Here is a 57,511-nt window from a genome sequence, read left to right on the forward strand (position 1 = left end):
AATGACACCGACAATCGAAGAGACCTCGCCCGAACTCTCATTAATCGCCTGCATGGACTGCGCCAAGCGAGATACTTGCTCACCTCCCTGCTTCACTTTAACCGTCGACTCGTTGACCCGCTGATTCGCCTCATTAGCGTTATCGGCGTTGCGCTTCACTGTCGCGGCCATCTCTTCCATCGTCGAAGAAGTTTCTTGTAGCGACGCGGCTTGCTGTTCGGTCCGACTAGAAAGCTCAGTGTTACCCGCCGCAATGTCTGTCGCTTCACTGGCAATCGCATCGGATACTTGGCTTACGTCACTGAATAGGTGACGCAACTTTTCAGCGTAACGATTTACCGCACTGCGCAACTCACCAATCTCATCGTTACGGTAAATGGTCAGTTCACGACTTGAGCCGCCTTGACCGAGTTGGTCAATCTGCTCGGTGGTACTGTGGATTTGACGCAGTAATACACGCCCACCCCACCAACCCAGCGCCAGCAGCAGTGCCAAAAGTGGAAGAATTACCACCATCAGATCGCGAGTCAATGTCCGCGCCAGTGCCGTCACTTCTTCTTGAGGGGTCATTAGCCCCAATGTCCAACCTGTATCTTGCATATCAAACAAACGCACCGAGGCGGGTTGATCCAGCACGCCTGCTGTTTCCACCTGGACGTTTTGACTGCCTGATTCGACAGCCTCAACCACAGGGGAAAGCCAGGGCATATCGCTGGTTAGATCAGCCAAACCTTGCATATCATCAGTTGCCAAATCAGCGCCCGGGAAGTGGATGACGTTGCCAGCTCTATCAAGCACGAAGGCATAACCACCTGTCGCATCGCCGTTTTCGGTTAAAAATTCAGCCACGCCGTCCAACTGCATATCGATGGTCGCTACCCCAGCAAATTCATCATCAAGATAATAAGGCACGCTGCAGGTCACCATGGCTACCCCGGTGGTCGCATCACGATACGCTGTTGACCAGACACATTGCCCCGGCTCGGCATCCCGCGCATCTTGATACCAGGCTTCCTCTTGGTAAGGGGCAATATCATCGGCGTTATAATCATCTAAGAACTCAATCTCGCCTTCGGCATTTCTCGCCCAAAAGAAGCTAAATCGCTCAACCCCCTCTTCAAATGCGTTAGGCTCCGGCCAAATACCGCCCCCTGCAATGGCCGTATTGCCGCTGTCATCCACGACCCGCGGGAAGGCTTGACGGAACAACGATTCCTCTCGGGGTAATGACTCTGCAAGTGATGCAAGACTTGCTGTATTACCTTCCACGCGTGCTAGCTGTGCATTCAGAGCGTTGACAATAGAGCCGCCCGTTCGGTCCACAAGAGACTGGCTTGCTTCGATGACTTGCGGTTGGCCGCGCCATGCCATAACGGCGTAAATGCTTGCTGCCATGAGTATCATGAGAGCAAACGCTGCCAGCGTTAACTGCCTCGAAATGGTATTGAACAAGGACATTCCCCTCTAGTGATTAAGTGGTGCTAACTGGCGCACTTTTTTGCGTACGCTCTCTACTCACTATCGGCAACATAATGCCCAACCTTAACCACTTGATACCTATGCCCGATTGACACAGCGCTTATACTTCGACGTCTGCGAGGTTGCCGTAATCTTCCAGCCACTTTTTGCGGTCGCCGGCGCGCTTTTTGGCCAGCAGCATATCCATCATTTCCAGCGTGCCGTCGCCTTCCTCCAGGGTAAGCTGCACCAGGCGGCGTGTTTCCACCGCCATAGTGGTTTCGCGCAGCTGAAGCGGGCTCATTTCGCCCAGACCTTTAAAGCGCTGCACGTTCGGCGTACCACGCTTTTGCGCCAGCTGCTTGAGGATGGCGGCTTTTTCGCTCTCATCCAGGGCGTAGTGGACCTCTTTGCCGAGATCGATACGGTAAAGCGGTGGCATGGCCACATAGACGTGCCCGGCATCCACGAGGCTTGGGAAATGTTTGACGAACAGCGCGCACAACAGCGTGGCGATGTGTAGACCGTCGGAGTCAGCGTCGGCGAGAATACAGATTTTGTGGTAGCGCAGTTTTTCCAAATCAGCGCTGCCAGGGTCGGCCCCTATCGCCACGGCGATGTCGTGGACCTCTTGGGAACCGTAGATATCATGGGAATCCACTTCCCAAGTGTTCAATATCTTTCCGCGCAGCGGCAAAATCGCTTGGCTCTCACGGTTGCGCGCCTGCTTTGCGCTGCCGCCGGCTGAGTCCCCTTCCACCAGGAACAACTCGCTCTGGGCCGGGTCCTGGCCTGAGCAGTCGGCCAGCTTGCCGGGTAGTGCCGGACCTGAGGTCACCTTCTTACGCACAACTTTCTTGGCTTTTTTCTGGCGGTGCTGAGCGGCACTAATCACGAGTTCGGCAAGGGCTTCGCCTTGTTCAACGTGGTGATTGAGCCACAGAGAAAAGGCGTCTTTAAGTACCCCTAATACAAAGCCCGCGATTGTTCGCGAAGAAAGGCGCTCTTTGGTTTGCCCGGCAAACTGCGGGTCGAGCATTTTTACCGAGAGCACAAAGGACGCCCGCTCCCACAAATCATCGGCGGTGAGTTTGATGCCACGCGGCAGTAGACTGCGGTATTCACAAAACTCACGCAGCGCGTCAAGTAAGCCAGAGCGAAACCCGTTAACGTGGGTGCCGCCTTGTGGGGTGGGGATCAAGTTAACATAGCTTTCCAATAGGGCATCGCCGCCTTCTGGCAACCATTGGATAGCCCAGTCGACACCGTTTTCATCATCGCTAAAGTGGCCTACGAAGGGTTCTGTCGGAACTACTTCATAGCCGTCGGTGGCCTCCGCCAGGTAGTCACGCAGACCATCCGCGTAGGCCCATTCGGTTTTGGTACCGTCAGGTTCCACCAGCGTGACGGCAAGCCCCGGGCACAGTACCGCTTTGGCGCGCAGCAGGTGTTTCAGTTTACCCACCGCCAGTTTAGGGCTGTCGAAGTAGCTTTCATCCGGCCAGAAACGCACCAGCGTGCCGCTGGCACGCTTGGCCGCTTTGCCAATTTCGTGCAGTTCTTCAACCTTTTCGCCGAACTCAAACGCCATGGCATGGCGCGCGCCGTTGCGAGTCACTTCAACATCCAGCCGACGTGACAGGGCATTGACCACCGACACGCCTACGCCGTGCAGTCCGCCGGAAAAACGGTAGCTGTCCGACGAGAACTTGCCGCCTGAGTGCAGTTTGGTAAAAATCAGCTCAGCGCCCGACACGCCATACTCGGGGTGCAGATCGATCGGCATGCCGCGCCCGTTATCCTGCACTTCAATCCCGCCGTCACTGTGCAGCACCACGCTGAGGGCGGTGGCATGCCCCGCCAGCGCCTCATCAACGCTATTATCGATGACTTCCTGAACAAGGTGATTGGGTCGCGAGGTGTCGGTATACATACCGGGACGCTTACGTACCGGCTCGAGCCCGGAGAGGACTTCGATGGAGCTCGCGCCGTACTGGGAGGCATCAAACTGGGTCATGTAACGTCGGTTCCTGAAGGGTCATGCAAGTATGAATGCGGGCAAAAGGATACAGGATAGCCGAAAAGCAAAATGCTGTATATCCAGCCATATTTATCGATAGCGAAGCACGAAAGGGCTTCCCCGCGGATAGGTCTACGAGGGGGCGCTGTAAACCCGTCCCTGGGCGCTACATTTGCCATCCATGGCAAATAACCCCCTCTACGACCTATCCCCGGCGCCCTTTCTACGTGCGACATATGCTCACGACACAATTGCCTGATTACTCCTGCTCAGCCGCCCAAAAGGCTTCAATCAATCCACGACTGGAAGCATCCATCCGCGACAGGTCGCCCTGATGGTCGATGATTTTCTGGGTATCGGTGGCAATCTGTTTGCCCAGCTCAACGCCCCACTGGTCAAACGGGTTGATATCCCACACCACTGCCTGAACAAACACCTTATGCTCATACAGCGCAATCAGCGACCCTAGCGTTGCAGGCGTCAGCTTGTCCAATAACACCGTGGTGGAAGGCTGATTGCCGCGATAGCGCTTATGCTCCGGGCGCGGACCATCGTCATCAATAGCGTCGTCACCAAGCATTAGCACCCGCGACTGAGCAAAACAGTTAGCCAGTGCCAAGCGATGCTGGGCTTTCAAATGGCGACGGGTATCCGGACTCTCCACTTCGTCGTAACGCTTGAGCGGAGCAATAAAGTCGCAAACCACCGGCTGGGTGCCCTGATGAAGCAGTTGATAAAACGCATGCTGGGCGTTGGGGCCTAACTGCCCCCACAGTACCGGGCAGGTAGAATAGTTAACCGCTTGGCCTTGGCGGGTCACTGACTTTCCGTTGGACTCCATCTCCAACTGCTCAAGGTAGGCAGCGAAATACTCCAAACGGCCGTCGTAAGGCAAAATTGAGTGGGCACGAATATCCAAAAAGTTAACGTTCCAAATACCTGCCAGCCCGAGCAGCACCGGCAAGTTATCGGCCATGGGCGCCTCCTGGAAGTGACGATCCATGGCGTGGGCGCCGGCTAATAGCTCACGGAAATTTTCCATACCAACCACCAGCGCAATCGGCAAGCCAATCGTCCCCCACAGCGAGTAGCGCCCGCCGACCCATTCCCAGAACATCAGCTGGTGGTCGGGGGTGATGCCCCACTCACTCATCTTATCTGGGCTGGCGGAAACACCGATAAAATGCTGGCGAATAATCAACTCAGCACTAACCGGCGTGGCACTAGGCACCTCGCCATGCTTCGACAGCCGCCCTATTAACCAGTCACGAGCGGTATTGGCATTAGACAAGGTGTCAATCGTGGTAAACGACTTCGACGACAGCACGAACAGCGTGGTTTCCGGGTTAAAACGCGTCAGGTAATCGGCGAGCTGCGAACCATCCATGGTCGAGGCAAAATGAACCTCCACTGGATGAATATCGGCAGGACGGAAGTCAGCCAATGCATGGGTGACCATCAGCGGCCCCAAGTCCGATCCACCTACCCCCAGGTTCACCACATGGCGAATCGGTTTACCGGTGGCGCCGCGCCACTGACCCGCGTGCAAACGCTCTACCAAGCGTTCCATTTGGGTGAGGCTTTCATGCACCGACGCCGCCACATCTTCACCTTCTACGTCCAAGCTCGCCCCAGGCGGCAAGCGCAAGGCGGTGTGCAAGGCCGGTCGGTTTTCGCTGACGTTGACACGCTTGCCACTCAGCAGCGCGTCGATCGCCCCCGGCACCCCCGCTTCATCCGCCAGCGCCAGCAGGTGCTCTAGGGTATCGTCATCCCAGCGCTGCTTGGAAAGATCCAAGGTGAGGCCTGCAACCTGGCGGGTAAAGTGTTTCCAGCGAGCTGGATCATTGCCAAACAGATTTTTCAAATGGACATGCTCTAGCGCCTGCGCGTGCTGCTTCAGCATTTGCCATGCGGGTAGCGAATCGGGTGTTGTCCGTGATGATGCAGCCATTGGCCCTCTCCTGTGGCGTCGTTCCGTGCAGGGTCTGTTTTGTCTTACCAAGGGCGCGTAAACTACGCAGCCTCATTAATAATCCTGGCTTGACCATGAGTGATGCATCTTACCGTGACGCTATCTTTTCGACACCCCTGGACAAGGTGGCAAGGTTCTCCTTCGACGAAAAGGTCGTCGCGTGCTTCCCCGACATGATTCGCCGCTCGGTGCCTGGCTACGGGCAGATCCTCGGCATGCTGAGCCTGATCGCCCAGCGCCACCTGCGCCACGGCGCCCATGTCTATGACCTGGGCTGCTCACTGGGCGCCTCGGGCCTGGCCCTTGCCGGTGCGCTGCCCGCCGATGCGTTTCGCTACACGGGTGTCGACCTTTCCCCCGCCATGGTGACCCAGGCACGGCAAACGTTTGCCGATGAGTGTGCCGAATATGCCATGCAGGTGGAGGAAGCTGATATTCGCACGCTTGAGTATGCACCGTCGGGGATGATCATCCTCAACTTTACGCTGCAGTTTTTGCCGCCCGCCGACCGCGACGTGCTCTTGAAGAGACTATACGCTGCGCTCGAGCCGGGTGGCGTGCTGATTCTCTCTGAGAAAACCGTCGACGCCGACGAGCGCGACAACGCCTGGCGGGTCGAGCGCTACCATGACTTCAAGCGCGCCAATGGCTACAGTGATCTGGAAATCAGCCAAAAGCGTACCGCCCTTGAGAATGTGCTGGTACCGGACACCCTTGAAGCCCTTCACGAACGCCTGAAACAAGCCGGCTTTCCGCGCTCGATGACGTGGTTCCAGTACCTCAACTTCGCCTCGCTGATCGCCTTCAAGCCATGAGTATCTGGGTCGTGCTGACCGCTGGAGCACTGGCGCTCTATCTGGCCACCGCCTGGTGGCATTCGCGTAAGCCATTGCCGCCCGGCCTTAGCGTCGAAGGCGAGTGGCGCTCGCCTGTTGCGCCCCGTCTGCTGCTCGACGAGACCTTTATCGATACCCAAGGCCACCGCCAATGTCGGCAGCATATTTTCGATGAGATGATACGCCTGATCGGACAGGCCGAAAAACGCGTGGTGCTGGACATGTTCCAGTTCAACGACCCTGCCGACGACCGCCACGACTGCCATCGCAAGGTTTCGGTGGCCCTGCGCGACGCCCTGCTGACCCGCAAGCGCCAGCGCCCCGATATCGAGATGGTGGTGATTACCGACCCGATCAACACGCTCTACGGCGGGCGCGAACTGAGCCACCACCAGCAGTTGGAAGCGGCCGGCATCCCTGTGGCGATCACCGATCTGACCATCGGGCGCGACCCCAACCCCAGTTGGACGGCGCTGTGGCGGCTGTGCTTGCGTTGGCTGCGCCAGACACCCCGCGGCGGCTGGCTACCTAACCCTATCGGTCCTGGCAAGGTCGGTCTTCGCAGCTACCTGACCATGCTTAACCTCAACGCCAACCATCGTAAGACCCTGGTAGTGGACGAAGGTGATCGCTGGACCGCCGTCGTCAGCTCAGCCAACGCTGACGACGGCAGCAGCGATTACCGCGACGTGGCACTGCGGGTCTCCGGCGATATCGCCCTCGACCTGCTCGCCTCCGAATGCGAGATCGCTGCCCGCAGCGGTGTCACTCTCGACCACGTTCAGCCGCCGGTCGCCAGCCCTTCCATCAGCCGCCATATGCCGAGGCTGCGGCTGCTTAGCGAAGGCGCCATCAAAAGAGCCCTGCTGGCGATCATTGATGACGCTCGCGCCAAAGAACGGATCGATATCGAGATACTCTACCTCTCCCACCGCGGCATCATGGCCGCCCTGACAAAGGCGGTGGCGCGGGGCGTAGAGGTACGCGTATTACTCGACCCCAACCACCACGCCTTTGGCGTCTCCGGCAGCGGCATCCCCAACCGGCAGGCGGCCAACGACCTGCTGGCAGCGGGCATCCAACTGCGCTGGAGCGACACCCACGGCGAACAGGCTCACAGCAAGCTGCTGCTGCGCCACGCCGGCGAACGCCCCGCCCACCTGCTGCTGGGCTCGGCCAACTACACCCGACGCAGCCTTGACGATCTCAACTTCGAAGCCAATCTCGAGTGGGTCGCCGACAGCGACGATGTGATTATCCACGAGGCCCGCGCAGCCTTCGAACGCCACTGGCATAATACCGACACCGAGCACTACAGCACCGGCCCCGAGGTTTACCTTGACGCCTCTCGTTGCCGCTACTGGCAGTATCGCCTGATGGAAGCCAGCGGCTGGTGCACTTTTTAAGACAGCGAGACACCCATGCCCCATCCCCACCGCGAGCTCTACCACGCCTTCATTGACCAAGGTCTGGACACCTGGCTTTCACGCCTGCCCGAGCAACTGGCGCGTGGCCTCGACCGCAACCGCCACGGCGACTTGCCCGCCTGGGAAAAAGCCGTGGCCAAACTGCCCGCGCTCCCCGCCGAGCGACGCGTCGACCTGAACAGCGACACCGTGACGGTCGACATTGCCCTCACCGATAGCCAGCAGCGTCAGTGTTTCAATCTGCTGAGAAAGCTTGCGCCCTGGCGGAAAGGCCCCTTTCAACTAGGGGGCATTCATATCGACACCGAATGGCGCTCCGACTGGAAGTGGCAGCGCGTGGCTCCTCACCTGGCGCCGCTCGAGTACCGCAAAGTACTTGATGTCGGCGGCGGCAGCGGCTACCACGCCTGGCGGATGGCCGGGGCAGGCGCTGCTTTCGTGCTGGTCATTGACCCTTCACCGCGTTTTTATTGGCAGTTTCAGGCAGTACGTCATTTCGTGGGTAATGAGGACGGGGGCAGAACGCAGTTTTTACCGGTGGGTATCGAAGACGTGCCGGACAACCTGGGCTTTTTTGATACGGTCTTTTCCATGGGCGTGCTCTACCACCGCCCTGCGCCGCTGGAACATCTTCAGCAGCTAAAAGCGGCCTTGGCGCCCGGCGGCGAGCTGGTACTGGAGACCCTGGTGGTGGAAGGCGATGAACAGACGGTGTTTATGCCCGGTGAACGCTACGCCGCCATGCCCAACGTTTACTTCCTGCCCTCCTCCAAGGCGCTATGCCACTGGCTTTCGCGCTGCGGCTTTACCAACGTGCGCGTCGTGGATGAAGCGGTCACGACACTTGACGAGCAGCGCTCCACCGAGTGGATGACCTACCAGTCGCTGGCGGATTTTCTGGATCCCGACGACCGCACCCGCACCATTGAAGGCTACCCTGCACCGCGACGGGCAGTGATTCTGGCGAATAAGCCGGGGTAACAAGACTTACCTTCGCAAAATCACCAGCCAACGCCCCAGGTTCATCACGCTGGCAAGCGACGCCGCTACGTAGGTAAACGCGCAGGCCGTAAGCACGTGCCGGGCGCCTTTCATATCGCCAGGCGGCACATACTCTTTTAGTAGCGGCAGGGCGCGATTGAAGCTAGCGTCAAACTCGACCGGCAGCGTCACCAGATGCACCATGGCGGCGGTGCCGAAGCTGATCACGGCCATGACGATCACCAGCGCCAGCCCACCCGGCAGCCGGGTCAGTAGAAACAGGAAGGGCGCCGCCATCATCAATATCGCGCCCAGCTTTTCGGCTTTTTGCGCAACCTTCACCAATCGGCTGCGCGCCAGTAGCGGCGCGTAGCCTTCAAAATGCTGAAGCGCGTGCCCTACTTCGTGGGCAGCCACCGTGACGGCCGTCAACGAGCGCCCGTCGTAGTTATCCGGAGAAAGACGCACACAGCGCGTTTCAGGGTCATAATGGTCACCGAACTCGGTGCGCTCAACGCTCGCTCCCTCTATGCCCAGTCGGCGCAGCAGGTGATCAGCAAGTTCGGCGCCGGTGCCGGGATAATCGTCGCGTCCACGGGTATGGCGTTTAAGGACCCATTTTGCCCAGAGGTTGGGTAATACAAAGATCGCCAGGGCAGCGATAATCAGCACAACGAACATGGCGGCTCCCGAGTCGTCGACGTATTGCCATCACCCATTAAACACTGATTTTGGCGGCACGTGTTGACCCGGCGAGATTAATTGGCAGATCGTTCGTTGACAGTTTCTAGATAGCTTGCAGCCACATCGCGTTTGACGGCATGAAGCCCGCGTGCCGAGATATATCCCTGTGCACGCGCATGCTCGGCAATCAGCACGCTGTCAGCGGCAAGCACTAGCTGGCAGTCGGTGTCGGCTAGTTGGTTGCGTAAATTCTGGATGGCTTGTTCCCGCTCGGGGTTGCGGCCGACACGGCGAATATAAATGGCCTTAATACGCCCCGGGTAGTCACGGACGATATCGCTATACACCTCGGGGTCATGCTGACCACTATCGCCGATTAAGATGCATGGCAATTCATCAAACAGCGCCAGCATGCGATCAATCAGTAGGCGTTTGTGCGCCTCGGCGCGCCTCGGCCAGGGATGACGAAGCGAAATCCCCCATTCACGCAGAAACAGAATCGGCCCGACCGGGATACGATTGAGCTGAAAAAATGCTTCCAGCATTTCATAAATAGCCCAAGGGCCACGGGAAACGTACAAGATAGGTCGTTCGGCTTTTTCACTGCCGCCACGGTGCAGCGCTTGATAAAGGGAGGCAACGCCCGGAAACGCCGTGCGCCGATGAGGCTTGCGCACGAACAGGCGATAGAGCATCTTGAGCTTTTCGGCTACCCCGGTGAACATCACGGTATCATCGATATCGCTGATCACCAGAAGATCCGCCTCAGGCGGCGGCACATAGATTTCCACCTGAGCATTAACGGTACTTTGCCCATCAGCCTGCACCTTGATGTCGGCGACATGCCAGGACACATCGATAGGGAGTGCATGGCTAATAGGCAAATGAACATCGAAGTAGCCATCTCGGTCGGTGGTCACACACAGCTGATTGCCGCCTAACGAAAGCTCTACTTCTGCCCCAGCAAACCCGCGACGAAAAATTCGCCGAGCAACGTCGGCAGTATCACGCAGCATGCCGCGCCTGGGGATGGCGCGCCCCAATGCCGCTTGGCGGAAAACCCGCCCCATAACAAACACTTCATGCTGCGACCCATAGCCACGGTAGGGATGTACCATCATCCCGCCGCGGCCAAGATCGCGTTTCATGGGTTTGGCGATAACGTGGACAAGCCGCTTAACGAAGCTTGCCCACTGGCGAAACCACGCCATTAAGCGTGCTGGCCTGAATGACGGCCCTCTTGTAACTCCTCCAGGAGTTTGGCGTTAAATGCATCCAGGTCTTTAGGGGTACGACTGGTGACTAGGCCACTATCGACCACCACCGGCTCATCTACCCAGTCAACGCCAGCATTGCGTAAATCCTGGGCGACACTGGCTACCGACGTCATGCGACGACCATCCACTACGCCCGCATTAATCAGAATCCAAGGCGCATGGCAAATAGCCGCTACCGGTTTCCCCGCCTGAAAGAAGGCTCGTACAAAATCGAGCGCATCATCATTGGTACGAAGCGTATCGGGATTGAACAGACCACCCGGCAGCACCAGCGCGTGGTAATCGGATTCATTGACGTCAGCAAGGGCTTTATCCGCCTCATACGTGTCACCCCAGTCGGTTTCAGCCCAGGCACGAATGCCTTTGCCTTCTGGGGTAACCACATGAACATCGACGCCATTTTTCTGCAGCGCCGCACGGGGTACGCTTAACTCGGATTCCTCGAAGCCGTCGGCCGCTAATATGGCGACGCGTTTGCCGTTTAGTGCTTGATTCATCATGCTCTCCATTTCGTGATGAGGTGACATTAACAACGCCTTACCAGTGTGGCACCTGCTGTATAATCGTCAAGCCGTCAACCTTGTATTTACTGAACTAGGCGTTGTACACCACGTCACCTATTTGACGGATATCGTAGCCACCCAATACCTTGGCACGCTCAGCAAACCGCGGCTGGCGGGTGAAGGCCAACAACGCCTGTACGCTCGGTTCAAAGTAGCTGCGGCGATGCATCATTACGTCGAACTGCTCATCGTAAAGCGGGATAAAGCCGAGCTGTTGGCGACGTGCGGCAGCTTCAACGCCCAACCCTACATCGGCCTCGCCTTGCAGCACGCTTAACGCCAAATCGTCCTCGTTTAAACTCGGGTGCGTGACCCAGCGAATCGCCGTTGTCGCAATCCCCGCTTGTGCCAATAGGTACGTTAAAAGCTGGGCAGCGCCAGCACCAGGCTGGCGATGCGCCACGCGCACTTCAGGACGTGCGAGGTCGGCCATGCCGGTAATCCCCAAAGGGTTGCCCTCAGCGATTAATAACCCTTGACGACGCACTGCCCAGCGCAGCACGACCAGGTCCCTCACGCCCCCCAATCCCAGTTGAATGGGCTGATTGTAGCGCCCGCTTGCGGGGTCAAGCAGATGTACTCCAGCGACCATGGCGCGACTTTCCAACAGGCGACGAACGCCGTCACCGCTGCCGTGAAACAAACTGGCCAAATCCGAGTGGCTTTCGCGGATCGCCCACTCCAGCAGTGGATCCTGGCTGCCTGCCACAACTGCGGGCAGCGGCTGACGTTGCGCCTGATCACCTTCCAGATGGTTGAGCACCCACAAATCCACCTGCTGGCGTGGGAATAGCAGTTTGCCCGTGACTCGGCTGCAGGGGATCTGCCCCTGGCGAACCAGATCATAGACCTTGCGCTCTTTGAGACGCAGGTAGGCAGCGACTTCGCTGGTGGTTAAATACATAGCAGTCGACGGCATCCGCCACTCCATTAGGTTTTATTGTGCATTTAACTGCATATATTTCAGCATCAGATGCATTTACGCACCATTAAGTACATGCTGCCAACATCTTACACAACAAACTTCTCTCACCAGGCTGACCACTGACGATGCCCAATAGTGACAATGCCTTTTTGACGGCGCTGCAGCTTATTTTGCAGATGGATAGTGACCTGTTCTCAATTGTGACGCTATCGCTGCAGGTCTCGCTCGCGGCCGTCGTACTGGCGGCGCTAACGGGTTTACCGCTGGGTGCCGCTCTGGCCCTGTGGCGCTTCCCTGGCCGCAATGGGGTGATCATTTCGCTCAATGCCCTGATGGGCTTGCCTCCCGTGGTGGCGGGGCTATGTGTTTATCTGTTGTTATCGCGCGCCGGGCCTTTGGGTGAAATGGGCTTACTGTTTACCCCCACCGCGATGGTGGTGGCCCAATGGGTGTTGGTGTTGCCCATCATTGCCTCATTGACTCGCCAGCAAGTAGAAGCCCTGCACGGCGAATACGCAGAGCAACTGCAATCACTGGGGTTATCCACGGCGAGAATGATGCCCACGCTGCTATGGGATGCGCGTGTGGGGCTGATCACAGTAATGCTCGCTGGCTTTGGGCGCGCCAGCGCTGAAGTGGGGGCCGTCATGATCGTCGGCGGCAACATCGACGGCGTAACGCGCGTGATGACCACCAGCATCGTGCTCGAAACCAGTAAAGGCAATCTACCCATGGCACTGGGGCTGGGGATTATTCTATTGGCATTGGTGACACTGATTAACGCGCTTGCCCACCTGATGGGCGAAACCGCCAAGAGGCGCTTAGGATGAACGCGCCCTTTCCTACACAAGCCCCGATTGCCGACCTGCAGCTGGATAACGTCAGCTTCCAGCACCGAGGGCAACCCCTATTGGCCCCGACCTCTCTGACCCTTTCAGGCTGCCAACGTACGGTCATCATGGGGCCTAACGGGGCCGGCAAAAGCCTGCTGATGCGCCTGGCCCACGGGTTACTTGCGCCCACCAGCGGAAGCGTCCGCTGGCAAGGTGCGACGCCGATACAGGCCATGGTGTTCCAACGCCCTGTGCTACTGCGCCGCTCGGCGCTCGACAACCTGACCTACGTGCTGGGCATCCATAAAGTGCCCCGCGCCCAGCGCAAAGCGCGTGCCTTTCAAGCGCTCGCTACCTTTGGATTAACCGCGCTGGCTCACCGCCCGGCCCGCGTGCTGTCAGGCGGTGAACAGCAACGTCTGGCCCTGGCCCGCGCCTGGCTGCTTAACCCGGATGTGTTGTTCTTGGACGAAGCCACCTCGGCGCTGGACCCAGCCGCCATTAAAGCCGTCGAAGATGCCGTGTTGAAATTCCATGCTAGCGGCACCCGCATTGTCATGACCACCCATGATTTACATCAGGCTAAACGCTTGGCCGATGACGTGGTGTTTTTGCACAACGGGCAAATACGGGAGCACAGCCCGGCCGACACTTTTTTCTCTACGCCCCACTCGTCAGAAGGGCGCGCGTTTATTCAGGGTGAGCTGGTTTGGTAGCCCTGGTATTCCTACCACAAGAAGGGATCGTGATATGAAAAAGACCACAGTAGTAACGAGCATAAGCCTGCTAAGCCTGGCTTGGAACGGCCTTGTGCTGGCCGATAGCGACTACATCACTCTGGCCTCCACCACTTCGACGGAAAACTCGGGGTTGTTTGATGCCATCATTCCCCAGTTTACCGACAAGACCGATATTGATGTGCGTGTCGTCGCAGTGGGCACCGGCCAGGCGTTTGAAACCGCCCGGCGCGGTGATGCCGATAGCCTGCTGGTACACGACACGGAGGGGGAAGAACAGTTTGTCGCCGATGGTTACGCCACCGAGCGACAAAACGTGATGTATAATGATTTCGTGATTGTCGGTCCCCAGGACGATCCCGCTGGCATTGAAGACAGCGACTCAATCGACGACGCCATGCAGCGTATCGCCGAAAGCGAATCACCGTTTGCCTCGCGCGGCGACGACAGTGGCACGCACCGCGCCGAGCAGCGTCTTTGGGAAAGCGCGTCTATTGAGCCAAGCGGCGAATGGTACCGCGAGCTGGGCAGCGGTATGGGGCCGACGCTTAACACCGCCGCCGGGATGGGCGCGTATTCCTTTACCGACCGCGCCACCTGGGTCGCCTTTGAAAATCCTCAGGACTTAACGCTGCTTTACGAAGGCGACGAAGCGCTATTCAATCAGTACGGCAGCCTGCTGATGTCGGAAGACAAGCACCCACACTTAAAGCATGATCTCGCCGCCCAGTGGCATGAATGGCTCGTCTCTGAAGAGGGCCAGCAAGCCATCGCCGACTACACAGTCGATGGCCAACAGCTGTTTTTCCCCAACGCCCAATAACCTGCCGAGGCATAAACAGTGAAAAGCCCCAATGGCATGCGCCATTGGGGCTTTTATCTCACCATGGCCTTATCTTGGCCAGTTGATACCGCCTAGACACCTATAGCAACTGGCGAATATCCTTGGCTTCCCAGTGCGGAAAATGCTTACGTACCAGGGCGTTAAGGTCACGCTCAAACGCCGCCCAGTCTGTTTTCCCAGAACCACCATCAGACGCATTGGCCACGCCACGGATCATCCCGGCACCCACGGTGACGTTGGTCAGCCGATCAACAATAATAAAACTGCCGGTGCCAGGACTGCTGCGATAATCATCCACCGGAATCGCCGCCGTCAGCTCGACTTCGCAGCGCGCAATCGCATTCAGGCTCAGCGAGTCAGCGGCGTGCTTTTCAAGCGTATTTACATCTATCTGATAGTCAATCGCGCTGACCTGCCCTGAGAGGTCCCGCGTAGCAAGCTTAAAGTCATATAGCTTGCCCGGCGCCAGCGCGTCCTCATGCATCCACACAATATCGGCTGTAAAGGCGTTGGACAAAGGCAGCTCTTCCTTGGCGCTGACCAGCCAGTCCCCACGCGAGATGTCGATCTCATCCTCAAGCGTGACGGTAATCGCCTGGCCGGGGTACGCCGCACTTAAATCGCCGTCGAAGGTAACAATCCGTGCAACCCGCGAGGTTTTACCCGACGGCAACACTTTTACGTCCTGCCCAGGGCGCAACACGCCGGCTGCCAAGGTGCCGCAATAGCCACGAAAGTCCAGATTCGGCCGGTTTACATACTGTATCGGCAAACGCAGATCATTGAGGTTCTGGTCATAGGTCACCTCGACACTTTCCAGCAGCTCAATCAGCGTTTTGCCTTCGTAGCCCGCGGTGAAATACCAAGGCGTCTGATCGCTGGGATTGACAACGTTATCGCCCTTTAACGCCGACATCGGTACAAAGCGAATATCTGGAGCGTTCAGATTGGTCGCAAAGGCACGGTACTCCTCGACAATTTCGTTAAAGCGCTGCTCGGAGAAGTCGACCAGGTCCATCTTATTGACCGCAATGACCAAGTGCTGGATGCCCAGCAAATCGGCAATAAAGCTGTGACGGCGGGTTTGCGTCTGCACGCCATAGCGCGCGTCAATCAAAATCACCGCCAAGCTTGCAGTAGACGCTCCGGTGGCCATATTGCGGGTGTACTGCTCGTGCCCTGGGGTATCGGCAATAATGAACTTGCGCTTATCGGTGGAGAAGAAACGATAAGCCACATCGATGGTAATGCCCTGCTCGCGCTCCGACTGCAGGCCATCCACCAGCAGCGCAAGATCGACGGTATCGCCGGTCGTGCCGCTGGTTTTGGAGGCCTGGGTGATCGCCGCCAGCTGATCCTCGAAGATCATTTTGGAGTCATGAAGCATCCGGCCAATCAGCGTGGACTTGCCGTCGTCGACGCTGCCGCAGGTAATAAAGCGCAGCAGGTCTTTGTTTTCGTGTTCGTGAAGGTATTGCTCGATGTTATCGGCAATTAGATTGGATTGGTGAGCCATTAGAAGTATCCCTCGCGCTTTTTCTTTTCCATCGAACCGGCTTGGTCGTGGTCGATGGCGCGGCCGCTGCGTTCGCTGGTTTTGGTCAGCAGCATTTCCTGGATGACCTCGGGCAAGGTGGCGGCTTTGGATTCCACCGCGCCGGTAAGCGGGTAGCAACCTAGGGTTCTAAAACGCACCCACTTTTCTTCGGGTACTTCACCCGGCTCCAGCGGCAGGCGGTCGTCGTCGACCATGATCTGCATGCCGTCGCGCTCGACCACCGGACGTGGGGCTGACAAGTACAGCGGCACAATGGGGATCGATTCCAGGTAGATGTACTGCCAGATATCCAGCTCGGTCCAGTTGGAGAGCGGGAACACGCGGATCGATTCGCCCTTGTTGACCTTGGCGTTGTAGATATTCCACAGCTCCGGGCGCTGTTTTTTCGGGTCCCAGCGGTGGTATTTATCGCGGAAGGAGTAGACACGCTCCTTGGCACGGGAAGCTTCTTCATCGCGCCGGGCACCGCCAAACGCCGCGTCAAAGCCGTGCTTGTCCAGCGCTTGCTTAAGCGCCTGGGTTTTCATGATGTCGGTGTACTTAGCGCTGCCATGCTCGAACGGGTTGATGTTCGCCGCACGGCCTTCTTCGTTGGTGTGAACGATAAGCTCCATGCCCGCATCGGCTGCCATGCGGTTGCGGAACTCGATCATCTCGCGGAATTTCCAGGTCGTATCGATGTGCATCAGCGGAAACGGCGGCGTGCCGGGATAAAACGCCTTGCGCGCCAGGTGCAGCATCACTGAGGAATCTTTACCGATGGAGTACATCATCACCGGGTTGGAGAACTCGGCGGCGACTTCACGGATGATGTGGATCGATTCCGCTTCAAGCTCTTTTAAGTGCGTCATGCGCGCAGCGCTTGGCGCGCCTGGCATCTCAGTCCGCGATGCGGCTGAGAGAGTGGAAAACTGGGACATGGCCAACTACCTCACAAAAACAAACCCTGTGGCACTGCGTAAAAACGCTGAGCGCTAGAATGTGGGTAGGGTAACGTCTCGGCAATAATAACCCAAAAGAATTAATAACTATCTTTTTATGCCTTTCCCGCCTAACAGGTCAAAAAGCCGCCATAGCGGCTATACCGTGACGCGCTCAATCCAGGTATCCCACTGTTGATCCTTGAGATCAACGATGCGATAACCTGGGCGCGAAGCCTCATCAATCATGAAATGTTTGGCACCGGGCATGAATTGATCAGAAATCGCCGGGCAGCCATAAACCGCAACATCATGTTCACCCACCCTGTGATGCTGCGCATAGGCTTGGTGAGCATGGCCAAAAAGGATGACCTTGACCTGGGGATGCGCGCTGAGGATGTCCCAGAACGCATCACGGTCTTGTAAACCGATGGCATCCATCCAGGCGGCGCCGACATCAACTGGGGGATGATGCATTACTATTAAGGTAGGTCTTTCATCCCCCTTCAGCTTTGCGGATAGCGAGGCTAGCGCCTCTTGGCCCAACTCACCGTGCGGCTCGCCCTCTACCTGGGTGTGGAGCAGCAGCATGCGCCAAGGCGGCAACGCCACTTCCTCATGCAGCGGATGCGTTTCTAGCATAAGCGCAGGCTGGTCGTGATTGCCTGCCAGCCATACCCAAGGGCATGGTAGTTGCGACATCGCTTCATAAGCCAGCGTATAAGATGTTGCCGTTTCGTCCTGGCTAATATCACCGCTGAACACCACCAAATCTGGCTGTTCCATGATGACCGCTTGCAGCACGCGCTGTAAGTGTCGCCATGGGACACCGGCGCGGGAACGCGCTTGTTTATCCGCGTAGAGGTGGGCGTCGGTAATTTGTATCAGCCGCATCAGGGTAGCTCCGGCACATCAACGGTATGCCCATGGGCTAAGGCGTGGGCCAGCCATTCGCCGAGAAAGCGATTCAATTGAAGCTTTTCATCAGGCTGGTGCATCCGGGCATTGGGGTAGCGGTAGCGTCCTTTGAAATGACGCTCGCGTTGAAAGTCGGTGACTTCCGCCATGCGTACATCATGATAAAGGTGGACACGCATTCGCGGGCCTTCCCACAAGGTGTCCATCGGACTGCTCTGCGTCACTTCCACCATGGTGGTGTAGGGAGCGTGCTGCAAAATCGTCAGGTGTAAATCGCCGAAGTACTGGTCATCGCCGCGCAAGGCAATATCGCGGCGCTGGCCGCTTTCAAGCTCACCTACCAGGCGAACCAAACGCAAGTAGTTGGCGCTGCATTCGGCTTGTAGCGTCTTCAAATCGGTGACATAAGCCATTTTCGCCATGATCACTCCTTGTCAGTTTCGCCCTGCGGGGGCATCGGCTGGAAGGCGGCACGTAGTGAAGCGCGCTGGCCTGCTAACCAATGCATTCCAATCAAGCACATGGCGTTGTCGAGTCTTCCCGTACCCAGGAGTTCCCAAGCGGTGGGAAAAGACACGATATGAACACGAATATCTTCGTGCTCTTCATCAAGGCCATGAATCCCGCCTAGCCCCTGCGTATTGACTAAGCCACAAAACAACGTCACGCGTTCATTGCAGGCCCCAGGGCTGGGGTAGTAAGTGTGTAATTTGGTGAGCTTTTCCACACGACAACCCGCCTCCTCGATAGCCTCACGGCGAGCAACGTCTTCATGTGACTCGTCCTGCTCCACAAGGCCCGCCACGAGTTCTAGCTTCCATGGGGTGTGAGGGTCATCGACGGCGCCCGCGCGAAACTGCTCTACTAGAACAAGGGTATCGTGCTCGGGGTCGTAAAGCAGCACGCCCACGGCATCAAAGCGATGATGGACTTCGCGACGCATGACCCTGCTCCACTCCCCTTCAAACAAGCGATGGCGAAGCTCAAGTGCTTCTAAACGAAAAAAACCTTGGTGCAAGGTTTCACGTTTGAGCAGTTCAACATCTTGGCGGCCTAGCGGCGTGTCGAGTAAAGGCGTGCTGACGCTGGATGCCATTGGGCGCTCCCAGTGATAACAATCGTCCTATTATCAATGCTTGTCACTGGGAATGCCAATTTGGCGAAATTACGCTACAACTCGCCGAGCATCGCCTCGGCCTCACGGCGCAACGCTTCATCGGATTGCTGGCGATCTTCTCGGGCGCTGCCGTCCACAGCGCGCTGGGCATGTTCTCGGGCCGCCTGAGTATTGCCTTCTTCCTGCAAAAAAGCCGCGTAGTAATAGTTTACGTCGATTCCATCAGGGCGAATCTCCAGCGCGCGCTGGAACATGTCGTCCGCCGTGTCACTATCGCCAAAACCGATCAAGCCACCGGGCACACGGTCGTATAGCGCGCCTAATGTCACATAGGCCGAGCCGTTATTGCCTTGCGGGTCGATCTCTACGGCACGTTCAAGCGTATCACGGGCGTCCTTGGCAACGCCCAATGCCCCGAGGCCACCGCGCTCACGGGCATAAGCCGCCAATATGACACCTTTCCAAACCAAAACTTCGGCTTCGTCACGGTGTTGCTCGGCAAGCTGGTTGACTTCATCTACTAAGCCGTTCAGCGCTTCCTCGCGCTCGCTTTCAGGCATCTCGGTCACCGTGTGCTCCCAGCGATTTTTAAGCGAGTAAAGATCGCTTTCATAGGCCACAGCGTTAAACGATGCGAGCGCCAATGAACCACTGAGTGCGGTCAATGCGAAATAGCGAATCAGGTTTGAGTGCGCCATTATCTACTCCTTGGATTGTTGTTATCCGATAAATGCATGTGGGAAAGTAAGCCACCCAGACAATGTAACGAACGTTTGAATGAATCGCCAGTCGCAAATCATTTACACGACTTTTGGCCCAGCTATGGCAAATCACGTTAAAGTAGGTGTCGCCTCACCAAAAGGGAGTTGGCAATGAAAGGCCGCAATATGACCCGCTGGCGCGATCCGGCAAAAGACCCGCGCCAGGAACCCAAAAGCAACCTGATTACCGCTGAGGGCGCAGCACGTCTGCGGGGTATTCTAGATCACCTCTCGCGGGTAAAACGCCCGCAAATTTCGGCGAAAGTGGGCGAAGCGGCGGCCCAGGGTGACCGCAGTGAAAACGCGGATTACACCTACAATAAAAAGGAACTCAATCGCGTTATTGCCCGTATCAGTTACCTCACCAAACGCTTGGATGAACTCCAAGTGGTTGACCGTTTACCTGCCAACACCGATAAAATATTTTTCGGTGCCTTTGTCAGCCTGGAAGATGAAGACGGCGAAGTACTGTATATCCGCATTGTTGGCCACGATGAAACCGATACGCAAAAACGCTGGATCAGCATCGATGCCCCCATGGCGAAAGCCCTGCTGGGCAAGGAAGTGGGCGATGATATAACGGTGCTCACGCCCAATGGCGAGACGTTCTACACCGTAACAACCATTGAGTACGCCCCTAAACGGTAATTAACGCCGCTGCGCGCGATACACTCTGAAGCGGCGATTATCCGCCAGGGTTTGAAATTGCTGAAACGCGTTCTGGAGCAGATCGGGGTACGGTAAAAAGGCGTTGGCGACCATCAACAGCTGACCTCCCGAGGTCAAGTGGGCCGGTGCTTGGCTGATTAATCGCTGACTTGGCCCATAGCTGATATCACGCTCTTGATGAAACGGCGGATTACTGACGATGATGTCAAAGGACTCGTCTTGTAAGGCGTTATAGACATCGCTTTGCAATACGCGGCCTTCCAGGCCGTTAATGCTCAGTGTGCGCTTGGTCGATTCAACCGCAAACGCGCTGACATCAACGGCGGTTACCTGATGCCCCTGTTGCGCAAGCCATGCGCTGATAATACCGTCGCCGCAGCCCATATCCAGCACGCGCTGCGGCGGTCGGGGAAGCTCGTTTTCTAAGCCCTCCAGCAGCAGTTGGGTACCCTCATCTACCTTGCCGTGCCCAAACACGCCGGGGTGGCTCACCAACGTGACGCCTAGCGCATCGAAGCGCTTCCACACATCTTCCGAGGCGGCAGCCTTTACCGTGCGGGTCGCAAACAACGAACAGCGTCGGGCATTATCCAGCTTGTCGCAGCACATCTCGCGTTCGGCGAGCACCTTGGGCACTCGCTTGATGCCGCCATTATGCTCACCGACAATGTCTACCGGCGTATCGGCGGGTAACACTTCGCATAACCACTGCAGCCACCAAATACCCAACTGATGGGCTTTAGGCCAGAACAGCACCACGTCGCCTGTCAAATGCGCGCCGCTCTCATCCGCAAAGGGGGTAAATGCCAGCTTATCGCGAGCGCGCCAAGCGTTGAGCACGGCTAAATCACCACTGATCACGCCATATGACTGCTCAATCAGCCAAGGATCTAGCGGCGGGCCCACCACCCAAAGCGGCGCATGACGCGCTGGCTGTCGTTCTAATAGTTGGCAGGCGGGTGATTGAGCACTCATGCGACAGACTCCGGTTTGCTGAGGGTATAAAGCAGGTAGCGACCCAGCCGCCAATGGGGGTCGTATTGGCAATACTGCTTTTCGAGCGCCAGCAGTTTGTCACGCTCGGCGTCACTGGTCGGCGGGTGTTGAAGATAATCCTGGAAGATACGAATCCCGGCTACGGACTCGATAGTCAGATGGTGACCCGCGCTCCACTGCACTACCTGGTCGTGGGTCACCGGCGAGATTGGCGTAAGGCGCTGGCGCTTGCCCTGCCCCTCCAACCGGTCGCTCAGCGCCTTGTCCACGTTGCCCTTCAGCGCGTTGGAAAAACGCAGCGCATCGCGATTGAAGACCATCAGGCTCAACTGCCCGCCCGGCGCCAAAAGCGCCGCCAATGACGCCAGCGCCGCGCGCGGATCACCCAGCCATTCCAGCACGGCATGGCAGGTGATCAGCGGCCAGGGGCCGGGGTGCTCATCGGCCAATTGCTGCAACGGCGTCTGCCCATAGGTGATCGCCTGCGAGGAAAGTTCGTCGCATGCCGCATGCCACTGCCGGGCATAGGCCAGCATGTCGGCGGATGGCTCGGTCATTGTGACGGCGTGCCCTCGCTTGGCAAACCACGCGGCCTGCTGGCCAAGCCCACCGCCAACGTCCAGTACCGGCTGCTGGTTCAACTCCAGCATTTTCGGCAGCAAATGATCGAGCATGGCAAGGCGCAGCTCACCCCGCGGCGCCTGGTAGAGCGAGCGGGAAAACTTGTCCACCAGGCCATCGAAGTACCGATCCCCCGCTTCGCTTAATTCTTCAATTCGCTGCATGCCTGAAGCCAGTTGTGGTTTCAAAGTCGGCTAGTTTACCTTGCTTGAACGGTGCTTTCTGCCAAAACTAACGTACCATCTGGTCGATTCGCATGCCCCCCTGCGCTTACGCCACTCGCTGGCCAGCGCTCAGTAGTGTCCCAGTAACTTCCACCACAAACCGCCGACAATCACCCAGATAATGAGATTGACCACACTCATAATAAAGCCTGCTTTCCACCACTCACCCAGTGTCAGATAGCCTGAGCCGTAAATGACGGGAGACGTTCCTGTTGCGTAATGGGTCAAGGTCATCATGATAGATGAGGTAGCGGCCATGATCAGCACAAACGGCATGGGCGGGGCACCGAGACTTAGACCAACAGTGAGAAAGGCGGCCATCATTGCGGTGATATGTGCAGTGGTGCTGGCAAAAAAGTAATGGGTATAGAGGAAGGTCAGCACAAGGAGGGCGGAGGCGCCTGCCCAACCAATCCCCATCATGGTAATCCAGTCCTGCATATTTGCAGAGAACCAATCAACAAGTCCGGTTTCCTTAAGCTGGCTTGCCATCATGATGAGGGCGCCAAACCACAGTAGCGTATCCCAGGCATTTTTCTCTTTCAGTACATCATCCCAGGTTAACACCCCCGTCAGCAGCAGCATGGAAAGACCGATAAAGGCAGATGTTGTCGTGTTAAGAGTTACCGCATCACCCAAAAATATTGCCGGAATATCTGCCCACAGCAGGAGTAGTACCAAAAAGACGAACAGCATAATGCCTTCGTTTCGGCTTATTTTGCCTAGCTCCGCCAGCTTGTCCCGCGCTATTTGGGTGGCATTAGGCGTTTCCTTAATTTCTGGTGGGTAGAGCAGGTAAAGAATATAAGGCATCGCCAGGATGGCGACTAAACCAGGCAGTAACATGGCGACCGCCCACGTTAACCAACTCAGTTGGATCTCTGCGCCCGTAGCGGTCGCAATGAGTTGAACTGTCAGCGGGTTTGGGGCAGTAGCGGTGACAAACATCGCCGAAGTAATTGGGTTGCTGTGGTAATTCACTAAGGCCAGGTATTTGCCAATTCTGCCAGAAGTATTTTCTTCTGGGTGTGAGTCAAAGCTGTGGGCAATCGAGCGCATAATGGGGTGGATAATGCCGCCGCCCCGGGCAGTATTGCTGGGTGTTACTGGGGCAATGGTAAGCTCTGAAAAAGCGAGGCCATAACCAATGCCCAGTGTACGCTTACCGAAGATGGATATGAAGTAGTAGCCGATACGCGCTCCTAAACCGGTTTTTATCAGCCCGCGTGAAATCATAATCGCAATAGCAATTAACCAGATCAGCGAGTTGGCGTAACTGCTTAAGGCCACATCGATAGCTTCGCCAGGCGTATCCCCCGTAACGCCGCTTGCCGCAACAATAGAAATAGCAATAACGGAAATAGCCCCAATGGGCATGGCTTTACCGATAATGGCAACAATAGTGCCAACGAAGATAGCCAGCATCAGCCACGCGTTGGGCGCTAGGCCTTCTGGTAGGGGAATGACCAGCCATATCAGCAGGGTCACGGCCACCGCAATAATGGTTGGCCAGAGTTTGAAGGGCAGTGTCTGCATAATAGACCTATATAACGTTAGCGGATGTTAACGGTATGCTCTTGGGCAACAAAGCAGCGCCTAAGCTCTCCATGTAAGTCTAGTTTTCGCGAATGCTTACCTCTTGACCCACATCAATGATGGTTCAGTCTGGGTGATGTTGCCTAGTTTTATAGCGTTGTCATATTCGTTTAAAACGATCACGCAGTGCTTAGTGACTGCTCCCCGCCCTAGCGGGCGAGGCTTCCCACTTCTCAAGCAGCAACCGGCGACATGCCGGATTTACGCGAGCCTCCATGGGCAGAGACGGACAGCCCTTCCACCTTTAACTGAATAATACCTTGATGCTTGATATTAAGCGCCGCGTTGATGTCCCGGTCGTGGTGCGTATGGCAGGAGGAGCCCCCCACGACCGGATGTTCAACGGCATGGTCCATTTTGTGGTTCACCTTAGTTTTTACGACGAAGTATCGCCGCAAAGTGTTCGATGGCGACATGATCGGGCAGCTCCGGGAGGCATTTGAATCTGCTTGCGAGACACCAGACTGCTGCATCCTGGAGTTCGATCGTGAAGAAGACCATGTTCACCTGCTTGTTGAATATCCGCCGAAGCTGTCGATCAGCGTGATGATCAACAACTTGAAATCCACGTCCTCCCGGCGGGTGCGCTTCTTGAACACGCATATCCCGAGGTTGAGTAAAAGCAGCGCTGCTCTGTGGTCCCGGTCGTATTTTGCTTGTAGTGTGGGTGGGGCAACCATCGAAATGCTCAAGACCTATGTGCAAGGGCAAACGCCCCATAGAGAGCACAGGATTTGAGCATGACAGCACTTTGAGCTCGCAGAGGAACGATGTCTCAAGCGGCAACTATAAATTTCATGAATTACACCTACGTGTTGCTCTGCATCAATGCTTTAAAGCCCGCAACGTGTTTACTATCTGGCATCCTCTCACCTCGCTCATGTCGGAGAAACAATGGCTGCTCCCAACCGCATCAAGCAAACTGCCTGGCATGCCCTGGAGGTAGGTGAAGCGCTCAAGCAACTCGACAGCACAGCCGATGGCCTCAGCGTTCAGGCTTCCGAGCGCCGGCTAGCCACTCATGGGCCCAACCAGCTCGAACAAACGAAGGGTCGTCCCTGGTGGCAGCGGCTACTCGCGCAGTTCAATAACATCCTGATGCTGGTACTGATCGTGGCGTCCGTTGCCAGCTTGGGGCTGGGCCACGCCATTGATGCCGTCGTGATTTTTTGTGTGGTGCTGATCATTGCGCTGATCGGCTTCATACAGGAGGGCAAGGCCGAGAAGGCCCTGGATAGCATCCGCCGAATGCTCTCGCCCCAGGCCGCAGTGCTGCGCGACGGAAAGCGTCTGACCATTCCTGCCGAGGAACTCGTGCCGGGTGATGTTGTGCTGGTTGAGAGCGGTGATCGAGTCCCGGCCGACCTGCGCCTGTTGACGGCGCAGCGTTTTCGCACCGAGGAAGCTTCATTGACTGGCGAGTCCACGCCGGTAGATAAGCAGACCCAGGCGGTAGACGATGATGCCGACCTGGGCGACCGCACCTGTATGGCCTATGCCAGCACCATCGTCGTCCAGGGCAATGCACACGGACTGGTCGTCGAGACTGCGGCGCACACCCAGATCGGCCGGATATCGGAGATGCTGCGCGACGTCGAGCAGCTCAAGACACCACTACTGCGCCAGATTGACCGCGCCGGCCAGATACTTGCCTTGTTTATTCTCGTTGCCGCCATTCTCACGGGCGCTTTCGGCTTGCTGGTGCATGGTCAACCATTAGGCAACATGTTCATGGCCGCCGTGGGGCTGGCGGTAGCGGCCATCCCCGAGGGCATGCCGGCTATCGTCACCATTGGGTTAGCCTTGGGCGTGCAGACCATGGCTCGCCGCAACGCAATTATCCGGCGCCTTCCGGCGGTAGAGACGCTGGGCTCCATTTCGACGATCTTCTCCGACAAGACCGGCACCCTGACCCGCAACGAGATGACCGCCGAGACAGTCTGGCTACCCGAGGGTGCGATACGCATTGAGGGCACCGGCTTTTCCCCGCAAGGTCGTTTCTATTGGATGCAAGAAGACAAGCCGGCGTCCCGATTCATTGACCTGGATAAAGCTCATGAACTGCGCCACTTCCTGAAGGTTGCCGTGCTTTGCAATGATGCCGAGCTCGCCGAGGATGAAGGTCGCTGGCGGATCCATGGCGACCCCACCGAAGGCGCCCTGGTCGTCGCCGCCGCCAAGGCAGGGCTTGAGGCCGGTACGCTGCGAAGCGACCACGCCAGGCATGATGCCATTCCTTTTGAATCCGAACGCCAGTACATGGCAACGCTCCACGAAGCGCACGGCGAACGCCTTTTGCTGGTTAAGGGTGCACCCGACCGCCTACTTGAGATGTGCCATCAGGTGCGCGATGGAAACCAGCATAGCGAACTGGACGTAGCGCTTTGGGAGGAGCGTATCCAAGCGCTATCCTCACGCGGCTTGCGCGTCTTGGCACTGGCGGAGAAGCAGATCCACGACGACCGTGACCTGGAGGATGAACATGCCGAAGAAGGACTGGTGCTGCTGGGCCTTGTGGGGCTGCTCGACCCACCTCGGGAAGAGGCCATCACATCGGTGAAAGAATGCCTTGCCGCTGGCATTCGTCCGGTGATGATCACCGGCGACCACGCCGCGACGGCACTGGCCATCGCCAGACAGCTGGGTTTTGCCCATACCGAGCGGGCTATAAGCGGACGTGAGATAGAGGCCATGTCGGATACCGAACTCGAGGCCATCATTCTCGACGTGGACGTCTTCGCGCGCGCCGCACCAGAGCACAAGCTGCGGCTGGTGAAGGCAATGCAGGCCCGCGGCGGCATCTGCGCCATGACGGGCGACGGGGTCAACGATGGGCCAGCCCTGAAGCGCGCCAACGTGGGCGTGGCAATGGGCATCCAGGGCACTGAGGCTGCCAAGGAGGCCGCCGAGATGGTGCTGGCCGACGACAACTTCGCGACCATCGTCGGGGCCATCCGTGAAGGTCGCAAGGTCTACGACAACATTCGCAAGACGATCACCTTTTTACTGCCAACCAACGGCGGCCAGGGGCTGGCGATCATGCTCGCCGTGCTGGCGGGCACTACCCTGCCGGTCACGCCACTACAGGCGCTTTGGGTCAACATGGTCGTCGCAGTGACGCTGGGCCTTGCGCTGGCCTTCGAAGGGGCCGAAAAAGATATTATGATTCGCCCGCCACGAGACCCCGACGCCTCACTGCTTGATCTGTTCCTTCTCTGGCGGGTGGTTTTTGTCTCTCTGTTACTGCTGCTCGGTGTATTTGGAATGTTCGGCTGGATACTCCTGCACGGCGGCAGTGAAATGCTGGCGCGCACCGGTGCGGTCAATATGCTGGTAATGGGGAGTGCTGCCTATCTGATCAACAGCCGCTACCTGCTGCGTAGCACCCTCAGCCTGGAGGGCCTCTTCGGCAGTCGTCCGGTATGGATTTCCATCGGTACGATTGTAGTGCTCCAGCTCGTCTGGACTTACCTGCCCTTTATGCAGGTCATCTTCGAAAGCGAGGGGCTCCATCTTAGTCATTGGGGCGTTATCCTGATCAGTAGCCTTGCCATTTACCTGATCGTGGAGCTGGAAAAATACGTGCTGCGCGCCCGCGGGTGTAAGTGAGAAAACTTGCAGGCATTGATAGCTGAAGCTTTTGAGCCAGAGCAAAACTTAAAAAGCTATCGACATGCCCGCAGTCCAGTTCTGGCGACATTCTTGAAGCACGTGAAATTCATTTGTCTTTTGATTTACAAAACCTAAAAAAGGTCGATCTAGCTCTGGAGTGGCATTCGTTTCCAGCAACCAACTGAAAAACATGAAGGTCTCTTTCGCGGCTTTTTCGGCCTGCTCGAGAAGCTGAGTCCCCATAAGCTCATCTACAACAAAAAAATGTTGTTTATTGATATTAAATAATGGAGAAGCCCCTGGATACGACGGCTCGGCAACACAGGCGGAAAGATCCATTCGAGTAGCCACTTCTTTCAACCATTCAAGACGGTGGACGCACTCTATACCTATCGCGCTCATCAACCTGTTCACAGGTGGATCAATAGAAAGGAACCTTAGCGCTAGGCAGCGGTAGCGATTTACTTCCATTTTTTCATGCGAATAAGCCAAAACAAGTTGTTCTTGTGGCAAAAAGTTAAGTGCTGTTAGCTTATCCATGACTTTTTAACCTCGCTATAAATTAAGGACAGAGCCTAGCAACGGCCTGGCGACATCCTAAAGCAGAGCTAATAGGCCATTCCATGACTCCCATCAATGTTTATTTTATAAATAATAAAATTTAAAGATGGCGACACTACTTAATATTTAAGGATTAGCTTTAAATAACTTATAGCACATAGATTTTAACTAAAAAATCTCACACTAAAGTATTACCCATGTAATCAATAAAACCCAAAAACTAATTACCCCACATCAAAACCACAAAAAATTCCTTAATGTTAAAAATTTGACCTACATCAAAACAAACAACCCTATAACCTGCCAAAGAAAAAAGGACAACTATAATATTTAAACTAGCACAGGAGTAGAAAACACAATGTCAACACTTACCAAAGCGCATGCCGACCCCAAAGCGATCAGTGACGATACCCTGATTGATTTCTGGTATCAGTCTTGGCTAGAAACCACTAACTCGGTCGTCAAGCTGCAACGCATTTGGCTGGAAACCTTCAACGAAGCATTTCGTCACGAGCTTGACCTTATTTCAACAGTGGCTCCCCTTCATAGCAGACTGACACAGTGCATGCTCGGTTTCGATGGCCCCCCAACACTAACCTCTATGGTGTCCTGCTATCACAAAATCTCTGGAGACATGACTGAAGCTACCTATAACCGAATACGCCAGGTGTCTGAGCTCAGCGACGATTTTAGAGAGCGCATTTGGTCTGAACTATGAGAGCAGCCGGGGGCTTATAGGCAACCATGCAAGACAGAAAAGCACGGCTGGAAGCCCTGAAGGCTGAACTTCTGGCCCGCGTACAGCGCTACGAAGATCATCGCCACCGTATCAACGGCGCTCTGGATAAGGGTCTTGATGAGCAGGCGATTGAAATCCACAACGATGAGGTGATCGCGCGACTGGAGGCTGAAGCCGAGGAGGAACTGGCCCAGATCAAACGCGCCCTGGCACGCATTGATGCTCGGGTAGGCGACTCTTGCGAAGAGTGTGGCAGGAAGATCGCTCCTAATCGTATTGAGGCTTTACCCCATACCACACGTTGTAGAAATTGCTCCGACGTGTAAAAGGAATTTTTTATGCCACAATTCCAAACAGGCGTCCTATAGCCGCTGTTAAGGCCATTGCGAGTGCCCCCCAGAACATCACACGCCATGCACCTTTTACTATCGGCGCCCCACCAACGCATGCAGCTATAGCACCCAAAAAAGCTAGAAAAAGTAACGAGAACAACGCCACCAATATAATCAATTGCTCGTGCGGCGCCCACCAAGCCACCAATAAAGGGAACAGAGCGCCGATGGTGAAGGTAGAGGCCGATGAAAGTGCGGCCTGAAGAGGTTTTGTTTTTCCGCTGCCAGCTAACCCAATGTCATCTCTAGCATGAGCGCCAAGCGCATCGTTTTTCATCAATTGCTGGGCAACCTGGCTTGCTAAATCCGGTGTAAGGCCACGGGCTTCGTAGATGGCGCCGAGCTCTGCTTGCTCGTCTTCGTAATCCTCATCCAATGATTTTCTCTCGATTTCAAGATCAGCATTTTCAGTGTCGGACTGTGAACTGACCGAAACATACTCCCCAGCCGCCATCGACATGGCACCGGCCACCAGCCCTGCAATGCCAGCTAACAATATATCGTTCTGCGTTGTATTGGCCGCCGCGACCCCAAGAATGAGGCTACTAGTTGAGACAATGCCATCATTCGCGCCCAATACGGCAGCTCGCAACCACCCCGTACGATGGGACCGATGGGGCTCTATATGTGTCATAGATTTAGTTTCCTCGCCGACGACCAAAGCACTTGCGGCCCAGTGAATGCTTTATCGTGTGAGCAGAACTAATCATCAACAAGACCTGCAGCCCGCAGCCGCTCCCTTAGGCGCTGGTTCTCCTCAATCAGATCCGTCGCCAGGGCGGCAAGTTCGGGAGCGGCTTCGAAGTCACGCTCTAACTGGCTCATCCGTCGAGCACGGGTCAGGTCTCGGCTTGTAAACCGCCAACTCGCCACATAGGGTGACCCATCGGCCAACAGACCGCTTTCAATGCGCTCGACGACCCAACCAGCTTCTACCGAGCAGGCTCGCGCTAAATCCTCGACGGTTAGAGTCGCCTCATCGATCAGTTCGCCGCTAACGATACGCTGCTGAGCCATCTTCTAGCCTCCCTTTCGTTGGCGTGGATCGAATGCCAGTTCTTGCGCCATGGTTTGGTACAGTTCTCGAGCCTTGTCGGTATCGGCTGGGGGTAGTACCACCTCGAGCTCCACATAAAGGTCGCCCGGCTCCAGCCCTGGAATACCACGCCCCCTCAGGCGCAATCGACGCCCCGTCTGTGACCCAGTTGGCACCTTGAGTTTAATCAACCCTGAAGGAGTCAGGGTTTCGATACTGGCGCCAAGCGCGGCCTCCCAAGGCGTAACCGACACCTTTTGGTATACATCTCTTCCCTCAACTCGATAACGCAAATCCGGTGTAAAGTGTATTTCCAAGTACAGGTCACCTGCCGAACCACCTCCAACTCCGGGACTGCCTTGCCCCGAGAGGCGAATATGCTGGCCCGCTTTAATACCCTTGGGTATCTGTACGTTAAGGGTGTGCTCTCGGGAGACAACGCGGCCTTGGGCATCCACCTGTGGCATTTGCAAGGTAATTGCCCGGTTGGCGCCGTAGAAAGCATCCTTCAGGTCGATGCTGATCTTGGCATGACGGTCCTCACCGCGCATCTGATAACTGCGTTTACCTCGGCCTGTACGGCCCCCTTGCCCAAACAGGTTGGCAAAAAAGTCGCTGAACTCACCTAAATCGGCCTCTTCGAAGCCGCGGCCTCTAAACTCAAAGCCCGAATCCCAGTCAGGAGGTGGCTGGAAGTCCTCCCCAGAATGGTATTGCTCGGCAAGTTGATCATAAGCGAAGCGTTTCTCTGGATCTGTCAACACCGCTTTTGCTTCATTAACCTCTTGCATGCGCTGTTCCGCTTCAGACTCTTTGCTGACATCAGGATGAAACTTACGCGCTAACTTGCGGTAGGCTTTCTTGATTTCCTCGGCCGTCGCGGCCTTTTCTACCCCAAGCACTTGGTAGTAATCCTTGAATTCCACTTATGAAAGCTCCTTCGGTGCTTGACAACCCACAATCGTCTTGACCGTTATGCCACCCCTAAAAGGAATCAGCTGTTTAATTCCAGCTTAGTCGATAATAGGAAGGAGGGGATGATAGGCAGAAGCTGTAGATGGATAAACTAAATGTCACCTACCTCTGCACTTTGCAGACATTAGCCAAATTAATGGACCGGTCGCCGACATGCTTACAACACCAACAGCTCCACTCATCGGGCATTGCCTTTCGTCTGGAAACCGACTAGCCTTGGGAACGTTCCCATTTTTATTATAGCGTACCGACATCTATGCCTTCGCCGCCTACCCGAGCCACCTTGATCGACGTTGCCAAGCTAGCGGGTACCTCCAAGTCCAGCGTTTCACGCTTCTTCGGCCCCGAACGCGACAAGCTTTCCCAATCGCTGCAGCAGCGCGTTGCCGAGGCGGCGGCGGCATTGGGCTACCATCCCAACCAGATGGCGCGAGGGCTCAAAGGCGGCGGCTCCCGCCTGCTGGGGATGATGGTGGCGGATATACGCAACCCTTTTTCGGTGGCCGTGATGCATGGCGTGGAGCTCGCATGCCGCGACTTCGGATACTCCTTGATGGTCTGCAATACCGATAACGACCCGGCACTTGAACAACACCACCTGGCGACGCTTGCGGCCTATCAGGTCGAAGGGCTGGTTATCAATGCCGCCGGGCAACCGGGACAGGCATTGCTGGAAAGCGGCGTCCCCGTGGTCCTGCTCGATCGTGACATCCACCATCTCGACGCCGAGGTGATCGGTCTCGACAATGCCCTCGCGATCGATATGGCCCTGGCGCACCTGGCGCAGCAGGGCTATCGCTCGATTCTGTATGTCAGCGAAACGCCCGAGCACACCAGCACTCGCCAGGCGCGGCTGGATCGCTTTCAGCAGCAGGCAGACGCCATGGGCTTCACCCGCCAGACGCTGATGCTCAGCCCCCGTGACATCGACACGCCCTGCACCGGCTTGGCCGCGTTCTTGGCACCGCATCCGCCCGGCCATTGTGCGGTGCTGTGCGCCAATGGCAATGCCACGCTCGCCATGGCGCGATGCTTCAAGCAGCTCGACGTCGCGATGGGCCCGGTGGGGTTAGTGGGCATTGACGAACTCGAATTGTGCGAGCTGATGACACCGGGTATTACCACGCTGGCCCAGCCCACCGACAGCATCGGCCGTGATGCCGTCGCCTGTCTGGTCAACCAGCTTGAGCGACGCGCAACGCCGCTGGCGTTTCACAGCCGTCATTCACCTCGGTTACTCGTCCGGGGCAGTACCGCTCCATGATCATTACCTATTTCACTAAATAGAGGCTACCTCCATGGAAAACAGGCGCTCTTCTTCCCCTCAGGTGCTTACTTTCGGCGAAGCAATGGCCATGTTCATTGCCGATGCCCCAGGTGACCTATCGGCGATCGAGCACTTCCATCGCCGACTGGCCGGTGCCGACAATAACGTGGCGATTGGACTGTCCCGCCTTGGGTTTCATGTAGGCTGGTTGAGTCGTGTCGGTACCGACAGCCTCGGCCGGTTTATCCAGCATGCCTTGAGCGCTGAAGGTATCGATGACCGTTACATCCATACCGATACGCAGCATCCAACAGGGCTGATGTTCAAGGAGCGCGCCGAGGAAGGCGCCGATCCTCGCGTGGAGTATTTCCGACGCGGCAGTGCCGCAAGTTACCTGTCCGTCGACGATGCCTCGACCATCGACTTCTCGTCGCTCACTCATCTACACGCCACCGGGATTACCCCCGCGCTCTCGGAAAGCGCCTGTAAGTTGACGCGCCATTTAATGCGCCAGGCCCGCGCCCAGGGTGCCAGCGTCTCCTTTGACCCCAACCTGCGCCCCTCACTTTGGCCGAGTGAAGACGCCATGCGCGACACCCTGAATGAGCTTGCAGGTCACGCCGACTGGGTGCTCCCCGGCCTTGCCGAAGGGCGCTTACTGACCCAGCAGGAGACCCCGGATGCCATCGCCGACGCTTACCTGGCGCGCGGCGCTAAGGCGGTGGTGATTAAATTGGGGCCAGAAGGCAGCTACTATCGGGGAATGCTCACCGGCAAACTGGAGAGTTTTACCGTGCCGGGTCAGCCGGTGGCCAGGGTGGTGGATACGGTCGGCGCCGGTGACGGCTTCGCCGTGGGGTTGATCAGCGCGCTACTCGACGGTCTGTCACCCCAGCAAGCACTCAACCGGGGCAACCTGGTGGGTGCCCAGGCCGTTCAAGTGGTCGGCGACATGGAAGGGCTGCCCAATCGCCAGCAACTCCAGGCGCTTGAAGCCGACCACCCCGATGCCTGACGCTTGGCGATACGTTAAAAGGCTTTTACCCAGGAGATAACCGTGAAGAAACGTTTGGTAGTTCAAGGACGACTCAGCGACGCCCAGCTCGACACACTCAACGACTTATTTAAGGTGGACGTACTGCCCAAACCCAACGCGCTGGATGCACCTGAAAATCGCGCGGTACTGGCAGGCACGCAGGGCATCATCGGTTCCGGCCTGGCGATTACCCCGGCGTTATTGGACGCAGCGCCCCAATTAGAAGTCATCGCGACTATCTCCGTAGGCTACGACAACATCCCCGTCGATGAACTTACCAAACGCGGCATTATGCTGTGCAATACGCCCGACGTGCTTACCGAAACCACCGCCGATACAGGCTTTACCCTGATCATGGCCACGGCCAGGCGCGCCGTTGAACTCGCCGAGTGGGTGAAAGCCGGGCAGTGGCAGTCAAGCATTGGCCCCGATCGGTTCGGTAGCGACGTACATGGCAAGACTCTGGGCATGGTGGGTTTCGGCCGGATCGGTCAGGCCGTCGCCCGGCGTGGGGCCCTGGGGTTTGGCATGCAGGTGCTCTATTCCAACGCCTCGCCCAAACCCGCGCTGGAAAAAGAACTGGGCGCCCAGCGCCGCGAACTCAACGAGCTGCTGGCCGAGGCCGATTTCGTGTGCGTTACGGTGCCCCTCACCGCCAACACCGAGCGTTTGATCGGCGCCCGGGAGTTCGCACAGATGAAGCCGTCGGGCATTTTCATCAATATCGCCCGGGGCAAAGTAGTCGATGAAAGCGCCCTGATACACGCGCTGGAAAACGGCGTCATCCACGCGGCAGGGCTCGACGTGTTCGAGCAGGAGCCATTGCCGGCATCGTCGCCGTTGCCGAAGATGCCCAATGTGGTCGCCCTGCCCCATATTGGCTCTGCCACCCATGAAACCCGCGACGCCATGGCCCAACGGGCAGTGGATAATATTCGCCTGGCACTGCAGGGCGAGCGCCCGATTAGCCTAGTTAACGAGGAAACCTATCAGTGAATTCTGCAATGAACACGGCCACCCCCCTCTGCCTGCTGTTCGATTGCGATGGCACCCTGGTGGATAGTGAAATACTGCTTGCCGAGGTAATGGGCGACATTCTGCCCGAATTCAACTTACCCTTCTCCGCCCAGCAATATATGGACGAGTTTCGAGGTGTACGTTTTCAGACTATCGTCCAAACCTTGGAAAACCGTTTTCAAGCACTTGCTGAAGGTAAATTTACCCAACTTGAGGCAGGCATGCGGGCGCGCATGGAGGCTCGCATGCGTGCCGAGCTGGTAGCCATCCCAGGAATGACTGCCGCACTTGAGCAGCTAACGGGCCATCCTAAGGCCGTAGTATCTAACGGCCCTGATCGCAAAATACGCTGCGCATTGGAAAGCACCGATCTTGGCCACTATTTTGAAGACAGACTGTTCAGCGCCTATACCCTTAACGTGTGGAAGCCAGACCCAGAACTTTATCGCAAGGCGGCTGCCGCCATGGGGTATTCCCCTCAACACTGTATCGTGATCGATGATGCCGCCGTGGGTGTGGAAGCGGGGTTGGAAGCAGACATGCACGTTATTCATCTCAATCACTTCCCGAATGAAGAGAGCACGCCCGAAGGCGCCATTGGCATTCAGCATGCAAGCGAGTTACCCGCTGCTATTGCGCGCCTATCAGCTAAAGTGAGTGCTTAGCTTGTGGGTTGAAAATTCTCGGTATGACGATGATAAAGGGGCTATTCAATGAGGTTATTTTCCTTGCAAGGACAAGTGGCTATGGTCACCGGTTGCAATAAAGGCTTGGGCCAAGGCATTGCCGTGGCACTAGCCGAGGCGGGCGCTGACATTGTTGGCGTCAGCCGCTCACCCACCGACCAAACGCGCCAGCAAGTCGAAGCGTACGGGCAACGTTTTTACACTATCGAAGCAGAATTAGGTTATCACGCGCCAAGCGATATTGTTAACCAAGCCATCAACCAAGCCGGCAAACTGGATATTCTGGTTAACAATGCGGGGATGATTCGCCGGGCTCCGGCGATTGAGTTCTCTGAACAAGACTGGGACTCGGTGATAGACGTCAACTTAAAGGCGGCGTTTTTTCTGGCTCAGCAGGTTGCCAAGCACTTAATTGAGCGCAAAGCACCCGGTAAGATCGTCAATATTGCCTCCCTGCTTTCGTTTCAAGGCGGCATTCGCGTCCCCTCCTACACCGCGAGTAAAAGTGGCATCCTCGGTCTAACGCGACTACTGGCTAACGAATGGGCACCTTACGATATCAACGTCAATGCCATCGCGCCTGGATACATGGCGACGGATAACACCCAGGCGCTACGCGACGACCCTCAGCGCCATGACGAGATCCTGGGACGCATTCCGGCAGGCCGCTGGGGAACGCCCGAGGATTTAGCGGGCGCGGTAATCTTTTTATGCTCTGACGCCGCCCGCTATGTTCATGGCCACGCCCTAGCGGTGGACGGAGGCTGGCTCGCGCGCTAGAAGCAGGTAACTAATTGCTCTTTGACGGTTAATTGATCATCCACCAATAGCAGTTGGCGCCATTTATCAAAGGTCAAACAAGGATGTGAGGCGCCAAAAGCGACAATATCGCCGACCTCGACATCCTCAACGCCTTCAGAAAGCCGCACGAACGCGTGCTGATCCATGATTTTTGTCACTTCCCAGCCAGTAACCGATAATGGCTGCGAAGGCTTACCGGCTTCCCGGTAGCGGCGTAGAGCGATGGGCAACTGGTCGTGACCAATATCGCGCTTACCCAGCGCCACAATGGCAAGCCCAGGCTCAGGGAGCGACTGAATCTGTGCAAAGACTTCCAGTGCAGGCTCAAGCCCCTGCTGCAAATCCGGCCGACGCGTTAACACTGCCGTTTGCGCTTCACGATAAAGCCCATGATCGTGGACGACGTAGCATCCAGGCCGCAGCACAGGGGTAAAACGCCCCTGAAGCGGAGCGCCCTGAAAGGCTTCCGCAATTACGTCATACCAGGCAGAGCCTGACGCGGTAACAATGGGGCTTGCCTCTGAAAAACGTCCAGCGGCCTCAAGCTCCACCGCCACTTCCACTAACTGCTTTGCGTAGTCACGTATACCGTTCTCTGGATCATCCCCGTGAACCACACCTTCATAGCCTTCTAGACCTACTAGAGAAAGCGCCGGCTGATTAGCAATGACCTCTGCCAACGAGAGAATCTGCAGCTTGTTACGGCAGCCACACCGCCCCCCGGTTACGCCTACCTCAATGAGTACCGATAAATTCAAACCACGTTCTGCAAAAAAACGCCCAAGCTGGCGCACGTTCTCGTGACTATCGACCACGCAGTAAAACGTAGCACCCTGCTCAATAAGACTGGCGATGATGGCCATATTGGCCTGGCCTACCAGTTGGTTGGCCATTAGCAAGCGGGTAACACCATTGCCGAAGGCCGCACGGCACTGCGGCGCGGTCGCCAATGTAATGCCCCATGCCCCCGCCTGAAGCTGACGATGGAAAAGTGCTGGCGTCATGGTGGTTTTGCCATGAGGCGCCAAACGGGCACCGTGGGCTTCGGCAAACCGCTGCATCCACGCCAGGTTGTGTTCAAGCTGGGCCTCATGTACCGCGGCGGCGGGCAAGCTGACACCGGACAACAAATGGGAGCCGAGTTCCATCCCGCCTTTATCTACCGCTAACGCCTTTGTCTGCATTCGCCTGCCCCGACTGGAAAATATTCTACTTTTACACTATCACGTAGCCGATTCTTCACCAGTCAACTGCCGCACCGCCAGCTCCACACCGCGCAGTTCCGCCAACCCCCGCAGGCGCCCGTAGAGTGGGTAACCCGGCGCCGTGTTGCGCTGTTGATCATCCAGCAGTTGGTGGCCGTGGTCCGGGCGCAGCGGCAAGCGCGCCCCGCCCTCTCGCTCGCGCCGCCGCTCTTCATCCACCAGGGCATGTATCACCTCCACCATATCCACATCACCAGCCAAGTGCGGTGCCTCGTGGAATGAGCGCGAATCCGCTTCACGCTGCGTGGCACGCAGATGGATAAAGTGAATATGCGGGGCAAAGTGGCGGGTCATTGCCACCAAATCATTGTCTTGCCGAACGCCGTAAGAGCCGGTGCAAAGCGTCAAACCATTGGCGGGGCTGGGCACGCGATCGACAATCCACTGAGCATCCTCGCGCGTCGAGACCACCCGGGGCAGCCCTAGCAGCGATCGTGGCGGGTCATCTGGATGGATAGCCATACGAATGCCCACTTCTTCCGCTAACGGAATAACCGCCTGGAGAAAATAACCTAGGTTCTCCCGCAGCCGAGCGGCGTCAATATCAGCGTAACCTTCAAGGACCGCGCGAAACTGCTCAAGGGTGTAGTGCTCTTCGGCGCCCGGCAGCCCCGCAATCAGCGTGTTGACTAATTTGTCACGGCCAGCGCTATCTAACCCCTCAAGATAGCGACTTGCTTGAGTTTGCTCCTCATCGCTGTACGCTTTCTCAGCGCCTGGTCGCTGAAGCAAGTAAAGATCAAAAGCCGCAAACGCGGTTTGATCAAAGCGCAGCGCCAAGGCACCATCGGGTAATTGATAGGCTAGATCGGTACGTGTCCAGTCCAGCACCGGCATAAAGTTGTAGCACACGGTATCGATACCACAGGCCGCCAGGTTGCGTAGCGTCTGGCAGTAGGTGGCAATTAGCGCATCGCGCTCGGATAAGCCTTTTTTGATCGACTCATGTACCGGCACGCTCTCCACCACCGACCATGTCAGGTCAGCGGCTTCGATCATTTGCTGACGCTCACGGATCGCCTCAACCGGCCAAACCTGATCATTGGGCACCTCATGCAGTGCCGTCACGATACCGGTAGCGCCTGTTTGGCGAATTTCTTCCAGCCGAATAGCATCTTTAGGGCCAAACCAGCGCCAGGTATGCTCCATGGGGATCTCCTTTTATTAGGCTTTGTATGAAAACTGCCTACGCTCGACAATACGGCGTTAAAAATCGCCTCGAAATGCTCATTTACCCCCCGTAAACTCCGCTTTCTCGTTGATTTTTGGCTTGTCTAGTCTTCGCTCGCCGACTTTTCGTATAAAGCCTAGTTGCGCTCAAGCGCTACCAGCGCTTCACTTAGTCCACCTTGGGTCAGCTTTTGATACGCGTTTAGTACGCACTGAGCAAACACTTTGTCTGCGGCTAGCTCGCTCGGCACCACATCGTCCATGGTTAAAAAGGCCGTCACCAGAGCACTGGCATCGACGCCATGGGCGTGGTGTAAATCGGCAAAGCGCTTGGCTAGCGGGTCGTCAACGGTGTAGCGATTCCCGAGCAGATCTTCGCCCGCGGTGTAGCGAATCCAGGCCGCCATTCCCAACGCTACGCAGGGCGATGTCTCGCCAGCGACACTACGTTTCAGTGCTCCAGAAAGCCAGCGCTGCGGCAGCTTTTGGCTGCCATCCATAGCGATTTGCTGTAGGCGATGGCGCAGGCTGTCATTGGCAAAGCGCGCCAGCAGCGAGTCAGCGTAAGCGTCTAAATCAATCCCTTCCGGCATCTCAAGGGTAGGCGCCGCCTCTTCAAGCATATAGCGGCGTAGCAGCACGCGAAGCGCGTCGTGATTGACCCCTTCATAGACCGTTTCAATACCCGCTAATGCGCCCAGGTAAGCCAGTAAGGAGTGGCTGCCATTGAGCATGCGTAACTTCATGGTTTCAAACGGCGCTACATCGGCGACCATCTCAACGCCTTCGGCTTCCCAGCTCGGCCGCCCGGCTGGGAAGTGATCTTCGACCACCCACTGAGTGAACGCCTCGCATACCACGGCGTTTGAATCTGTAACGCCCAGCGCCGCCAAGCGTTCAAAGTCCGTGTCAGTCATGGCGGGCACGATGCGATCCACCATGCTGCAGGGAAATGCCACCTCGGAGGCTATCCAGCTAGCCAGCGCGGCATCGCGCTTCTCCGCCAACTGCACCACCGCTTGGCGCGTTCGCTTACCGTTATCCGGCATATTGTCGCAAGAGAGCACAGTAAAAGGGGCAATGCCTGCCTCACGCCGCCGCGCTAGCGCTTCAACCAGCAGCCCTGGGGCGGTACGCGGCTGCTGGGGCGAGGCAATATCGCCGATGATCATCGGATCATCGTCTCTTAACTCACCGCTAGCCGGGTTTAAAAAGTAGCCCTTCTCGGTCACCGTTAAAGTAACGATACGGGTGTCCGCAGAGGCCATTCGCGCTAACAGCCTTTCCCGGTCACGCCCCCAATTACCGGCACCATCACGGCCAGAAAACAACGTCTCTTCGATCACGCCTATTTCGCGCAGTGTGACGCTGTCACTATCGGTGTACTCGGCGACATGATAGCGATGCCCAGCCGCGCTCAATCCGTCGACTAAAGCAACGCTGGCACGCAGGTTAGCGCTGCAAACACCCCACCCAGTGTCACCACTACGCTGACGATAACGCTCTAAATAGACCGCTTGGTGGGCACGGTGAAATGCGCCTAAGCCCAGATGAACAAAACCGACCTGGCCACTTTTTGGCCTCGCTTCAATACGCTGAGGAGCCATCATCAATTACTCTCCCATCAGCAAGTTAGGCAACCAAAGCGAAATCGCGGGGACATAGGTCACCAACAACAGCACCGCCAAGTTGCACAGCAAAAAGGGCACGATGGCTCGTGCCACCGTCAGCATCGGCAGTTTGCCAATACCCGCAACCACAAACAGGCACACTCCTACCGGCGGTGTTGTTAGCCCGATCATCAGGTTCAGCACCGCGATCATCGCAAAATGAACCGGATCGACACCCACGCCAGTGGCTACCCCCACCAAGGCAGGGAAAAGAATAATCAGCGCGGCGATGGTTTCCATAAAAGCGCCGACAAATAGCAGAATCAGGTTAAGAATAAGTAAAACAATTAGCGGGTTGTCGCTGATGGAGAGAATAAGCGCAGCGATCATCTGGGGAATCTGTTCACTGGTGAGTATCCAGCCAAACAGGTTTGCCAACCCCACCATCACCAGCAGTGCAGATGAGGTCAATACAGTGTCTGACAAAATCGCCGGGAGCTTTTTCCACGACAGGCCTTTATACACATACATACCCACCACTAGTGCATAAAGCGAGGCGACAATAGACGCTTCTGTGGGAGTAAAAAACCCGCCAATAATGCCGTATAGAATAATCACGGTCATCAGCAGCGCCCAGAAGGCCGTTTTCGCTTCGCGCAGCAGCTGCAGAAATGGTACCCGCTGCTCTTTGGGGTATCCGCGACGAACGGCCAGGATATACACCGTGGCCATCATGGCGAGTCCCATCAACAGGCCAGGAATCGCACCCGCCAGGAACATTCGACCAACCGAAATACCGCTTAGTGAACCTACGATAATCATCGGTACACTGGGCGGAATAATCGGCCCAACGGTTGACGAGGCGGCGGTAACCGCAGCGGCAAAGGGTTTGTCATAACCCGAGCGCGCCATACCGGGGATCATCACCGAACCGATGCTGGCTGAGTCGGCCACCGCCGTGCCGGAGATACCGCCGAAAATCATTGAGCCCGCCACATTGGCCAAGCCAAGCCCGCCGCGAATATGACCTAATAATGCATTGGAGAAACGCACGATATGTTCCGTGATATTGCCCACGTTCATCAAATTGCCAGCCAGCACAAAACCGGGAATACAGAGCAGCACAAAGGTGTCGATGCCCGCATACATCCTCTGCGGCACAATCGTCAATGAAATGCCTTCAAGCAGCAGATAAGAAAGCGAGGCTAACCCCAGCGCGAACGCAATAGGCATCCCCACCAAGAGCAGAATCAAGAAAACACTGAAAAGAATAATAACTTCCATGTTTACGACTCCTGAAGAGAGGCAGAGGAGCGACACATTGCGATAATTCCCTCAACACACCCTAGTACGCTGTACACCAGGAGTAGCGCAAAGGTGACTACCGTTGAGAAAAAGATATACAGCATGGGAACATGCAGCGTCGGCGAGGTCTGCATGGTGCCGTTTTGCGCATACTGCCAAGCGTAAGGCAGCACTAGATATGCAAACAGGCCAATCAGCGAACAAATTAGCACTTGAAAAGCCGCCTGCATGCGCGGCCCCAGCAGGTGGTGGAAAAGTTCAACGCTGATATGTCGGTTCTGGCGCAATACAACACCGACGGATAACGCCACCATATAAATAAACAGATAGCGCGAGAGTTCCTCAGTCCAAGCAATAGAAAACGGCAAAAATAGCCGCGAACAAATTTGCAGCAGTACCGTGACGGCAATCGCAACAAGTGCCACGACCGCCAAGGTTAGAAAACAATTATCCACCCAGCCAATCACGCGCCCAATGGGGCCTTTTAGCTTAGGCACTGCCGACATTGAATCCAGACTTTCCAACGCTTCCTGTTCAAGCGCTTTGTGATCCGAGTTCATAACCGTATCCTCATGGGCAAGCAGCCTTTGCCGTTCGAAAATGGGCCAGCAAGATGCCAGCCCATCGCCATTACCAGTTCACTACCAACGCATTACCAGCGAGCTTACAAATCCTGGATAGCGTCAAAGAGTTCACGCTGCTCGTCGGTTAAGGCCTCAAGGACAGCGGGGCGAGCTTTCTCTGCGAATGCATCGACGTCGACTTCCACGAACTCCATGCCACGCTCTTTAAGCGCTTCTTCAAGACGTTCTTGATCATCAATGAAAAGCTCAGCCTGATGATCCTGCATGGTTTGGGCAGCATCACGAACCACCTGCTGTAACTCATCAGGCATACTTTCTAACTGATTACGTCCGATCACCACATAGATCCAACTGCGCACATGGCCTGTCATGTTGACGTAGTCCTGCACCTCGTTGAAGCTGGCACTTTCGATCAGACTTAGCGGGTTTTCCTGGCTTTCTAAGGTATCTTGCTGCAGCGCAGTAAACACTTCGCTAAACGCCATAGGGGTTGGACGTGCACCCATCGCTTTCCAAGTATCAACAAATAGCGGCACGTTAGGCACACGAAGACGCAGCCCATCGAGCTCGTCTGGGTCGCGGATAGGCCGGTTGGAGGTCAGCTCACGGGGACCGCGCTCAAACCACGCCAATGGGACTAAGTTTGTCTGCTCAGTGATTTGCGCCTCAATTTCAGCGCCGATGTCACCGTTAACCGCTGCATGAAGGTGCTCGGAATCTCGAAAGGCGTAAGGTACAGCCATCATGGCGGCTTTCGGCGCCCAATTCTGTAAGCTTTCACCCGTGATGGTCATATCCGCCGTGCCCAATTGGATACTATTGATCACGTCCAACTCGTTACCGAGCTGCTCACTGGGGTAGAGGCGCACCTCAATCTGACCATCGGAGTTCGCTTCGACTTCTTCTTTAAATTTCTCGGCGGCCTGGTGCCAAATGTTCTGCTCATTGGCTAAATGGCCGAAACGCAAGGTATAGTCTGCCGCCATCGCGGAGTGACTGCCTAATATGGCGGCCCCAAGAACGGCGCTGGTGATAAATTGTTTAATCATTTTCTCTCTCCTGCACACTGGTGTTGTAGATTGTTAATTACGCGTGGGTTGGCGTGGTTACCCTTAGGCACTGATTTGAATCAGTACCTTGCGGGCCTCTTCTGGTCGGTGGTCAAGCATCTCGATGGCATTGGGCATGTCACCTAGCGGTAACCGATGGCTGACGAGCGCCAACGGATCCAACTGTCCACTTGCCATTAGCTCAAGCACCTCCGGAAACTTACGATTGTTCAGGCGCGAGCCAACCAAGGTCAGCTCTTTCTTGATCACCTCTAGCTGCACTAGCTCACTGGGCTGAACGCTAAAGCCCAGCAGACCAATGCGCCCTGCTGGCGACGCTAAACGCAGCATTTGCGGTAGCAGCGCGGGGACACAGGCCGCATCGGCAATTAGTGGCATGCCCTCACCCTGGGTTAAGGCAAGCACCTCTTTTTCCACATTTTGCTCGCGGCTATTAAATACCTGCGTTGCCCCAAGCTGTTTTGCCGCTGCTAATCGCTCATCAATAACGTCCGTTACAACCACTTCATCTATACCCTTGGCCAGGGCCATCTGCAGGATCGTCAGGCCAATAACCCCAGCGCCTAAAATCATTAGCCGGTCACCAGGGTGCGGCTGCATGCGATCAAGTACGTTGGCGGCAATGGTGTAAGGCTCCACTAAGGCAGCAGCATCCAGTCCGATATGATCAGGTAGGTGGTGCACATTAGCCGCGGGGACGGCAACAAACTCTTCAAAACCGCCATCGCGATGCACGCCGATCACTTCAAGCGAACTGCACACGTTGGGACGACCAATCCGGCAGGGGTAGCAATCACCGCAGCTGATAACCGGGTCAATGCAGACGCGGTCCCCAACGGTTACGTCAAGCACCCCTTCCCCCACCGCTTCCACTACCCCGGCAAACTCGTGGCCGGTGATACGCGGAAAGCGCACAAAGGCGTTATCGCCATGGATAATGTGCATATCCGAACCGCAGATACCGGCAAATGCCACGCGCACCAGTACTTCACCAGTGGCCGCCTTGGGCAGTTCAACATCTGCCACCTGATAGTCGTGAGGTGCCTTCACCTGGAATGCTTTCATTGACATAAATCTCCTTGCCTGTGCCACGAATTCACCTAGCTCACCAATGCCATAGCGTGCCGTCTTCCAACCGGTTAACCGGCAGGCTGGCGCGCTTATAGGGATATTGTTTGGCTAGCTGTTCGTCGATATCAACGCCGTGCCCCGGCGTTTCGCCAACAATGAAGTGGCCGTCTTCAAACCGGTAATCGTGAGGAAAGACCTCATCCGTAGCGCGGGTATGGGGCATATATTCCTGAATGCCAAAATTGGGCACCCAGGTATCAAAATGAATCGCCGCACCCAGGCAAACCGGCGAAAGGTCCGTCGGCCCGTGGAAACCGGTACGCACGTGATAAAGCCCCGCCAAATCGGCGATTCGGCGCACATGGGTGATTCCCCCGGCGTGGGTCAGGGTGGCGCGGATATAGTCGATCCATTGATTTTCGATCAGCGCCTTGGCGTCATATAGGCTGTTAAAGACTTCGCCCACCGCCAAAGGTGTGGTGGTGTGTTGGCGGATGAGGCCAAACGCCTCCTGGTTCTCGGCAGGCACGCAGTCTTCGAGCCAAAACAGATGGTAGGACTCAACCTCTTTGCCTAAACGAGCGGCTTCAATGGGCGTCAAGCGGTGATGAACATCATGTAGCACGTGCAGGTCTTCGCCGAAGCGCTCTCGCACAGCGGCAAACAGTTTGGGCACATGGTTTAAGTATTTGCTGGTACTCCACACGTGCTCTGCGGGCAACTCAGCATCGGCTGGCTCATAAGGCTCGCCCTCTTTTTTGGCAACCCCATAAATGCTGGCAATGCCTGGCACACCCGCCTGAACACGCACGGCTTTGTAGCCCTCATCCACATGGCGGGCGACTTCTTCCAGGCAGGCATCAATATCGCGCCCCGTTGCATGGCCATATACCATCACCCGGTCACGGCTCTTGCCACCTAACAGTTGGTAAAGCGGCATGCCCGCGAGTTTTGCTTTAATGTCCCAAAGCGCCATATCAACCGCGGCGATGGCAGTCATAGTGACAGGCCCACGACGCCAGTAAGCGCCGCGGTAGAGGTAGTGCCATATATCTTCTATGCGCTGGGGGTCGCGCCCGATTAACGTCGGGATTACGTGCTCTTCCAGATACGCCACCACGGCCATTTCACGCCCATTGAGCGTCGCATCACCAATGCCATATTCGCCCTGATCCGTCACAATTTTCAGCGTCACAAAATTGCGCCCCGGCGAGGTCACAATGGTATAGGCCCGCTCGATTTTCATTGAATCGCCTCCTGTAACAAGGTTTGGTTTTCTTGTACTTCGAACAAATCGGGGAAACGACGAACCAAATCGGGCATCGAGACCAGAATCTCGCGTAAATGAAGCGCCATCGCCTGCTCTGCGAGGGAGGCATCCCGCGCCTCAATAGCCGCAACGATATTGGCATGCTGCTCTACAAGCCGCTCCAGGGGGGTGCTATGGGGCACACTGAGGTAGCGCACCCGGTCAAGCTGAGCGCGGACTTCTTCAATGACTTTCCAGGCGGCGTGCTGCTTTACCCCTAGTGAAAGCGTTCGATGAAACGCTTCATCAAGGCGATAAAAACGGTCGTAATCATGGGGCTTTACACAGCGCCGCTGACGCTCCAATAAATCATGTAGCTCCGTCAGCATTGCTGGTTCAATCCCCTTTTCAGCCGCCAACTTGACTACCGCCACTTCGACCGCCTCACGTACAAAGCGAGCCTCAAGTACCGCCCGTTGAGAAATCCTCACCACATAGGTACCGCGCTGAGGCTTGACCTCCACCAGCCCTGCTTCGGAGAGTCTTATAAAAGCTTCTCGCACTGGCTGACGGCTAACCGAGAACGTGTCAGCAAGCTCTTTTTCAGATAATGCCTGGCCCGGTGCCAACACCATCTGAATGATCGATTGCCTTAGCACTTGGAATAACCGTTGGCGAACCGAGTCCGTGTCAAGGGTTTCCTGCCATAGCGTTTGTAATGTCGTGTGCATAACACCTGAATCCGAATACTGGGGTCTGTGACGACTGGCGGCCACTTCTGATATGACTAGTATGGTAGTATGGAGGAAATAGAGAAACCCCTTCGCGCTTATACTTTGGTCGCCCAGTGCCAGATGTTGTGGAGTTAGCTAAAGTGGGCTCAATAAATAATTTGAGCACCCCATGCTGGAATTTCATCAGGTATATAAAAGCTACTCGACACCTCAAGGGCCGCTACAGGTACTGGAAAATGTCTCACTGAACCTGACCGCCGGCCAAAGCTTGGCGCTAATGGGTGAGTCGGGGAGCGGAAAATCCACCTTGCTGCATCTTGCCGCAGGTTTGGACCTGCCTGACCAAGGCCACATCACACTCGCAGGTGAGAACATTGCGTCTCTATCAGAGATGGAGCGCGCCCGCTTGCGCCGCGAGACGCTGGGCTTGGTGTTTCAGCAATTTCACTTAGTCCCCAGCCTATCGGTCATCGACAACTTGCGCTTACAGGCCCGCTTGGCCAAGCGCGACGATGCCGACTGGTCTGCCCACTTGATAGAGCGGCTAGGCCTTAAAGGGCTGGAAAAACGTTACCCAGAACAGCTCTCGGGCGGTCAACAGCAGCGCTTGGCAATTGGCCGCGCCCTGGCGCCGCGCCCCCCTCTGTTACTCGCCGACGAACCCACAGGCAACTTGGACGAGACGACCGCTAATGAGGTGCTTGAACTACTACTAAGCCTGATTCGGGAAACCCAGTGTGCGCTACTGGTCGTAACCCACAGTCCACAAGTCGCCGCCCCGCTTGACCGATGCCTGCGCCTGCGCCACGGCCAATTGATTAGCGCAATATGATGATCAAAGGACTGCCCACGGTATTGGCAACCCTGCTTACCCACTATCGTCGTCATCCGGGCCAGTTGGCGATGTTACTGCTCGGCCTGTGGGTCGCCAGCGCTTTGTGGAGCGGTATCCAAGCCATCAACGCCACGGCACGCGACAGCTACGCCCGCGCCGATGCGCTGTTTGACACTCAACTCGACCGGCTTGAGCGTCGCGATGGTGCGCCACTTACCCGCGACGACTATCTTGCCCTTCGTCAGGCGGGCCTGCCGGTATCGCCCATGTTAGAAGGCGAATTGATCACCCAAAACGGCACAAGGCTGACGCTAATCGGCATTGACCCGCTGACCCTGCCAAGCGACAACCCGCTGGCCCAAGCAGGCTCTTCTGCATCGTTAACCGATTTCCTAACGCCTCCTTGGCAAACCCGTATCGCCCCGGACGCCCTAACGGCAGTGGGGGTAGCACGTAAATACGCGACAGGCGCCACCCCCTCGCTGGCGGATGGCAAACCGCTCCCCCCGCTGGTTTTAGCCCCCAGCTTACCGCCCAACACGCTGATCATGGATATTGCCGCAGCGGCGCGATTACTCGAAAGCGGCACAGACATAACGCGCCTCGTGGCCGCTCCAGACGCGCTTGCTAAAGCGCCCCAGGGGTTAACACTCACCCGCGCCAGTAGCCTTGCGTCACCCGGCCAGCTTACCGAGAGCTTTCATCTCAACCTCACCGCGCTGGGGCTACTCGCTTGGGTGGTTGGACTGTTTATTGTTCAAGCCGCACTGGGGCTTGCCTTGGAGCAGCGTCTCGGCATGCTGCGCACCCTGCGCGTGCTGGGGGTTTCAGGTCGCAGCTTGGTCCTGGCGCTCTGCTTAGAGCTGATCCTGCTTGGCCTGATCGGAGCACTTGCCGGCATTGCCAGCGGCGTATGGCTGGCACGTTTGTTACTCCCGGATGTCGCGGCAACTCTGGGAGCACTCTATAACGCAGGGGTCGGGCAATCGCTTAACTTACCCTGGCATTACTGGGTGGGCGGGCTTGCGGTTAGCCTTGCCGGGCTATTACTAGCGGGCAGCGGCGTGCTATGGCGCGCCGCACGCTTGAACGTATTGGAAATCGGCCAGATGCAGGCCTGGCGTAGCGGCTACCGGCGGCAATTAACGTTAATGAGCATCAGTGGCGCACTCGCCGTGGGTCTGGCACTCGCATTTTACGGCTGGCTACACTTTCAGCGCCCTGGCGATGGTTTAGTGGCAGGCTTTGGGCTGATTGCCGCACTGCTGCTGGCCAGCGCTCTGTTGTTGCCGCCCTTTTTAGCACTGGCACTTAAAGGACTGAGTCACCTTACTAAGCGCCGCCCACTGATTCACTGGGCGCTTGCGGATATGCAACTTCAACTGCCCAGGCTGTCGCTGGCCATGATGGCACTACTCATAGCATTGGCGACCAACCTGGGGGTCAGCAGTATGGTGGGAGGTTTTCGGCTCACCTTTTTAGACTGGCTTGACCAGCGCTTGGTCGCGCCTCTGTATGTAAACGCCCCCGCCGAGCAATACGCTGACATTGACGCCTGGCTTGCTGATCGTCCCGAAGTGACCGAGCGTTTGCTCACCCGGCGCAGTGACACCACCCTCATGTCGGCTAATACGCCCGAGGGAGAGCGTTCAATAGGCACCCCTATTGAGCTTTTCGGCATTACCCCTGGCGAATCACTCACGCCCCATTGGCCGCTGCTAGCGACGCAATCAGACCGCGCCTCTGCTTGGCAGGCCTTTACTGAAGGTGCGATATTTATCAATGAACAGCTTGCCATCGCCGAGAACCTAACGCCCGGAGATCGGCTAACCCTGAGCGCCCCAGGCGCCAATGAAACGCTAACGATTGCTGCGATCTACCCCGACTACGGCAACCCTAGCAGCCAAGTACTCATGGCCTCTCCCCAGCTTGCCGCAAGGTTTAATGCGCCGCCCAGTTCGATGGGGTTGGTATTGCGTGACGACGCCGATGAGGAGGCGCTGGGTAACGCCCTCCTTGAGCAGTTTAATCTGGGTAGCGATGCGCTCAGCAATCAACGCGAGGTCAAACGCATTGCCACCGAGATTTTTGAACGCACTTTTACCATTACCCGCGCCCTTAATATGTTGACCTTAGCGGTGGCGGCACTGGCGCTATTCGCCAGCCTGTTGGCCCAGGCACGCAACCGACGCCAACAGTTAGCACCTCTCTGGGCACTGGGGGTGCCCCGGTCCCAGTTGGCCCAATTGACCCTCGCGCAGCTGGGTGGAGCCGCGCTGGTCACTGGCCTGCTTGCCATTCCACTTGGCATCGCCATTACCTGGGGATTAGTCGCGATCATTAATGTTGCCGCGTTCGGCTGGCGGCTGCCGCTTTATCTGTTTCCCAGGGAAATGGCCGTTACCCTTGCCACTGCGATCGGCGTGGCGCTATTGGCAGCCACCCTACCCGCGCTAAGGTTCTGGCGAGCCTCGCCGCGAGCACTGCTGGCCGAAGAGGTACAGCAATGAACCGCCGACTGCTGCTAATGCTGATCACGTTGAGTCTAAGCGGCTGTGACAATGGTGATAACACTGCGAATAACGCAGGCTTCGCCGGTTTAGGACAAGACGCCGATGGTTTTCAACACGCCCAACCTAACCAAGCGCTTAACGTTTCAGGCGATTTCCCACAAGCACATGCCGCCCACCCGGATTACCGTATTGAATGGTGGTACCTCACTGCCAATTTGGAAGATGGCACAGGTAAACCGCTAGGCCTGCAGTGGACACTCTTCCGGCAGGCCCTCATGCCGCCCAGCGAACGCCCCGAACCCACGCCCTGGGCTGCTGACCAGCTCTGGATGGCCCACATGGCGATTTCCCAAGGCGAGCAGCACCAGGTGGCCGAACGCTTTGGGCGCAGTCACTCTCAAGCGGACCTTTCTCAAACACACGATGCCCAAGCGGGCGTAACAGCTAGCCCGTTTCAGGCTTGGCTGGATGACTGGCAGCTCAAAGCGAGCGAAGAAGCCGACAACACTGACTTCAACCACCTAACGCTTACCGCTTACAGCGGCGAAGGCGAGTCGCGATTTGGCTATACCCTGGAACTTACTGCCGAGGGACCACTCGTGTTGCACGGTAACAAGGGGTTCAGCCAAAAAGCCGCCAACGGCCAAGGATCGATGTATTACAGCCAGCCCTTCTGGCAGATAGAAGGCGACGTCACCCTCAATGGTGAAACCAAAACGGTGAGTGGCCGCGGCTGGCTGGATCGCGAATGGAGCAGCCAACTCCTCGATGCCCGTCAATCCGGCTGGGACTGGTTCTCGATCCACCTTGATGACGGCCACAAGCTGATGGCGTTTCAGCTACGTGGCGGCGGTGACTCCGAAAAAGAGCCAGGCACTGACTATCGCTCTGGCACCTGGATTTCTCCCCAGGGCGACGCCACACCTTTGGCAACAGACGACCTTACGCTAACACCACTGGCAACCTCGGCAGTCGCTGGTCGTGACGTACCTACCCGCTGGCGCTTAGAAGTGCCGTCGGCAGGTCTTGATATGCATATCGAAGCGCCCCACGCCGACCGCTGGATGACCACCAGCGTGCCCTACTGGGAAGGCGAAGTAGTGGTCAACGACCACGCCAGCGGCGAACCGCTTGGCGAGGGGTATCTTGAGATGACGGGGTATTAAAAGAAAAGCCAACATAGCAGCGTATTTTGTATAGCTAATGACGCTTTTCGACAATTTTTTACCGCACACCGCGACACACTAGTAAGTGAATAAACGACTTACTAGAGAGCGCGCTATGAATCGCAATGTCATTCTCACCTGTGCCGTTACTGGCGCGGGTGATACCACCGCCAAAAACCCCAACGTTCCCGTTTCGCCCAAGGCTATCGCCGCTTCCTGCATTGAAGCTGCACGCGCAGGCGCCAGCATCGCGCATATCCACGTTCGCGACCCGGAAACCGGCGGTATTAGCCATTCTACTGAGCAGTTTCGTGAGGTGATGGAGCGCGTTCGTGAGGCGGATGTGGATATCGTCATGAATATTACCGCGGGCGGCGGCGGCGACTGGATTCCGGATGCCCAAGACCCGACTCGTGGCGGCCCTGGGACCGATATTCAAACGCCCGCCGAACGCCATGCGCCCGTGGGTGAGCTACTTCCCGAGCTGTGCACTCTGGACTGCGGCAGCCTCAATTTTGGCGATATGGTTTACGTCAACCCGGCTGACTGGCTGCGCGAGCACGCCCGCTTGGTTCAAGCCGCAGGCGTTAAGCCGGAGCTCGAGTGCTTTGACCTGGGTCACGTCTGGTTTGCCCGCCAGCTTCAGCAAGAAGGCTTGATCGACGGCGACCCGCTCTATCAGCTCTGTCTGGGCATCCCCTGGGGGGCCGAAGCCGACACCGAAACCATGCTGGCCATGCGCAACAAATTACCCGCTAATGCTAACTGGGCGGCCTTTGGCATTGGTCGTCATCAAATGCCCATGGTCGCCCAAGCAGTGCTACTGGGGGGACACGCTCGGGTCGGGCTGGAAGATAATCTGTTTTTAGAGAAAGGCGTATTGGCCAATAACGGCCAACTGGTAGAGAAAGCCTCGACGATTATTGAGAACCTCGGCGCCCACGTCATGACACCTGCTGAAACCCGCGCCCATCTCACGCTTCGCGACCCGTCAGGAGGTGATGCATGAGCCGCTTAGCCGTTATTGGCACCGGCGTGATCGGCAACGGCTGGATTGCCCGTGCCCTCGCCCAAGGCTGGGACGTCGTCGCGTTTGACCCAGCGTCTGAAGCGCCGGCGCGCACCCGCGCGTTTATCGACAACGCCTGGCCCTCGTTAACTCAGCTCGGCCTAGCGCCGGAGGCAAGCCCTGAGCGGCTAACGTTTGTGGCAACGATTGAAGAGGCCGTAAGCGACGCCGATCTGATTCAGGAAAATGTGCCCGAGCGCCTGGCGCTCAAGCAGGAGATTCTGGCCGCCATTGACGCCGCTGCCGCACCGGAGATCATCATTGGCTCGTCGACTTCTGGCTTTAAACCTACCGACCTGCAGCAGCAGTGCCAACAAGCGCGCGGGCGCGTGATCGTCGCTCACCCCTTCAACCCAGTGTATTTACTGCCTCTGGTGGAGCTTGTGGGAGGCGAGGCCACCCAACCGGCGCAGATTGCCAGTGCGCAGTCGCTTTATCAGACGCTCGCCATGCGCCCGCTGGTGGTACGTCGTGAAATTGAGGGCCACATTGCCGACCGCTTGATGGAAGCGCTGTGGCGGGAAGCCCTGCATTTGGTCAACGATGGCGTGGCGACCACCGAAGAGATCGACGCCGCCGTGGTTTACGGCTGCGGGCTACGCTGGCCGCTAATGGGCACCTTCTTGACCTTCCACTTGGCCGGTGGCGAGCCTGGCATGCGCCATATGCTGGAGCAGTTTGGCCCCGCGTTAAAACTGCCCTGGACCAAGCTGGAAGCCCCAGAACTCACCGACGAGCTGATTGACAAGGTGGTGGAAGGCTGTGAGCACCAAGCGGCAGGCCGCTCAGTGGCTACGCTGGATCGCCGTCGGGATGACTTTTTAGTCGAGCTGTTGGAAGTAGTGCAAAAGTACTGGCCCGAAGCCGAAGGCCTAAAAGGACGCATCTGATGATCATCTATAAAACCCATGTCGCAGCCGAATGGGTCGACTACAACGGCCATATGAACGACGCGGAGTACGCCTGCGTCTTCTCCCTGGCCTGTGAAGCACTGATCGACCAAATCGGGCTGGATGAAGTGGGCCGCGAACACTACGGCTATACGATTTACACTTTGGAAACCCATCTTTGTTATCGCCGCGAAGCTCACCAAGGTCAGGCGCTTAATGTGGACCTAACGCTACTCGATAGCGATACAAAACGTCTGCACGTGTTTTTCGCCATGCTTGATGACGAAGGCAATCTGCTGGCGTCCAGCGAGCAGATGCTGATGGGCATGAAGCAAGCATCAGGGCGGCCAAGTCCGTTTCCAACGAAAATTGCGAACCGCATCGAAGAACTGCCCAAAGCCAATAGTGAGGCGTGGCCCGAGTTGGCAGGCCGCACTATCGGCATCCGACGCTAGGCTATAAAAGATATACAAATGCTATGCACATAGACGCTTTTATTCAACGCTTTAGCGCAGGGCTCGCCGTGATGGAGGAGCTTCCACTGCCCCAGTCGAGGCGCGCCTACGACAAGCTTTGCCGCACGTTCGCCCCACCCGACCCAGCCGGTATGCGGGTTGAAAATAGCGTTTTGGATGGCGTCGGCGTGCGCCGATTGATCCCCCAACAGCGAACACCAGGCTGCGTTCTGTTTATCCATGGCGGCGGCTTTACCCTTGGCTCTGTTGAAAGCCATCACGGCCCTGCCGCCAGCTTGGCCCAGCGGCTTGAACGTGAAGTGATCAGCGTGAACTACCGGCTTGCGCCAGAAGTAGATTACCCCGCCATGCTGGCAGACTGCCAAGCGGTGCTAGAAGCGATTCAACCGATTGCGCTGGTGGGTGACAGCGCCGGTGGGCGGCTTGCGATAGATTTGGCGCATAGCCTCAACACAGCACCGCCATTGGGGTTAATCTATCCACCCGTTGGCAAGCTTTCGCCACCCTGTCTGGGCGAGGACGCCGCACTTCTCTCACGTAATGATGTGTTAGGCATTTGCCAACAGTTGCCTGCAATCATCGCTACCCAGCGGGATCACAGCCCTCCTTCCACGAGTATTGAAGTCCTAACGGTGGAGCACGACCCATTAACACGGCCTATAGAAGCCGCAGTGGCCCACTGGCAGGAGGCAGGTGCGTCGGTTGGCTATCGCTGCGCTCTGCAAATGGTCCACGGCACACTACACGCTCATGCGCTGCTGCCTTCAATGCAAAACGCCTGGCAGGATTTCTGCCAGGCGCTTCGCAAACGTCTTGCCGACTAGACGTTAAGGGTTATGGATAGTCAGCCCGCACTTGCTCAATGGCGGACTCGCCTTCCCGAGTCTCGACGCCGTCTAGCCATTCGGCGACGGTGTCTAAGTTATTGCCAATCCACTCACGCGCAACCTCATCCGCCGGGCGTTCTTCGTAGCTATACTCGTGCACCCAGTCGTTTTGATCGCCGATCGCCACTTCGTATTGAGAGAGGAAACGATGTAGCTGAGGATCTTGCTCCGCTAAGCTGGTGGGCACAATCGTCCAAACGGTGCTTTCGATTTGCGCGACACCGGAATCGTCGGCATCCTCAAGATACGCTAAATCAAAGCTCACGTTCATCCAGTGAGGCTCCCAGCCGACAAACGTCACCCACTCTTCATCGGCCATTTTTTGCTCGGCCTGGGCGAGCATGGCGGATGTGGAGCTCTCGCGCAGATCCCAATCGCCTAGCCCTGCACTGTCGTTATCTATCGCCTTGAGTATTGCTTCATTAATGCCGGTACCCGCCTCGATACCCTGAATTTCACCATCGAAACGGTCACGATGGGCATCCAGGTCGGCTACCGACGTAACTCCGGCGTCATAGACATACTGAGGCACTACCAATCCTGAATTGGCGCCTTGAATATTGGAAACCAGCTTTTCGACTTTATCATCGGCCACCAACGGCTCCACCATATCGGTTTGAACCGGGTACCAGCCGCCTAAATAGACATCAATGTCGTCACGGGTTAAACCTTCAAGAATGACGCTTACCGCCAACTCACGCTGGCGTGTTTCATAGCCCATGGCCTCCATGAGTTGCGCCGCCACTTCCGACTTGACGGTAACGCCAGGCCACGGCGGCACCCCAAAACGCACCTCATCAAGCTCCGCCATGGCAGGAGCGGCAGCAAACGTAGAGAATAAGAAACCGGCTTTTAACGATAAAGACTTGGCAGTGGTAGACATAGGGCTAAAACCTCTTATTAATTAGGTATAGCCAGTATGCGCGCCTGGCTGCCAACTAGTAGCCATTAGCCGACACTTAATAGTCATTAAACGCCGCCCAAGCGTTAAGTGTCTTTTCCTTCTGTTGCGCAACGCACTTGCCGTGGTGAGAGGCCATAGTAGGCGCGAAACGCACGCGCAAAGCTGGACGATGAACTGAAACCGCAAGCCAACCCCACCGCCAGCACCGCCAAATCGGTTTCTGCCAGCAGCCGCCGTGCGCGCTTAATGCGCAGCTGCAAATACCATTGACGCGGGGTGGCATTCAATTCTTGCTCGAAGAGACGCTGCAACTGCCGCACCGACACATCCACACGACGAGCCATCTCTTCAAGCGTCAGCGGCTCCTCAAGGTTCTGCTCCATCAGTGCCACTGCCTCCACAACACGGCGGTTGTGAGTGCCCAGGCGTTTCACCAATGCCATGCGCTGCTGGTCGCTACGGGTTCGAATGCGGTCATGAATAAGCTGTTCAGACACATCGATCGCCAATTTCGCACCATGCCGCCGTGCAATCACTTCCAGCGCCATATCCATCGCCGCCGCACCACCGGCGCAGGAGAAGCGACGCTCGCCCAACTCGTACAATTCATCGGTGGTAACAATACCCGGAAAGCGCTCGCGAAAAGCGGGCAGGCTCTCCCAGTGCAGCGCCACCCGCTCGTGCTTAAGCAGCCCGGTAGCCGCCAGCAAAAAAGCGCCGGTATCAATACCGCCCAAACAGCAGCCCGCCTGATCTAACTGATGAAGCCACGCCATTAACGGCCGAGTAAGATGCGCCTCGGGAGTAAAGCCACTGCATACCGCCAGCGACGGCAAATGGTGGACCTCTCGAGTAGCCTGATCCGCCATCAGCGTCATGCCATTCGACGCGGTTACCGGCCCGCCGTCAGCACTAATCAATGTCCAATCAAACAGTGGGCGATTGGCAATACGATTCGCAATGCGCAGCGGTTCGACTGCGGCAAAGAAGGCCATCATGGAAAACTGCGGCAGCAGCAAAAAACCGACCATTTCAGGCAACGGGCCCTGATAACTTAGACGCATAAAAAATGCCCACGGTCATTATGTTGGTATCAAAAAGCGTCTATAGCCTAGCGCGTTACGCAGCCAACGTCAGCGAGACATAGTGAACGGAGATAGTGTCAGAGTGGCAAAATATGGGGTAATCACTGAAGGATAGGCAAATAGGATGGCGTGGCGTCCCTGGCAGGAGTCGAAAAAGACGAATAAATGCTTGATTCAAAATCATTAAATACAATATATAAAAATAAAATATACCACTATGTATACCAACACCTCAATCTGCGATACTCAAACTGTGCTGAATTAAGCAACATCTATTACTGGCGATTCTGCTAAGGGCATGCTGTGATACTTAAGACTGATGCTATACGAAACGCTAGAAAATTCTCTATCTAGATAAAAAGTTATCGAGGGTTGTACTCTCTCGCTAATTTTATGGTCTTTTAATTGCAAAACATCTTCAGATTCTGCGAGCGAATATCAACTATTGAACGGCTGAAGCTGTTCACACAGTCTCGATAAGAAGCGAAAAATCAGATTTTAAGTTATGACTTGATAAGGCTAGAAAAAAGACTTTTTAAGTCTTCATCAGTAAACTCCTTCTCGACATGATTACTTCGTGGTGAAAACGAAGCACTTTGCTTAAACGTATCTTCTTCACTTATTTCATTTTTGCGATCTTGAACAATCGCAATAGCGTTATCAGGATCATGGCCAGTAATGGTTGCTAGTGAATCCAAAAAATCAATATGTCCATCTAGCTCATCCTCTGTAATTAGATCCCTAATAGCATCACGCGTATCTGTGAACTCGTAACTAACTGCATTATCAACAGCTTGGTCGACAAGAGCAACTTTACCACGCGACAGAAATTCATTGGTTGACTCAATTATTGACAATAACTCATCGTTAGGAACGCCTCGATGAAATATTTCTACTATTTTACCCTCAATAGCATGCAGTAACTGTAATTTTAGAAAGTGATTTTCATCGATTAAATTGCTTAATTTCCAATGCAATTCTGGAAGTAAAGTACCATCATTAGGGGTGATCAACTCAAGAGCATCGGAACTAAGCAGACTAAACATTTTCTCAAGGAAAAAATTGTCGTATGTACACTCCCACCAGTCGAAGAGTAAGTCGGCCCTTTCTGAAAGAGGAAGATCGTCATTACGGATATATATAATGCCATTTTTTTCCACACGCTTGCATGTGGGAGTCTCATTTATATTACGGGCAAACTCCTTAAAACATGATGAAAAAAAACGCATTTCTTCATCGTGAGCTCCAAATTTATCTTGTAAATGACTCCATAAATTACTGACCCAATCGGAACGACTCACAGAATTTGGCAAAAGACTTAAAAAGTCCTTTTTATTGAGATACGACTTAAGAAAATCCCTTACAGATGGGTTGACAAATGTAACTACTCCACCTGCAATCGAAATAAAACCTGATTCTAAAGACCGCAATGCCTCTTCAAAGTCATAAGGCTCAATTGGCTGCGAATAAAACAAACACACTGCTCGATGCAGTTCTAAATAGTTAGCACTCAGAACATCAATTTTCTGACCATATTGCCCACCAAAAAAAAGGGTAATTAGTAGA

The 57,511-nt window shown here is 56.1% G+C and carries 56 protein-coding genes (2 of these 56 cut by a window edge); 23 read left to right on the top strand and 33 right to left on the bottom strand.

What is annotated here, in order from left to right; translation table 11 throughout:
- From CPH17_RS05340 to pgi, 3 genes are all read right to left on the bottom strand, one after another.
- A protein-coding gene (locus CPH17_RS05340; protein ID WP_074396810.1) for a methyl-accepting chemotaxis protein crosses the window boundary here: on the bottom strand, positions 1–1,458 show its 5' portion. 495 nt of this gene lie to the left of the window's left edge; 1,458 of the gene's 1,953 nt are visible here — the first part of the coding sequence; it begins with the start codon at positions 1,456–1,458; the stop codon falls past the left edge of the window.
- Between the two features lie 121 nt (positions 1,459–1,579).
- Positions 1,580–3,475, bottom strand: a complete 1,896-nt coding sequence (gene parE / locus CPH17_RS05345) for a DNA topoisomerase IV subunit B (RefSeq protein WP_096298465.1) — start codon at positions 3,473–3,475, stop codon at positions 1,580–1,582.
- 262 nt (positions 3,476–3,737) lie between these two features.
- Complete coding sequence (gene pgi, locus CPH17_RS05350) at positions 3,738–5,432, bottom strand: glucose-6-phosphate isomerase (protein ID WP_096298467.1); 1,695 nt, start codon at positions 5,430–5,432, stop codon at positions 3,738–3,740.
- A 95-nt stretch (positions 5,433–5,527) separates the two neighbouring features.
- Here pgi and cmoA point away from each other — a divergent pair, with 95 nt between their 5' ends.
- From cmoA to cmoB, 3 genes are read left to right on the top strand one after another with little or no spacing between them, the layout of a single operon-like run.
- Positions 5,528–6,268 carry a carboxy-S-adenosyl-L-methionine synthase CmoA gene (gene cmoA, locus CPH17_RS05355; RefSeq protein ID WP_096298470.1) on the top strand — a complete coding sequence of 247 codons (741 nt, stop codon included), beginning with the start codon at positions 5,528–5,530 and terminating at the stop codon, positions 6,266–6,268.
- Positions 6,265–7,695, top strand: coding sequence for a phospholipase D-like domain-containing protein (locus tag CPH17_RS05360; protein WP_096298472.1), 1,431 nt, complete (start codon positions 6,265–6,267; stop codon positions 7,693–7,695). The genes cmoA and CPH17_RS05360 overlap by 4 nt, the downstream gene beginning before the upstream one ends.
- 15 nt (positions 7,696–7,710) lie before the next feature.
- Entirely contained in the window at positions 7,711–8,697 is a 987-nt protein-coding gene (cmoB, locus tag CPH17_RS05365; RefSeq protein WP_096298474.1) for a tRNA 5-methoxyuridine(34)/uridine 5-oxyacetic acid(34) synthase CmoB, read from the top strand.
- 6 nt (positions 8,698–8,703) lie between these two features.
- On the opposite strand, the gene CPH17_RS05370 is transcribed toward cmoB, so the two are convergent.
- The 4 genes from CPH17_RS05370 to CPH17_RS05385 form a co-directional block, all read right to left on the bottom strand.
- A complete protein-coding gene (locus CPH17_RS05370) occupies positions 8,704–9,378 on the bottom strand; it encodes a zinc metallopeptidase (protein WP_074396816.1) in 675 nt (224 codons plus the stop codon).
- A 77-nt stretch (positions 9,379–9,455) separates the two neighbouring features.
- Complete coding sequence (locus tag CPH17_RS05375) at positions 9,456–10,592, bottom strand: App1 family protein (protein WP_096298476.1); 1,137 nt, start codon at positions 10,590–10,592, stop codon at positions 9,456–9,458.
- Positions 10,592–11,155, bottom strand: coding sequence for a type 1 glutamine amidotransferase domain-containing protein (locus tag CPH17_RS05380; protein WP_074398518.1), 564 nt, complete (start codon positions 11,153–11,155; stop codon positions 10,592–10,594). The genes CPH17_RS05375 and CPH17_RS05380 overlap by 1 nt, the downstream gene beginning before the upstream one ends.
- Positions 11,156–11,252: 97 nt before the next feature.
- The gene (locus tag CPH17_RS05385; RefSeq protein WP_074396818.1) at positions 11,253–12,140 is read right to left on the bottom strand and encodes a helix-turn-helix transcriptional regulator; all 888 of its coding nucleotides are present in this window, start codon (positions 12,138–12,140) and stop codon (positions 11,253–11,255) included.
- Between the two features lie 131 nt (positions 12,141–12,271).
- Between CPH17_RS05385 and CPH17_RS05390 the strand changes: the two genes are divergently transcribed.
- From CPH17_RS05390 to CPH17_RS05400, 3 genes are read left to right on the top strand one after another with little or no spacing between them, the layout of a single operon-like run.
- Entirely contained in the window at positions 12,272–12,976 is a 705-nt protein-coding gene (locus CPH17_RS05390) for an ABC transporter permease (RefSeq protein WP_074396819.1), read from the top strand.
- On the top strand, positions 12,973–13,695 hold the full coding sequence (locus CPH17_RS05395; RefSeq protein ID WP_096298478.1) for an ATP-binding cassette domain-containing protein: 723 nt from the start codon (positions 12,973–12,975) through the stop codon (positions 13,693–13,695). Before CPH17_RS05390 ends, CPH17_RS05395 begins: the two co-directional genes overlap by 4 nt.
- Positions 13,696–13,729: 34 nt before the next feature.
- Positions 13,730–14,539 carry a substrate-binding domain-containing protein gene (locus CPH17_RS05400; protein WP_074396821.1) on the top strand — a complete coding sequence of 270 codons (810 nt, stop codon included), beginning with the start codon at positions 13,730–13,732 and terminating at the stop codon, positions 14,537–14,539.
- 100 nt (positions 14,540–14,639) lie between these two features.
- Here CPH17_RS05400 and cysN read toward each other — a convergent pair whose 3' ends face one another.
- The 6 genes from cysN to CPH17_RS05430 form a co-directional block, all read right to left on the bottom strand.
- On the bottom strand, positions 14,640–16,076 hold the full coding sequence (gene cysN / locus CPH17_RS05405; RefSeq protein ID WP_096298480.1) for a sulfate adenylyltransferase subunit CysN: 1,437 nt from the start codon (positions 16,074–16,076) through the stop codon (positions 14,640–14,642).
- Entirely contained in the window at positions 16,076–17,038 is a 963-nt protein-coding gene (gene cysD / locus CPH17_RS05410) for a sulfate adenylyltransferase subunit CysD (protein ID WP_441316760.1), read from the bottom strand. The genes cysN and cysD overlap by 1 nt, the downstream gene beginning before the upstream one ends.
- A gap of 159 nt (positions 17,039–17,197) precedes the next feature.
- Entirely contained in the window at positions 17,198–17,932 is a 735-nt protein-coding gene (locus tag CPH17_RS05415) for a metallophosphoesterase (RefSeq protein ID WP_096298484.1), read from the bottom strand.
- Positions 17,932–18,378 (bottom strand): DUF1249 domain-containing protein, encoded by a 447-nt coding sequence (locus CPH17_RS05420; protein WP_074396825.1) that lies wholly within the window; start codon positions 18,376–18,378, stop codon positions 17,932–17,934. The genes CPH17_RS05415 and CPH17_RS05420 overlap by 1 nt, the downstream gene beginning before the upstream one ends.
- A 2-nt stretch (positions 18,379–18,380) precedes the next feature.
- Positions 18,381–19,052, bottom strand: coding sequence for an NUDIX domain-containing protein (locus CPH17_RS05425; RefSeq protein ID WP_096298486.1), 672 nt, complete (start codon positions 19,050–19,052; stop codon positions 18,381–18,383).
- Between the two features lie 74 nt (positions 19,053–19,126).
- The gene (locus CPH17_RS05430; RefSeq protein WP_074396827.1) at positions 19,127–19,771 is read right to left on the bottom strand and encodes a hypothetical protein; all 645 of its coding nucleotides are present in this window, start codon (positions 19,769–19,771) and stop codon (positions 19,127–19,129) included.
- 174 nt (positions 19,772–19,945) lie between these two features.
- Here CPH17_RS05430 and greB point away from each other — a divergent pair, with 174 nt between their 5' ends.
- Positions 19,946–20,482, top strand: a complete 537-nt coding sequence (gene greB / locus CPH17_RS05435; RefSeq protein ID WP_074396828.1) for a transcription elongation factor GreB — start codon at positions 19,946–19,948, stop codon at positions 20,480–20,482.
- Here the strand turns inward: greB and CPH17_RS05440 are convergent, their stop codons facing one another.
- The 4 genes from CPH17_RS05440 to CPH17_RS05455 all read right to left on the bottom strand — a co-directional run bounded on the left by CPH17_RS05440 (position 20,483) and on the right by CPH17_RS05455 (position 24,296).
- Complete coding sequence (locus tag CPH17_RS05440) at positions 20,483–21,478, bottom strand: methyltransferase (protein WP_074396829.1); 996 nt, start codon at positions 21,476–21,478, stop codon at positions 20,483–20,485. It abuts the gene before it with no gap.
- The gene (locus tag CPH17_RS05445) at positions 21,475–22,284 is read right to left on the bottom strand and encodes a methyltransferase domain-containing protein (RefSeq protein WP_096298488.1); all 810 of its coding nucleotides are present in this window, start codon (positions 22,282–22,284) and stop codon (positions 21,475–21,477) included. The genes CPH17_RS05440 and CPH17_RS05445 overlap by 4 nt, the downstream gene beginning before the upstream one ends.
- Positions 22,285–22,413: 129 nt before the next feature.
- The gene (locus CPH17_RS05450; RefSeq protein WP_096298490.1) at positions 22,414–23,880 is read right to left on the bottom strand and encodes a DASS family sodium-coupled anion symporter; all 1,467 of its coding nucleotides are present in this window, start codon (positions 23,878–23,880) and stop codon (positions 22,414–22,416) included.
- A 233-nt stretch (positions 23,881–24,113) separates the two neighbouring features.
- Positions 24,114–24,296, bottom strand: a complete 183-nt coding sequence (locus tag CPH17_RS05455; RefSeq protein WP_231898081.1) for a transposase — start codon at positions 24,294–24,296, stop codon at positions 24,114–24,116.
- Between the two features lies 1 nt (position 24,297).
- On the opposite strand from CPH17_RS05455, the gene tnpA reads away from it, so the two are divergent.
- Together tnpA and CPH17_RS05465 are read left to right on the top strand one after the other, a co-directional pair.
- Positions 24,298–24,678, top strand: coding sequence for an IS200/IS605 family transposase (gene tnpA / locus CPH17_RS05460; protein WP_231898082.1), 381 nt, complete (start codon positions 24,298–24,300; stop codon positions 24,676–24,678).
- A 156-nt stretch (positions 24,679–24,834) separates the two neighbouring features.
- Positions 24,835–27,549: a cation-translocating P-type ATPase gene (locus tag CPH17_RS05465; RefSeq protein WP_074396831.1), complete on the top strand. Its 2,715-nt coding sequence runs from the start codon at positions 24,835–24,837 to the stop codon at positions 27,547–27,549.
- Between the two features lie 48 nt (positions 27,550–27,597).
- On the opposite strand, the gene CPH17_RS05470 is transcribed toward CPH17_RS05465, so the two are convergent.
- Positions 27,598–28,092: a hypothetical protein gene (locus tag CPH17_RS05470; protein WP_074396832.1), complete on the bottom strand. Its 495-nt coding sequence runs from the start codon at positions 28,090–28,092 to the stop codon at positions 27,598–27,600.
- 379 nt (positions 28,093–28,471) lie between these two features.
- Here CPH17_RS05470 and CPH17_RS05475 point away from each other — a divergent pair, with 379 nt between their 5' ends.
- Positions 28,472–28,831 carry a hypothetical protein gene (locus CPH17_RS05475; RefSeq protein WP_074396833.1) on the top strand — a complete coding sequence of 120 codons (360 nt, stop codon included), beginning with the start codon at positions 28,472–28,474 and terminating at the stop codon, positions 28,829–28,831.
- Between the two features lie 26 nt (positions 28,832–28,857).
- Positions 28,858–29,178, top strand: a complete 321-nt coding sequence (locus CPH17_RS05480) for a TraR/DksA family transcriptional regulator (protein ID WP_074396834.1) — start codon at positions 28,858–28,860, stop codon at positions 29,176–29,178.
- A gap of 10 nt (positions 29,179–29,188) precedes the next feature.
- On the opposite strand, the gene CPH17_RS05485 is transcribed toward CPH17_RS05480, so the two are convergent.
- The 3 genes from CPH17_RS05485 to CPH17_RS05495 form a co-directional block, all read right to left on the bottom strand.
- Positions 29,189–29,878, bottom strand: a complete 690-nt coding sequence (locus tag CPH17_RS05485) for a VIT1/CCC1 transporter family protein (protein WP_074396835.1) — start codon at positions 29,876–29,878, stop codon at positions 29,189–29,191.
- Between the two features lie 68 nt (positions 29,879–29,946).
- Positions 29,947–30,261 (bottom strand): chaperone modulator CbpM, encoded by a 315-nt coding sequence (locus CPH17_RS05490; RefSeq protein ID WP_074396836.1) that lies wholly within the window; start codon positions 30,259–30,261, stop codon positions 29,947–29,949.
- Between the two features lie 3 nt (positions 30,262–30,264).
- The gene (locus CPH17_RS05495; protein WP_074396837.1) at positions 30,265–31,206 is read right to left on the bottom strand and encodes a DnaJ C-terminal domain-containing protein; all 942 of its coding nucleotides are present in this window, start codon (positions 31,204–31,206) and stop codon (positions 30,265–30,267) included.
- 305 nt (positions 31,207–31,511) lie between these two features.
- On the opposite strand from CPH17_RS05495, the gene CPH17_RS05500 reads away from it, so the two are divergent.
- From CPH17_RS05500 to kduD, 5 genes are read left to right on the top strand one after another with little or no spacing between them, the layout of a single operon-like run.
- A complete protein-coding gene (locus tag CPH17_RS05500) occupies positions 31,512–32,519 on the top strand; it encodes a LacI family DNA-binding transcriptional regulator (RefSeq protein ID WP_074396838.1) in 1,008 nt (335 codons plus the stop codon).
- A 34-nt stretch (positions 32,520–32,553) separates the two neighbouring features.
- On the top strand, positions 32,554–33,537 hold the full coding sequence (locus tag CPH17_RS05505; protein ID WP_074396839.1) for a sugar kinase: 984 nt from the start codon (positions 32,554–32,556) through the stop codon (positions 33,535–33,537).
- A gap of 42 nt (positions 33,538–33,579) precedes the next feature.
- Positions 33,580–34,554 carry a 2-hydroxyacid dehydrogenase gene (locus CPH17_RS05510; protein WP_074396840.1) on the top strand — a complete coding sequence of 325 codons (975 nt, stop codon included), beginning with the start codon at positions 33,580–33,582 and terminating at the stop codon, positions 34,552–34,554.
- A gap of 8 nt (positions 34,555–34,562) precedes the next feature.
- Positions 34,563–35,240 carry an HAD family hydrolase gene (locus CPH17_RS05515; RefSeq protein WP_096298494.1) on the top strand — a complete coding sequence of 226 codons (678 nt, stop codon included), beginning with the start codon at positions 34,563–34,565 and terminating at the stop codon, positions 35,238–35,240.
- Between the two features lie 48 nt (positions 35,241–35,288).
- Positions 35,289–36,041: a 2-dehydro-3-deoxy-D-gluconate 5-dehydrogenase KduD gene (gene kduD / locus CPH17_RS05520; protein ID WP_096298496.1), complete on the top strand. Its 753-nt coding sequence runs from the start codon at positions 35,289–35,291 to the stop codon at positions 36,039–36,041.
- Here the strand turns inward: kduD and CPH17_RS05525 are convergent.
- From CPH17_RS05525 to CPH17_RS05565, 9 genes are all read right to left on the bottom strand, one after another.
- Positions 36,038–37,246 (bottom strand): amino acid deaminase, encoded by a 1,209-nt coding sequence (locus CPH17_RS05525; protein WP_096298498.1) that lies wholly within the window; start codon positions 37,244–37,246, stop codon positions 36,038–36,040. The genes kduD and CPH17_RS05525 overlap by 4 nt on opposite strands.
- Positions 37,247–37,285: 39 nt before the next feature.
- On the bottom strand, positions 37,286–38,476 hold the full coding sequence (uxuA, locus tag CPH17_RS05530; protein ID WP_096298500.1) for a mannonate dehydratase: 1,191 nt from the start codon (positions 38,474–38,476) through the stop codon (positions 37,286–37,288).
- 158 nt (positions 38,477–38,634) lie between these two features.
- On the bottom strand, positions 38,635–40,107 hold the full coding sequence (locus CPH17_RS05535; protein ID WP_096298502.1) for a mannitol dehydrogenase family protein: 1,473 nt from the start codon (positions 40,105–40,107) through the stop codon (positions 38,635–38,637).
- 3 nt (positions 40,108–40,110) lie between these two features.
- Complete coding sequence (locus CPH17_RS05540) at positions 40,111–41,391, bottom strand: TRAP transporter large permease (RefSeq protein ID WP_096298504.1); 1,281 nt, start codon at positions 41,389–41,391, stop codon at positions 40,111–40,113.
- Positions 41,392–41,393: 2 nt separating this feature from the next.
- On the bottom strand, positions 41,394–41,972 hold the full coding sequence (locus tag CPH17_RS05545; protein WP_096298506.1) for a TRAP transporter small permease: 579 nt from the start codon (positions 41,970–41,972) through the stop codon (positions 41,394–41,396).
- Between the two features lie 104 nt (positions 41,973–42,076).
- On the bottom strand, positions 42,077–43,045 hold the full coding sequence (locus tag CPH17_RS05550; protein WP_096298508.1) for a TRAP transporter substrate-binding protein: 969 nt from the start codon (positions 43,043–43,045) through the stop codon (positions 42,077–42,079).
- A 63-nt stretch (positions 43,046–43,108) separates the two neighbouring features.
- Positions 43,109–44,131, bottom strand: a complete 1,023-nt coding sequence (locus CPH17_RS05555) for a Zn-dependent oxidoreductase (protein WP_096298510.1) — start codon at positions 44,129–44,131, stop codon at positions 43,109–43,111.
- Positions 44,132–44,171: 40 nt separating this feature from the next.
- Entirely contained in the window at positions 44,172–45,383 is a 1,212-nt protein-coding gene (gene manD, locus CPH17_RS05560; RefSeq protein ID WP_096298512.1) for a D-mannonate dehydratase ManD, read from the bottom strand.
- On the bottom strand, positions 45,380–46,117 hold the full coding sequence (locus tag CPH17_RS05565; RefSeq protein WP_096298515.1) for a GntR family transcriptional regulator: 738 nt from the start codon (positions 46,115–46,117) through the stop codon (positions 45,380–45,382). The genes manD and CPH17_RS05565 overlap by 4 nt, the downstream gene beginning before the upstream one ends.
- A 172-nt stretch (positions 46,118–46,289) precedes the next feature.
- Here CPH17_RS05565 and CPH17_RS05570 point away from each other — a divergent pair, with 172 nt between their 5' ends.
- From CPH17_RS05570 to CPH17_RS05600, 7 genes are all read left to right on the top strand, one after another.
- Positions 46,290–46,952: an ABC transporter ATP-binding protein gene (locus tag CPH17_RS05570; protein WP_096298517.1), complete on the top strand. Its 663-nt coding sequence runs from the start codon at positions 46,290–46,292 to the stop codon at positions 46,950–46,952.
- A complete protein-coding gene (locus tag CPH17_RS05575; protein ID WP_231898083.1) occupies positions 46,949–49,465 on the top strand; it encodes an ABC transporter permease in 2,517 nt (838 codons plus the stop codon). The genes CPH17_RS05570 and CPH17_RS05575 overlap by 4 nt, the downstream gene beginning before the upstream one ends.
- Positions 49,462–50,634, top strand: a complete 1,173-nt coding sequence (locus CPH17_RS05580; RefSeq protein WP_096298519.1) for a lipocalin-like domain-containing protein — start codon at positions 49,462–49,464, stop codon at positions 50,632–50,634. Before CPH17_RS05575 ends, CPH17_RS05580 begins: the two co-directional genes overlap by 4 nt.
- 115 nt (positions 50,635–50,749) lie before the next feature.
- A complete protein-coding gene (locus CPH17_RS05585; RefSeq protein WP_096298521.1) occupies positions 50,750–51,643 on the top strand; it encodes a 3-keto-5-aminohexanoate cleavage protein in 894 nt (297 codons plus the stop codon).
- Entirely contained in the window at positions 51,640–52,593 is a 954-nt protein-coding gene (locus CPH17_RS05590; RefSeq protein ID WP_096298523.1) for an L-carnitine dehydrogenase, read from the top strand. Before CPH17_RS05585 ends, CPH17_RS05590 begins: the two co-directional genes overlap by 4 nt.
- Positions 52,593–53,048, top strand: a complete 456-nt coding sequence (locus CPH17_RS05595) for a thioesterase family protein (protein WP_096298525.1) — start codon at positions 52,593–52,595, stop codon at positions 53,046–53,048. Before CPH17_RS05590 ends, CPH17_RS05595 begins: the two co-directional genes overlap by 1 nt.
- A 23-nt stretch (positions 53,049–53,071) precedes the next feature.
- Positions 53,072–53,893 carry an alpha/beta hydrolase gene (locus CPH17_RS05600; protein ID WP_096298527.1) on the top strand — a complete coding sequence of 274 codons (822 nt, stop codon included), beginning with the start codon at positions 53,072–53,074 and terminating at the stop codon, positions 53,891–53,893.
- A gap of 10 nt (positions 53,894–53,903) precedes the next feature.
- Here the strand turns inward: CPH17_RS05600 and CPH17_RS05605 are convergent, their stop codons facing one another.
- From CPH17_RS05605 to CPH17_RS05615, 3 genes are all read right to left on the bottom strand, one after another.
- Positions 53,904–54,839, bottom strand: coding sequence for an ABC transporter substrate-binding protein (locus tag CPH17_RS05605; RefSeq protein WP_074396857.1), 936 nt, complete (start codon positions 54,837–54,839; stop codon positions 53,904–53,906).
- A gap of 104 nt (positions 54,840–54,943) precedes the next feature.
- Positions 54,944–55,924: a GlxA family transcriptional regulator gene (locus CPH17_RS05610; protein ID WP_096298529.1), complete on the bottom strand. Its 981-nt coding sequence runs from the start codon at positions 55,922–55,924 to the stop codon at positions 54,944–54,946.
- Positions 55,925–56,448: 524 nt separating this feature from the next.
- Positions 56,449–57,511, bottom strand: the 3' end of a protein-coding gene (locus tag CPH17_RS05615; protein ID WP_096298531.1) for a restriction endonuclease. 1,208 nt of this gene lie beyond the right edge of the window; the window shows 1,063 of its 2,271 coding nt (coding positions 1,209–2,271); the start codon falls outside the window, past its right edge; it ends in the stop codon at positions 56,449–56,451.

Origin of the sequence: Halomonas sp. hl-4 (genome assembly GCF_900215475.1) — a bacterium.
Lineage (GTDB): Bacteria > Pseudomonadota > Gammaproteobacteria > Pseudomonadales > Halomonadaceae > Vreelandella.

Coding starts and splice junctions, on each gene's coding strand:
- parE (WP_096298465.1), bottom strand. CDS start 3,475: ATGACCCAGTTTGATGCCTCCCAGTACGGCGCGAGCTCCATCGAAGTC.
- pgi (WP_096298467.1), bottom strand. CDS start 5,432: ATGGCTGCATCATCACGGACAACACCCGATTCGCTACCCGCATGGCAA.
- cmoA (WP_096298470.1), top strand. CDS start 5,528: ATGAGTGATGCATCTTACCGTGACGCTATCTTTTCGACACCCCTGGAC.
- CPH17_RS05360 (WP_096298472.1), top strand. CDS start 6,265: ATGAGTATCTGGGTCGTGCTGACCGCTGGAGCACTGGCGCTCTATCTG.
- cmoB (WP_096298474.1), top strand. CDS start 7,711: ATGCCCCATCCCCACCGCGAGCTCTACCACGCCTTCATTGACCAAGGT.
- CPH17_RS05370 (WP_074396816.1), bottom strand. CDS start 9,378: ATGTTCGTTGTGCTGATTATCGCTGCCCTGGCGATCTTTGTATTACCC.
- CPH17_RS05375 (WP_096298476.1), bottom strand. CDS start 10,592: ATGGCGTGGTTTCGCCAGTGGGCAAGCTTCGTTAAGCGGCTTGTCCAC.
- CPH17_RS05380 (WP_074398518.1), bottom strand. CDS start 11,155: ATGAATCAAGCACTAAACGGCAAACGCGTCGCCATATTAGCGGCCGAC.
- CPH17_RS05385 (WP_074396818.1), bottom strand. CDS start 12,140: ATGCCGTCGACTGCTATGTATTTAACCACCAGCGAAGTCGCTGCCTAC.
- CPH17_RS05390 (WP_074396819.1), top strand. CDS start 12,272: ATGCCCAATAGTGACAATGCCTTTTTGACGGCGCTGCAGCTTATTTTG.
- CPH17_RS05395 (WP_096298478.1), top strand. CDS start 12,973: ATGAACGCGCCCTTTCCTACACAAGCCCCGATTGCCGACCTGCAGCTG.
- CPH17_RS05400 (WP_074396821.1), top strand. CDS start 13,730: ATGAAAAAGACCACAGTAGTAACGAGCATAAGCCTGCTAAGCCTGGCT.
- cysN (WP_096298480.1), bottom strand. CDS start 16,076: ATGGCTCACCAATCCAATCTAATTGCCGATAACATCGAGCAATACCTT.
- cysD (WP_441316760.1), bottom strand. CDS start 17,038: ATGTCCCAGTTTTCCACTCTCTCAGCCGCATCGCGGACTGAGATGCCA.
- CPH17_RS05415 (WP_096298484.1), bottom strand. CDS start 17,932: ATGCGGCTGATACAAATTACCGACGCCCACCTCTACGCGGATAAACAA.
- CPH17_RS05420 (WP_074396825.1), bottom strand. CDS start 18,378: ATGGCGAAAATGGCTTATGTCACCGATTTGAAGACGCTACAAGCCGAA.
- CPH17_RS05425 (WP_096298486.1), bottom strand. CDS start 19,052: ATGGCATCCAGCGTCAGCACGCCTTTACTCGACACGCCGCTAGGCCGC.
- CPH17_RS05430 (WP_074396827.1), bottom strand. CDS start 19,771: ATGGCGCACTCAAACCTGATTCGCTATTTCGCATTGACCGCACTCAGT.
- greB (WP_074396828.1), top strand. CDS start 19,946: ATGAAAGGCCGCAATATGACCCGCTGGCGCGATCCGGCAAAAGACCCG.
- CPH17_RS05440 (WP_074396829.1), bottom strand. CDS start 21,478: ATGAGTGCTCAATCACCCGCCTGCCAACTATTAGAACGACAGCCAGCG.
- CPH17_RS05445 (WP_096298488.1), bottom strand. CDS start 22,284: ATGCAGCGAATTGAAGAATTAAGCGAAGCGGGGGATCGGTACTTCGAT.
- CPH17_RS05450 (WP_096298490.1), bottom strand. CDS start 23,880: ATGCAGACACTGCCCTTCAAACTCTGGCCAACCATTATTGCGGTGGCC.
- CPH17_RS05455 (WP_231898081.1), bottom strand. CDS start 24,296: ATGGACCATGCCGTTGAACATCCGGTCGTGGGGGGCTCCTCCTGCCAT.
- CPH17_RS05465 (WP_074396831.1), top strand. CDS start 24,835: ATGGCTGCTCCCAACCGCATCAAGCAAACTGCCTGGCATGCCCTGGAG.
- CPH17_RS05470 (WP_074396832.1), bottom strand. CDS start 28,092: ATGGATAAGCTAACAGCACTTAACTTTTTGCCACAAGAACAACTTGTT.
- CPH17_RS05475 (WP_074396833.1), top strand. CDS start 28,472: ATGTCAACACTTACCAAAGCGCATGCCGACCCCAAAGCGATCAGTGAC.
- CPH17_RS05480 (WP_074396834.1), top strand. CDS start 28,858: ATGCAAGACAGAAAAGCACGGCTGGAAGCCCTGAAGGCTGAACTTCTG.
- CPH17_RS05485 (WP_074396835.1), bottom strand. CDS start 29,878: ATGACACATATAGAGCCCCATCGGTCCCATCGTACGGGGTGGTTGCGA.
- CPH17_RS05490 (WP_074396836.1), bottom strand. CDS start 30,261: ATGGCTCAGCAGCGTATCGTTAGCGGCGAACTGATCGATGAGGCGACT.
- CPH17_RS05500 (WP_074396838.1), top strand. CDS start 31,512: ATGCCTTCGCCGCCTACCCGAGCCACCTTGATCGACGTTGCCAAGCTA.
- CPH17_RS05505 (WP_074396839.1), top strand. CDS start 32,554: ATGGAAAACAGGCGCTCTTCTTCCCCTCAGGTGCTTACTTTCGGCGAA.
- CPH17_RS05515 (WP_096298494.1), top strand. CDS start 34,563: ATGAACACGGCCACCCCCCTCTGCCTGCTGTTCGATTGCGATGGCACC.
- kduD (WP_096298496.1), top strand. CDS start 35,289: ATGAGGTTATTTTCCTTGCAAGGACAAGTGGCTATGGTCACCGGTTGC.
- CPH17_RS05525 (WP_096298498.1), bottom strand. CDS start 37,246: ATGCAGACAAAGGCGTTAGCGGTAGATAAAGGCGGGATGGAACTCGGC.
- uxuA (WP_096298500.1), bottom strand. CDS start 38,476: ATGGAGCATACCTGGCGCTGGTTTGGCCCTAAAGATGCTATTCGGCTG.
- CPH17_RS05535 (WP_096298502.1), bottom strand. CDS start 40,107: ATGATGGCTCCTCAGCGTATTGAAGCGAGGCCAAAAAGTGGCCAGGTC.
- CPH17_RS05540 (WP_096298504.1), bottom strand. CDS start 41,391: ATGGAAGTTATTATTCTTTTCAGTGTTTTCTTGATTCTGCTCTTGGTG.
- CPH17_RS05545 (WP_096298506.1), bottom strand. CDS start 41,972: ATGAACTCGGATCACAAAGCGCTTGAACAGGAAGCGTTGGAAAGTCTG.
- CPH17_RS05550 (WP_096298508.1), bottom strand. CDS start 43,045: ATGATTAAACAATTTATCACCAGCGCCGTTCTTGGGGCCGCCATATTA.
- CPH17_RS05555 (WP_096298510.1), bottom strand. CDS start 44,131: ATGAAAGCATTCCAGGTGAAGGCACCTCACGACTATCAGGTGGCAGAT.
- manD (WP_096298512.1), bottom strand. CDS start 45,383: ATGAAAATCGAGCGGGCCTATACCATTGTGACCTCGCCGGGGCGCAAT.
- CPH17_RS05565 (WP_096298515.1), bottom strand. CDS start 46,117: ATGCACACGACATTACAAACGCTATGGCAGGAAACCCTTGACACGGAC.
- CPH17_RS05570 (WP_096298517.1), top strand. CDS start 46,290: ATGCTGGAATTTCATCAGGTATATAAAAGCTACTCGACACCTCAAGGG.
- CPH17_RS05575 (WP_231898083.1), top strand. CDS start 46,949: ATGATGATCAAAGGACTGCCCACGGTATTGGCAACCCTGCTTACCCAC.
- CPH17_RS05580 (WP_096298519.1), top strand. CDS start 49,462: ATGAACCGCCGACTGCTGCTAATGCTGATCACGTTGAGTCTAAGCGGC.
- CPH17_RS05585 (WP_096298521.1), top strand. CDS start 50,750: ATGAATCGCAATGTCATTCTCACCTGTGCCGTTACTGGCGCGGGTGAT.
- CPH17_RS05590 (WP_096298523.1), top strand. CDS start 51,640: ATGAGCCGCTTAGCCGTTATTGGCACCGGCGTGATCGGCAACGGCTGG.
- CPH17_RS05595 (WP_096298525.1), top strand. CDS start 52,593: ATGATCATCTATAAAACCCATGTCGCAGCCGAATGGGTCGACTACAAC.
- CPH17_RS05600 (WP_096298527.1), top strand. CDS start 53,072: ATGCACATAGACGCTTTTATTCAACGCTTTAGCGCAGGGCTCGCCGTG.
- CPH17_RS05605 (WP_074396857.1), bottom strand. CDS start 54,839: ATGTCTACCACTGCCAAGTCTTTATCGTTAAAAGCCGGTTTCTTATTC.
- CPH17_RS05610 (WP_096298529.1), bottom strand. CDS start 55,924: ATGCGTCTAAGTTATCAGGGCCCGTTGCCTGAAATGGTCGGTTTTTTG.